Consider the following 57,671-nt stretch of genomic DNA (forward strand, 5'->3'; position numbering starts at 1 on the left):
CTTCCTTCTCCGGGACAATCGTTGCGAAACATAGCCGACCACTGGCCAACCACATTCCCCCTCTGTCTCGGAGCCTGAAAGAATCACAGCCAATGGTCGAAACTGGTCTGCTTACATCTTCGGCGAGGTACACCTGATCAGGTTGATCACAGCACCTGCTTTCCAGAGTCCCATCTCCGCGCGGTCCTGTTGCCTGAGAGTTTCCGGGGTGGTTGCTCCTTCGGCGTCCGCTCATCCATAAGGACTGCGGCCTCTCCCACGGGGATCATTTGGGTATGTTTTTGTTTATACGGGTTTCCGCGCAAAGCGACCAGCCCCTATTTTGCAAAAGGCGGCTGACAACCAGCACGAAACGACAGAAACCGTTGTTAAATCAATCGGTTCCGAAGCGACGATTATATTCCAGTTGCTCGGCATTCAACTGAAAACCAAGATAGATTTCATAATCCGGCCCGGTCCAGACATCATTCAGCGGCACCGACAAAGTGACCTGTTCATCGCGGATACGCGCCATGTTCAAATTGTCGGCAAATGGCATATTCACGTCGAATACGGACTTCTGGATGAAGTTGCCCGCAGGGTCACGAAGGGCGACGAAATACTGGAACTGCACGGTGCGATTTTGTGCCGCCGGTCCAAGCTCGGCCGTGATGATCGGACTGATGATGACATCAAGTTCCTTGTCATCCAGATCATAGCCACAGTCACCAACGTAGCCTGTGAATTCGGCTTCGACGATCACATCAGTCAGGTCACGGCCACCGCCGCTGAACTCGACAAGTTTTGCCGTATCCTTTGGCAGATAGGCCGCCGGGCAAACCGGCACGGGCTGTTCTTCGAACGGGTTTCCGCCGCCGCACGCACTTAGCAATCCGCCAAGCGATACCATACCCAATGCATAAACGCGCCGAAGTCCGTTACCGATTGTCATCCAAGCCTCTATCAAACCAAATGTTTTCAGGCCTGTGTCTTTCGCAAGCGGCCCGCGCGCAGTCTATTCCGTCACGGTTGTCGGCACAACCCGCTTGAAGGATCTGTCCGTCTGGAAAAGGTCAAATTTCCTGCCAAGGCACACAGCCCAATTGCCGCAGAGTCATTGCACCACATGATCAAGCGGGTTATGTAACGTGAATGTTTGAAAAATGCGTCGGCAACGCCCGTACGCAATTGGGAAAGCCGGACCTGTATCATGTCTGACAAAGCCAGCCTTCAGATCGTACTTGCCAACCCGCGCGGCTTCTGCGCCGGGGTTGATCGCGCCATCGAAATCGTCGAAAAGGCGCTCGAAAAATACGGCGCACCGGTCTATGTCCGCCACGAAATCGTGCATAACAAATTTGTCGTCAATCGCCTGCGCGACATGGGCGCTGTTTTTGTCGATGAACTTGATGCCGTTCCTGATGGCGTTCCTGTGATCTTTTCGGCCCACGGCGTACCAAAATCCGTGCCCGAGGCCGCGGAAACCCGCAAGCTTGAATATCTTGATGCGACCTGCCCGCTGGTTTCAAAAGTCCATCGCGGGGCCGAACGCCATCACGCCGATGGCAAACACATTCTTCTGATCGGCCATGCGGGCCATCCGGAAGTTGTCGGCACCATGGGCCAGTTGCCACCGGGCAGCATGACCTTGATCGAAACCGAAGAAGACGCAGAAACCATCGAGATTACAGATCCGGAAAATCTGGCCTTTGTCACCCAGACGACGCTGTCGCTCGATGACACCGCCAAGATCATCGAAATTCTGCAGCGGCGCTTCCCGTCGATCTCGGTGCCAAAGAAAGAAGACATCTGCTACGCCACGACCAACCGTCAGCATGCCGTCAAACTGATTGCAGAAAAGACTGACGCCATTCTGGTTCTTGGCGCGCCGAACTCTTCGAACTCCAACCGCCTGGTCGAAGTCGCCAAGCGTGAAGGCTGCATGCGTTCTGTTCTGGTCGAACGCGCGAAAGATATTGACTGGTCCAAGCTTGAAGGCATCAAAAGCCTTGGCATCACCGCAGGTGCCTCTGCGCCGGAAATCCTGGTCGAGGAAGTGATTGATGCCTGCCGCGAACGTTATGACGTGACGGTCGAAACCATCGCGCTGACAAACGAAAACGTAACCTTTAAACTGCCGCGCCAGCTTGCCAGCTAATTCTGCGGACATGCTTACTCTCAGATCAGGACGACAATAAAGCCCATGGCCGTCTATACCGATGTTTCAGACGAAGATATCGCCCGTTTTGTTGCCGAATACGATATCGGTGAAGTGGTCTCTTTCAAGGGCATTGCCGAAGGTGTCGAAAACACCAACTTCCTGCTTCAGACCAGCATCGCGCCCTTTATCCTGACCCTGTATGAAAAGCGGGTAAATCCTGACGACCTGCCTTTTTACCTTGGCCTGATGGATCATTTGTCAGGCAAGGGACTGAACTGTCCGACCCCGATCCATGGCAAGGATGGCGCTGCCTTGCGCACACTCTGTGATCGCCCGGCTGCCATTACATCGTTCCTGCGCGGCATGTCACCGCGCCGTATCCAGCCCCATCACTGTGCCGGTGTTGGCGCGGCCCTGGCACAGCTTCACAGTGCCGGTCTCGATTTTGAGATGCACCTGCCCAATGCGCTGAGTGTTGCGGGATGGCGTTCACTGTTTGAAAGCTGTCAGGAACACGCCAACGATGAAGTGCCCGGTCTTGGCGACATGATCGGTGAGGAGCTTGATTATCTCGAAGCCAACTGGCCGCATGAACTGCCCAAGGGCGTCATTCACGCCGATCTGTTTCCCGACAATGTTTTCTTCTTCCCGGGCAAGGAAGAAGTCTCTGGCCTGATTGATTTCTATTTCGCATGCAATGACCTGCTTTGCTATGACGTCGCGATCTGCATGAATGCGTGGTGCTTTGAGCCTGACAACAGCTTCAATGTCACCAAGGCCAAAAACCTTCTGTCACATTACAGCAAAGTGCGTCCGATCTCGGACGCTGAAAAGGCCGCCCTGCCGATTCTGGCACGCGGTGCCAGCCTGCGGTTTCTTTTGACCCGCCTGTATGATTGGGTAAATACGCCCAAGGATGCGCTGGTAACGCCAAAGAACCCGCGCGAATATATCAACAAACTGCGCTTCCATCAGCGCGTGGATAATGCATCGGCCTATGGCCTGGACTAAGCCCACAGAATCGCCCGGGAATAAAAACATGACTTCAACTGACGGCGACAATCGCGTCGAGATTTACACAGACGGCGCGTGCAGCGGCAATCCCGGCCCCGGTGGCTGGGGCGCTATTTTGCGCTTCAAGGGTGTCGAAAAGGAAATGTCGGGTGGCGACCCCGAAACCACCAACAACCGCATGGAAATGATGGCTGCGATCAGCGCACTTGAGGCCCTGAAACGGCCCTGTGTGATCGATATTTATACCGACAGCAGCTACGTCCGCGATGGCATTACCAAGTGGATTTTCGGCTGGCAAAAGCGCGGCTGGAAAACGGCGGATAAAAAGCCGGTCAAGAACGTCGAGCTGTGGCAACGCTTGCTAAAAGCCCTTGAACCACATCAAGTCGAATGGCACTGGGTCAAAGGCCATGCAGGGCATCCGGAAAATGAAAGATGTGATGAGCTTGCACGCCAAGCCGTACCACGGTAACGAATTTTTCGCAGATCGCACAAAAGCTGCTTGAAGCGAAAGGGTTTCGCACCAAAATAGATAGGCTTGTCGGCCTTGGTCGGATATTAGATTGATTAAACGAAATCGACCTTGCGTTTTCATCAAGTTGCGGTTTGACTTGAGACTAATTCAGGGGGGAGTTGGCACCCATACAAACGTCGAGTACAGTATATTCGACTAATCCAAAGTAGGTGCCGAGGAGAGAACGCTTGTCGCGCGGATCGTACGGGTTTTTACAACGAAAGTCTTTGAGCAGTCGGCTGCTGTTTATTGCATTGCCGCTTGTTTCACTGTTCTCGCTCGCACTTTTCGTTGTGTTTGGCTATGTCAGCTACAAGGTGCTGCGCGATGATCTGAACGGCAAGGTCGAACAGACCGCCGACATTAACGCACGCGTTCTGGCCACACCTTTCTGGTATCTTGACGTCGATAACATCGAATCAGCCCTTAACGCGATGGCGCGCGACCGCGATATTGTTGCTGTGCAGGCGTTGGGTGCCGACGGCACTGAATTTGCCCATACCGGCGTTTCCCAATCCGAACTGACCGACACGCTCCGCCTGTCGCGCCGGGTCTATTTCGAACGCAACAATGTCCGCCATGACGTTGGCGAACTGGTTATCTTCTTCACCGATGACCGCGTGCAGGACTTGCTGTTCCGCCGTATCGCAATTGACATGATCTTGTTCGGGCTGTTGATTTCGGTCGTGGCGGCCAGCCTTCTGATCGCCAACAAACGCTCGATCAAGGAACCGCTCAATCGTCTGCTGCATTCCATCCGAATGACCAAGCACGGCCGTCTGCGCCGTCCGGTGGAATGGAACAGTTCAGACGAACTCGGCCTTCTGATCCGCGAATATAACGAAATGGTCGCCCTTCAGGGGCAGGCACAGGAAGAAGCCCAGCGTAAGCAGGCCCTGCTTGAAGCCACCCTGCATAATATCGGTCAGGGCATTTGTCTGTTCGATCAGGACCTGAACCTGATGGTCTGGAACGAACGCTATATCGAATTGCTGAACCTGCCGCGTGATCTGGTCAAGGAAGGCACGCCGCTTTCCGATATCCTGCGCTATAATGGTGAACGCGGCGAATATGGCGATGTCAGCATTCAGGCGCTGATTTCCGACCGTGTTGCGATTGCGCGGCGTCGTGAACCCTATCGTATGGAACGGACCCGCCCGAATGGCCGTGTCATTCAGGTCGATCACAACCCGATGCCGGGCGGCGGTTACGTTGCGACCTATACCGACATTACCGAACGTAAACAGACAGAAGCGCGCATGCGCCACCTTGCGGTCCATGACGTTCTGACCAGCCTGCCGAACCGAACCCTGTTCCTTGACCGCCTGCGTCAGGCCTTGCTCTCCGCCCGCCGCTTCCAGCGCGGCGTGACTGTTCTGTTTGTCGACCTTGACCGGTTCAAGGACATTAACGATCACTTCGGCCATGACGTTGGCGATCTGATGATTCAGGAAATGGGTCAGCGCCTGTCGCGCATCATCCGCGATTCTGACACGGCCGCCCGTCTTGGCGGTGATGAATTCGCCATCATCCAGACCGATGTCCAAAATATCGAAGACACCATCGCCCTTGCCCAGCGCATCATTGACGAGCTGTCCCAGCCGTTTGATTGCCGCGGGATCCGCCTGCATTCAACGGCCAGTGTCGGTATCACGCTTTTCCCGGAAGACGGCGAAAACCCCGAACAGCTGGTCAAGAACGCCGATATGGCGATGTATGCTGCCAAGGCCGAAGGCCGCAACAATTACCGGTTCTTCCTGCCGTCGATGCACGAACGGGTCAAGGAACGCAAAACCATCGAGGAAGATCTGCGCAACGCGCTCGAGCATGATCAACTCGAACTCTATTACCAGCCGAAAATCGACTGCCGCACAGAACGCGTCGTCGGCGCAGAGGCACTGGTACGCTGGCATCACCCGGAACGTGGCCTGATCCTGCCGGGCGAATTCATTTCAGTTGCCGAGGAATGCGGCCTGATCAACCGTCTGGGGGCGTGGGTTCTGGAAAAAGCCTGCCGGCAGACACGCATTTGGCGTGACACAACGCTTGCAGGTCTGCGTATTGCGGTTAACTTGTCGCCTGCCCAGTTCCAGGACGCCGAACTGGTCAACAGCGTCACCAAGATCGTCAAAGAAACCGCCCTGCCCGAGGGGACGCTGGAACTTGAAATCACCGAATCCATTCTGATGAACAACCCGGAAAAGGCGGTCTCGACACTTAAGGAACTCAAGGAACTTGGGGTCCTGATCGCGATTGACGATTTCGGTACGGGGTATTCATCACTGAACTATCTCAAACGTTTCCCGGTCACCTCGATCAAGATTGACCGTTCGTTTGTGAACGACATCCATGTCGATATGGATGACAAGGCAATCGTTGATGCGGTCATCGGCCTTGGCCACAGCCTGAACCTCGAAGTGGTTGCCGAGGGCGTGGAAGAAGTCGAACAACTTGTCTATTTGCAGGAAAAGGGCTGTGACTTCATTCAGGGCTTCCTGTTTGCAAAGCCACTTCCGGCAGGCACATTTGAAAGCTGGGTCTGTGAACGTCATGGCATTGAACTGGAAAGCGTTTCCGCAAAGTCATAACGCTGTCGCAAAGGTATCCAGATCATGAAAAACGCCACGGATCAAAGCCCGTGGCGTTTTGCTTTTGTCGGTAGTCCGGCACAAGGTCAGGCGTTTACACCGCTATCAACCGTGAATTCCGCACCGGTCACCACACGGGCTTCCGGCCCTGCAAGCCACGCAACAAGCCCGGCCGTATCGTCGGGCTGGCTATAGCGCGGTATTGCCATCAACCCCCGCTGCGCGTCTGACATCTGGCCATCTGCAGGATTCATATCCGTATTGGTTGGCCCCGGGTGAATAATGTTCGCAGTGATTGACCGCGCTCCCAAATCCCGCGCCAGACCACGGGTCAATCCGATCAAGGCTGACTTTGACATGGAATACAGGCTGAAACCTGGCCAGGGCACATGTTTGGCCAAGTTGCTACCGACCGTGATAATGCGTCCGTCATCAGACATGTGCAAAAGGGCTGCCTTAACAGCCACAAACACCCCACGCACATTGACGTCCATTGTCCGGTCAAATCGATCCAGCGACAGATCGGCAATCGGCGCAACATCAAACACACCGGCATTATTGACGAGGATATCAAGCCTGCCAAAAACACGGGCAGCTTCATCAATGGCCGCTGAAATCGCCGCTTCATCCTGATTATCCGCCTGAAGGGCGATGGCCCGCCCGCCATTTGCTTCAATCCCGGTTACGACCTCGTCGGCTTTTTGCGCCGCGTTGGCATAGGTAATGGCTACCTGCGCGCCTTCTGCCGCAAGGCGCTTGGCGATTGCGGCACCGATGCCACGGCTCCCGCCTGTTACGAAGGCGACCTTTCCCGAAAGGTTCTGCATTGGAAAATCCTTTATGTAATGATCACTACATAATTCGTGACAGGCTTGAATTTCTCCGTCAACTAATTTATTTAGTGATCATTACATAAAAACGCAGGCACATCATGGCAGCACGTGGAAGACCCAGACAATTTGACCGGATCGACGCACTGGACAAGGCACTGGCCCTGTTTTGGGAACGGGGATACGAAAACACGTCCATGTCTGATCTAAGCAATGCCATGGAGCTGCGCCCGCCAAGCATCTATGCCGCCTTTGGCAGCAAGGAAGCGCTGTTCGAAGAAGTTGTCGAACGTTATAGCGAAGTGTATGGCGGGGCGATTTGGGGCGATCTTGAACGGTTCAAACACCCGCGCGATGCAACGCGCCACATCCTGATTGCGACAGTGAATACGTTTTGTGATGAAACCACACCAAAAGGATGCCTGATTGTCCTGGCCGCACCACAAACAGAATCATCACAGTCAAACGTCACACAAACATTGTGCACACACCGCCAGAAAAATGTCGAAACCCTGAAACACCTGTATGAAGAAGGCTTGCATCGCGGCCATATCCCGCGCGGTGCAAATATCAACGTCATGGCAAACTATTACGCCACCGTTCAGCACGGCATGTCGATTCAGGCGCGGGACGGCATGAACCGCGCCGCCCTGACCGCTGTTGCCGAGGCGGCCATGGCCACATGGCCAACCCTGATCAAGACATCCATGTCTTCGAGCTAGGCCGAGACTTCAATCATCAATAGATAGACGTTTCGTCGCCCGCGCCATCTGGATGGATGCCCCCGCCAACCGGGTACGTTGATGACGTACGATCAACAAGATCAACAATCTCGGAAATCACCTTGGCCAGCTGATAGTCCTTTGGCGTATAGACCGCCGAAACGCCCATCTGACGTAATACCAGCATGTCAGATTCCGGGATGATCCCGCCAACGACGACCGGGATGTGACCGGCCCCTTTGGCACGCAGGCCATTGACCACTTCACGCACCAGCGGCACGTGCGAGCCAGACAGGATCGAAAGCCCGATCACATGCGCACCATCTTCGATGGCGTTGCGCACAAGTTCCTCTGGCGTCCAGCGGATGCCCTCATACAGCACTTCAATCCCGGCATCCCCGGCCTTCACGGCAATCTGCTCTGCCCCGTTGGAATGGCCATCCAGTCCCGGTTTGCCCACCAGCATCTTCATGCGTTCACCTAGCTTGTCGGAAACCTGATCCACGCGCTTGCGCAAATCCTGAAGGTTTTCCGCATCCCCGGTCACGATCATCGACGTGATTCCGGTTGGGGCACGATATTCACCAAACACGTCACGCAATGTTTCCGACCACTCACCGGTGGTCACACCTGCATGGGCGCAGGCGATCGAACACTCCATGATATTGCGCTCTTCACTTGCCGCAGACTTCAAATCTGCCAATGCGCTATCGACTGCTTTCTGATCGCGGTCGGAACGCCAGGCTTTCAGCTTTTCGATCTGTTCCTGTTCGGCCATATCATCAACGGTAAGGATCGATTTTTCACCCGATGTCAGCGGCGATGGTTCGGTTTCGGTAAAGGCATTTACACCGATCACCTTTGTCAGCCCGCTTTCAATATCGGCCAGACGCAGCGCGTTGGAGCGCACCAGTTCCTGTTTCATATAGCCGCGATCCACCGCGGCAATCGCCCCGCCCATCTCATCAATCTTTGCAAGCTCTGCGCGCGCGCCTTCCTTAAGCGCGCCGACCTTGCGTTCAATCGCCGGGTTGCCGTCAAACAGGTCTTCATATTCCAGAAGATCAGTTTCATAGGCCATGATCTGTTGCAGACGCAGCGACCATTGCTGATCCCACGGGCGCGGCAGACCAAGCGCCTCGTTCCAGGCGGGCAACTGCACCGCACGGGCCCGCGCATTTTTTGACAAAACCACCGCCAGCATCTCGATCAGAATACGATAGACGTTGTTTTCGGGCTGCTGTTCGGTCAGGCCCAACGAGTTGACCTGCACGCCATAGCGGAACCGGCGGTATTTCGCATCTTCGATGCCGTAACGATCGCGGGTGATTTCATCCCAAAGCTCGCAGAATGCCCGCATCTTGCAGATCTCGGTAACAAAGCGAATCCCGGCATTCACAAAGAACGAAATGCGCCCGACCACTTTGGCGAAATCTTCTTCGGGTACCTGTCCCGAATCGCGCACCGCATCAAGAACCGCAATTGCCGTTGCCAGCGCATAGGCCAATTCCTGTTCGGCCGTCGCCCCGGCTTCCTGCAGATGGTAGGAACACACATTCATCGGGTTCCATTTGGGAACCTCCCGATAGGTAAAGGCTGACACATCTGTAATCAGCTTAAGGCTGGGCGCAGGCGGAAAGATATAGGTCCCGCGCGACAGATATTCCTTGATGATGTCGTTCTGGGTTGTGCCTTGCAGGCTTGCACGCGCCGTGCCCTGCTTTTCGGCCACCGCAATATAAAGTGACAAAAGCCACGCCGCCGGCGCATTGATCGTCATGGACGTGTTCATCTGATCAAGCGGAATGCCGTCAAACAATGTCATCATGTCGCCGAGATGCGACACCGGCACGCCGACCTTGCCGACCTCGCCGCGCGCAAGCACATGATCCGAATCATACCCGGTCTGGGTTGGCAGATCGAAGGCCACAGAAAGGCCGGTCTGCCCCTTTGCCAGATTTTGACGATACAGCGCATTCGACGCCTGGGCTGAGCTGTGCCCGGCATAGGTCCGGATCAGCCACGGGCGATCGCGTTCAGACTTTGCTGCATTGCGCTTGTTTTCCATCGACATCGCGACCTCTTGTATTTTTATTACCGTGTTTATTTACGATAATTACGCCTAAACGTTATTAAATTATCCACTAGACATTAGATTGGTAATTATATAACAATTTGTGCAACGCGATAAAAGCGAAAACACATATCTCCTTGGTTTCAACTGCGAGAAACCCGCAGAAAACCGGGAGATGACCAGGGAAATAAAACAAATTCCGTGGCTTGGAGGATTCGTCGACCGCAACGCAGCATAGGTAATTTTGTTACCCTGCATACCGGATCGACCCCGAACAAGGAGTGAAGGCCATGAATACCACTGCTGAAGTGCTGCCTTTCCGTGGCGGTCAGGAAGAGAAAGATCTCTATGAAATCGGCGAAATTCCGCCGTTGGGCCATGTGCCGAAAAACATGTATGCGTGGGCGATTCGCGAAGAACGCCACGGTGAACCCGACACCGCGATGCAGTGCGAAGTGCTGCCAGTCACCCAGCCTGACAGTCACGAGGTGCTTGTTCTCGTGATGGCAGCTGGCGTGAACTATAACGGGATCTGGGCATCGCTCGGCAAGCCGATCTCGGTCTTTAACTCGCACGACTGCCCGTTCCACATTGCCGGATCGGATGCATCGGGCATCGTCTGGGCGGTTGGGTCGAAAGTCACCCGCTGGAAAGTCGGTGACGAAGTTGTCATTCACTGCAACCAGGATGATGGCGACGACGAAGAATGTAATGGTGGTGATCCGATGCTGTCCCCGACGCAGCGAATCTGGGGTTACGAAACCCCGGATGGGTCGTTCGCACAATTTACCTGCGTACAGGCACAACAGTTGATGCCGCGCCCCAAACATCTGACCTGGGAAGAAAGTGCGTGTTACACGCTGACACTTGCCACCGCCTATCGCATGCTGTTTGGCCATCGCCCGCATATCCTGCGTCCGGGCCACAATGTTCTGGTCTGGGGGGCTTCCGGTGGTCTTGGCTCCATGGCGATCCAGCTGATCACCACCGCCGGGGCCAACGCGATTGGCGTCATATCCGACGAAAGCAAGCGCGATTTTGTGCTGGGACTTGGTGCCAAGGCCGTGATCAACCGCAAGGATTTCAATTGCTGGGGTCAGCTTCCCACCGTTAACGGTCCGGAATTTGGCGACTACATGAAAGAAGTCCGCAAATTCGGCAAGGCGATCTGGGATATCACCGGCAAAGGCAACGATGTTGATATCGTCTTTGAGCACCCCGGCGAACAGACCTTCCCGGTATCATGTAATGTCGTAAAGCGTGGTGGCATGGTCGTGTTCTGTGCTGGTACCACCGGCTTTAACCTGACGTTTGATGCGCGTTTCGTCTGGATGCGCCAGAAACGTATTCAGGGCAGCCACTTTGCCAACCTGAAACAGGCGGCACAGGCCAATACCCTGATGATTGAACGCCGCATTGATCCAAGCATGTCCGAAGTGTTTTCGTGGGAAGACATTCCGCGCGCCCACATGAAGATGATGCGCAACGAACACAAGCCCGGCAACATGGCCGTTCTGGTTCAGGCCAAACGCCCCGGCATGCGTACCCTTGAAGAAGCAGTCGAAGGTTAATCCCACTTGGGTGGCGGATTATTCTCCCAAGTCGTCCATCACCCGGCCTTTGACTGATTGCTGGCACCCTGCGCGCGTTCTCGCCCGATTTGCGCCGGGGTGCCACCACCCTCTCAAATCATAACTGATCCGTGCAATCGCCCCACAGGATTGCCGAACCAAGGACCCGATCCGAGGACCCGAAAAATGACTGATAACGCCCTTTTGCCTGACCTCGAACGTTTGTGCGACGACGCGCTTTCTGCACTCAGCCCCGTTTATGACGCCGCCGAATATGCGCTGCGCACGGCTGTAACGGTCGATGGCCGGATCAATGCGGATGCCTTTGACGATCATCAGTTTGCCGCACATGGCTTTGCCTGGTTCACCACCTATGTCACAGCCCTTGGTCAGATGAAGGCATGGGCAAGCAGGCTTAAGGATCAGGACAAGTTCGGCACGCTCGAACACCTCATCCTGCAATCGGCGTTTGGTGAATATCTCGCCCAGATCATTGGCGGCATTCCCATGTCACAAGGCGAGATCATCCGTCTGTCGACCCTTGGCGTCGCAGACAACCTCATTGCATCGCTTGCGGCAAACCCGTCGGTGGCAACCCTTGCCCAATACGGCAATTCGGATGCCGCACGCCGTGCGATTGCGACCGAGATCGAAGACAGCCTTGATACCGGTCGGTTTGGCGAAACCGGCCTTGAAGACGAAACCCTTGATATGGTCCGCGATCAGTTCCGCCGCTTTGTCGAGGAAAAGGTCTCTCCGCATGCCCATGGCTGGCATGAACGCGATGAACTGATCCCGATTGAGATCGTGACTGAAATGTCGGAACTCGGCGTCTTTGGTCTGACGATCCCAGAAGAATTCGGCGGCCTTGGCATGGGCAAGACCGCCATGTGTGTCGTGACCGAAGAACTTTCACGGGGCTATATCGGTGTCGGGTCACTTGGAACACGTTCCGAAATTGCCGCTGAACTGATCCGCCTTGGCGGCACGGAGGCGCAAAAGGAACATTACCTGCCAAAACTGGCATCGGGTGAAATTCTGCCGACAGCGGTCTTTACCGAGCCCAATAATGGATCGGATCTGGCACACCTGCGTACGCGCGCAGTGAAGGATGGCAATACCTATAAGGTCACCGGCAACAAGACCTGGATCACTCATGCCGCGCGGTCAGACCTGATGACTCTTCTGACCCGCACCAACCCGGATGAAGCCGGTTATCGCGGTCTTTCGATGCTTTTGGCCGAAAAGCCACGTGGCACGGATGACAACCCGTTTCCGGCAGATGGCATGTCAGGCGGCGAGATCGAGGTGCTTGGCTATCGCGGCATGAAGGAATACGAGCTTTCCTTTGACGGGTTCGAAGTCCCCACGGAAAACCTTTTGGGCGGCGAAGAAGGCCAGGGCTTCAAACAACTGATGGCGACCTTTGAGTCGGCACGTATTCAAACGGCCGCCCGCGCGGTTGGCGTTGCCCAGAACGCGCTTGAAATCGGCATGCGCTATGCCAAGGATCGCATTCAGTTTTCCAAACCGCTTTATGCCTTCCCGCGGGTGTACGGAAAAGTTGCATGGATGGTTGTCGAAACCATGATTGCACGTCAGCTCACCTACTTCTCTGCCTTTGAAAAAGATCAGGATATTCGCTGCGATATCGAGGCGGGCATGGCCAAACTTCTGGGCGCGCGTGTCGCGTGGTCAAATGCCGATAATGCCCTGCAAATTCATGGCGGCAACGGCTATGCGCTTGAATATCAGATCAGCCGCGTGCTGTGTGATGCCCGAATCCTCAACATTTTTGAAGGCGCTGCAGAGATTCAGGCACAGGTCGTAACCCGTGGCATTCTGGGCCGCTGAACCTGATAACATTCTGAATTACTGATGAAATTGACATTTGAACCGTGGCCCCTGTGAACAACGAGGGCGAACTCGGCCCGCCATCCGTGGCGGGCCTTTTTTCCACATCAACCTAAAGTATGATATCTTCTAGACTTACCTAAGGTGCTACACTCTCCGAAAGCACATACAGATCGCGGAAAATCTGTGAAAAGCGGGCTAAACCGCACGCATGGAATTAGGGAGTGAAACGTAAATGAATCACACTTCTGCAATGCCGGAAAATACAATCTACGCGCGTATTGGGGATGCAAAAGACCTTTTCGCGCAACACGGCGAACAGCTTGCAGAAAATCTGGTTTCGGAACTGCTGGGCTCCGGGCAAAACAGTGCCGCGCCAAGTGACCCGAAAAGCCACGTTGCAGGTGTCGCCGCCCGCTTCTCGGCAATGATTAATGCAAGCAGCCCCGCCGCGTTTAATGACTGCCTTAACGATCACGTTCTGGCCAATGCCGTCACCGGACTGAGCACAGATCAGCTTGTCCTGGCCTATCACAAGGTCGCGACGAATTGCGCAACACTGGCGGCACGTTCCAAAGGCGGCGCATCGATTGCGGACGCGGCACGATGCCTTTTGATGTCGGATATGGGAAGCCTGATTTCCGCACGCCAGAATGTGCTTTCCGAACATCGATCCGCCTCCGAAATCCAGTCGATGTCTGAGATCATCGAACGTGAAACGGACAACATCATTTCGGAAGTCGGTTTTCAGGCCGGGCGCACCAATGATGTGGCACAGGCAATGGAAGCTGACGCCAGCGAATTGTCACAACTGGTCGAACGCATCACCGCTACAACGGAAATCGCCAGCAGCAATGTCGCCACTGTGGCATCCGCCACAGAGGAATTGCAGGCATCCAGCCACGAAATTGCCGAACGTATTCACAAAACCAATGACATCGCCGGTCAGGCCGTAACCCGGGCGCAGGAAACGTCGAACACGATGGGCAGCCTGTCGGAAACCGCCACCGAGATCGGCAAGGTCGTTGATATCGTCAAACGCATTTCCGATCAGACAAAGATGCTCGCGCTGAACGCAACGATTGAAGCCGCAAGGGCGGGTGATGCCGGCAAGGGATTTGCTGTTGTCGCGAACGAGGTGAAAAACCTCGCCACTCAGACCGAAAAAGCCATCCTTGATATCAACGCCCAGATTACCGCCATTCAGGGCGCCACATCAGAGGCGGTGACGGCAATTGAGGGCATCGGCGGGGCTATTGACGAAGTCAGCCAGCTTTCAAGCGATATTTCGGCCTCTGTTGAACAACAAACCGCTGCCATTGCCGAAATTTCGACAAGCGCACAGGAAGTCTCCACCCATATGCAGGGCATTTCCGGTGACATCGAACTGGCCAGCCACAAATCGCATAACGCCAGCGAGACGGCTGAAAACCTGCGCATTCTGTCGTCAAATATTCGCAACGACATCAACGAGATGGAAACGCGCTTCCGCATGGTCCTGCGCAGTGCAGACAGCACAAACCGACGTCACGAGGAACGCGTCCCCATTGCGGTCGACATCAATGTTGATTTCGGCAATGGCGATGTTCGCAAAGGTGTCACTGCGGACATGTCGCTTGCTGGTCTTCTTGCCCGTATCGATGCCAGCGAGAAAGATCGCAACAAGGTGATTTCCATCACCATGGAAGACGGCACACGCCTTAAGGGCATCGTCAAGGCCTACTCTACACTTGGTACCCACATCCAGTTTACCGAAGTTGACGACGCGGCAACGCAGGTCATCCTCGGACTGCTCAAGAAAACCAGCGAACATGACGAAAAGATCGCCGGTCTTGGCACCGAACTGGCGGCTGATCTGGGCAGGATTCTTGAAAGCGGCCTGCGCAATCAGGAATTCAGTGAAGATGATCTGTTCAACACCCGTTATGAACCGATCCCCGACACCGATCCCAAGCAGTTCATGACGCCCTATATTCCATTTACCGACCGTAATTTCACACCGCTGCAGGAAGCGATGCTTAATAAAGACGAACATATCGTCTTTGCCGCCGGGGTGGACACCAACGGCTATCTGCCGACCCACAACAAGGTCTATAGCCAGCCACAAAGACCGGGTGAACCCGCCTGGAACATGGGCAATTGCCGCAACCGGCGTATCTTTGATGACCGTGCCGGTCTGATGGCCGGGCGCAATACCAAACCCCATCTGCTGCAGACCTATTTCCGTGACATGGGCGATAGCGTCGTCTTCATGAAGGAATGCGACGTGCCGATCATGGTCAATGGGAAACAGTGGGGGAACCTGCGGATCGGTTACAAGTCCTAGCCCCTGCACACCATCTGGATAACGAGCAAGCAAAAAAGCGGGCAGTTCAATCACGAACCGCCCGCTTTTTCATGCCTTTAACGCCTATCTGAAATCAAACAGCTCCTGATGGAAGGCCCGGCTTGGTAATCCTGCCGCCACCAGATCGTCCTTGATCGCCTGTCCTAAGCCGCTTGGCCCACAGAACCACACACCGGCCTTTTGCCAATGCGCAACATCGCTTCGCAGTCGTTCACCTGTCAAAAAACCATCGCGCCCATCACGCCATTCATGCAACCGCACGCCAGCATGCTTTGACAGATCCTTGATCCGCGCCATCAGCTTGTCATCGCAATGTGGCGCCACCTGATAAAAATCGATCTCGCGCAGTGTCGGATTGGCCACCAGATCCTCAAGCCAGGCAACGAATGGCGTCAGCCCAATACCGCCGGAAATCCAGATTTGATGGCTTTGGTCACGATCAAGCGTGAAAGTCCCGTACGGGCCTTCCAGCTCCACCGGGTCCCCCGGCTTCAATGTTTCCTGAAGCGTGCTGGTATAATCGCCCAGTTTCTTGGCGATGATGGTCAGCCCGGGTACCCCGTCATGCCAGGCAGATGCAATGGTGAACGGATGCGGTTCTTTGCTGTTGCCAAAGCGGGCAAAGGCAAACTGCCCGGCAAGATGACCTTTCCAGTCACCATCGGATTTAATCGCGATCTGAAGCGATTGCATCTCGGGAAGATAGTCAATTTCAACCACCTCGCCCTTGGATCGACGCCCGGCACCGATTTGCCCGAAAAGAACAATGATCGCCGATACCGTGCCAACCAGCAGCATGGCGACCAACGCCCAACCAACCGGCGTTGCCCAGTTGGCGAAATCAAGCAAGACGATGCTGTGATACACCAGAACAAGATAAATCACCGCCAGAACCGTGTGGGTCTTCGCAAACCAGCGATACGGGATGCGCTTGATCAGGGCGACAAGGATCAGGACAACGGCGATATAGAAAGCCCACTCACCTACTGTTTCAGCCAGATGGCGATGTTCCAGAAACAGCGACTGCGCCCAATGCATGCCCGCCCCGTCCGGCCGTGGCCCACGCCGACGCGGCGCAAGCAGATCAAGCGCCACCGCCCATTTCGGTGCCATCCGCCATGCCCAATGCAGGATCGCCACCGCCAGAACGGTAATGCCAAGCCACTTATGCAGACGGTACGCCTTGTCCAGACCGCCCAGACGACGCGTCAGCCAAACCGGACGGATCGACAAAAACAGGATGAGGCTCATCATGCCGACAGCCAGAAACCCCGTATACTGAACCATCAGGTTCCGAAAACCGATAAAGTCATGATCGGCAAAAACATCGGGATTAACCGCCAACCACAGGGCGGACAGGCCAAGAAGCGTTCCAAAATATAGGCGCGTGATGTTCTTCATGGGGCTGGTTCCTGACAATCCAATAAAGGCCCGTGAAGTAACGATACCAACACGCGCCATCCGACGCTTTGATTTAAACAAAAACACTTCGTGGAATTATGTCGGGAAGCCCGCAAAACTGTATCAAAACGTATCAGGGCAGCTGCAAGACCCTGCAGCTGCCCTGATGTTTGATAAAACGACGTTCATCGGGTCCAAATCCCCGAAAGAACCTTAACGGGTCGTCTGACCCTTAACTATGGGACTGCAGGATCGCTTCGGCGATTTCGCGTTCGACATCCTGGGGATATGCATAAAAGCCCGGCTTGAAAGATGTCGCACCACCAGATGCCAACCAGTCGATACCGCGGATCAGAATGGCCGAGAACGGATCAAACAGATCCTTGCCCGATCCGCCCATGCCGGGCGCCAGGTTAAGCAAGCTTCCGCGATTGAGAAGATAGACCTCACGGCTGTTATCAAGCTCGAACCGTTCGATATAGCGGCGCATTTTGGTACGCGGCTGGGTATCAAGCCATTTGACATCAATCTCGGTATTCGAATGCCCGACATTGACCAAGATCGCACCGCGACGGCATTGCTTGATCTGCGCTTCACCAAGAATGCCAGAAAGGCCGGTGGCGGTGACAATGATCGCGCATTCCTTGAGGCCCTCTTCAAGGCTCACTACGCGGCAACCATGATGCTGCGCCTCAAGGGCGCGGACCGGATCGCGTTCGGCGACAGAGACCACCGCCCCAAGATTACGCGCACGTTCCGCTACACCGCGCCCGACCGGGCCAAACCCGATCACCAGAACCGACCGGCCATAAAGCGCCAGCCCCGTCACATTCGAAAAGACCGGCCACATTTCCTGCGCGACATGGTGGCGATTATGCAGACGGTCCTTGATCGCAATGTCGTTCCAGTTAAACACCGGGAAGGAATACTCAAGTTTTTCAACACGATGGACACCGGTCGTGGTGGCTTCAAGCGCGCCTGAAACCTTGTGGCCCTTGTTAACAAATGCCTCGATCAGCTCGCCACCCATATCCGCGACGATATCGGCGGGCTCAGACGACAGGATATCGATGCTTTTGGCGTATTCTTCGGGTGTCATTCCGGAAAAGGCATGGACCTCGACCCCGTTGGCGGCAAGGTAGGCGGCCGCGACATCATCGGTGCTATCCGGGTTACAAGCGCCGACCTTGACCTTTGCACCGGCCTTTACAAAGGGCAGCAAGGTGGGAATGGTATCTTCAAGAACATGCTGGAAACTGACGATGGTCTTATCGCGCAGGTCGCGCTTGGCAACATAGTTTCCGTATTTCGCCGTCACCGGACAAATCACCTCGCGCCAGGCAAGGGTCTCGTCAGTGATCTGCTGGGCAAGGCTAGCGTCCTTGATGCGGCTGGTCTTGAAGGTCGTCATGGCGGTTGGTCTCTTAACTTCGTGGGACAAAATCTGCCCCCTAGTTAAAGCCAGTCTGACCGGATGAAAAGCATTTCTGATCATCCGGTCAGGTTTAGGCGAAATTTCCGCGATATGCGCAGATCAGTCGCGGGCAGGAATATTCACACCGCGTTGAACCGCCGGACGATCAAGACCACGTTCAAGCCACGCCGGAACGTTTTTAAATTCGTCATAATCAACCAGATCACCAGCGTCATAAAAACCGATCAGGTTGCGCACCCAACCAAGCGATGCAATGTCGGCAATGGTATATTCATCCCCCATGATCCAGTCGCGTCCTTCAAGACGGGTCTCAAGAACACCCAGCAAACGTTTGGATTCTTTGCGATAACGATCAAGTGGTCGCTTGTCCTCGATCTCCTTGCCTGCAAATTTATGGAAGAAGCCAAGCTGGCCCAAGATCGGACCGAGTCCGCCCATCTGGAAATAAACCCATTGGATCGCCTCAATGCGTTTCGCCGGATCGGCGGGAAGGAACTTTCCGGTTTTCTCGGCCAGATACTGAATGATGGCACCGGATTCAAACAGACCAAGCGGCGCACCATTCGGTCCGTTCGGATCGATGATTGCCGGGATTTTGCCGTTCGGGTTCAGCGACAGGAACTCCGGGGTCCAGGTTTCATCTTCGCCGATATTGATCGGGTGCGGCTCATAGTCCAGACCGGTCTCTTCCAGCATGATGGAAACCTTTACCCCGTTCGGGGTCGGCAGGGAATAAAGCTGAATAACGTCCGGATTTTGCGCCGGCCAGCGCTTGGTAATATCGAAACTCGACAGATCAGCCATGACAAAGCCCTTTCAAAGTCAATAGGTTGTTGACCAATACATTTAGGCTACCACAACGATTGTGCCACCGGAAATCAGGCAACTTATTGTTTCCACCAACACTCCCGGCCTCAAACACCCCAAGAAAGTAAAAGACGTTCCGTGGCAGCCATCTACAGGGCAAAATGACCAAGATCCAGGATGGACCGATACAAAGCACCACGGGTGTTTGGCGAAAATGGTGCGGTCACCTTTCCGGATATCAAACCAACCACACTGGCCTCGCGTATCAAGAAATTCAAAATCGACCGCCGCAGCTTCGGGGAAGGCGAAACCATCGACTAATTGCGAAATATCCTATCGTCTGGTTGCCTGTTGCGTCCGTTTGGCGCAGCATGTCGCCGCCGGGCGCGGTAGAAGTCTGCGGGCAGAAACAGGGAAGAAACAGGAATGGCTGGTTTTTTACAGATTGGTATGTTGATTGCGATGGCAGCTGTCGCAGGTGTTCTGGTCATGGGCATTGTTTCCATGGCGCGCGGCAAGGATGCACGCAAGCAAAACAAACTGATGCAAATGCGCGTCCTGTTGCAGGGTCTGGCCCTGTTGCTGCTTTTCATCCTGTCGCTGATGGCGGTTGGTTCCTAAGCCAGGCATACGCCTTGACCACACAAACCAAGATTACGGACGGCACATGGTTCAACTGACTCGTATCTATACAAAATCCGGTGACAAGGGCAAAACCGCCCTTGGCAATGGCACCCGCGTTCCAAAAAATTCCGTGCGCGTGGACGCCTATGGCACCGTGGATGAAACCAATGCCGTGATCGGTGTTGCCCGCCTGCATGCACAAGGCGAAGTCGATGAGATGCTCGCGCGAATCCAGAATGACCTTTTCGATCTGGGCGCGGATCTTTGCACGCCGGGGGATGGCAGCGATGATAATCCCGAACAACCCGCCCTGCGCATTACTGCCAAGCAAACCGAACGTCTTGAAACCGAAATTGATCAGATCAACGCTTCGCTTGATCCGCTGAAATCATTTGTTTTGCCCGGTGGCAGTGCGCTTGCAGCGCAGCTTCATGTGGCGCGCACTGTCTCGCGCCGGGCGGAGCGCCTGATTGTCGAGCTTGCCGGGGTTGAAACCATCAACCCGGAGGCCGTGCGATATGTCAACAGACTGTCAGACCACATGTTTGTCCTTGCCCGTCACGCCAATAACGACGGCAAGGAGGATGTTCTCTGGCAGCCCGGACTGACCCGATAATCTGGCCCGATAACAGGATTATCGGACAAAATCCTTGTTCCCTTGCGGATTTTTGCCGTATCAAGACCGCGAAGGGCATCAAGATTTTCGTGAAGAAGTTGTCGTTAACGTCAACACCTTTACGTAAATTGACAACCTGCGTAGCACTACTTATTGTGCGTCGCGGGGAAAACATTACCATGCGGGTCCGCTTGCCTTCTGCTTTGGTAGGGAGCAAAGCCCGCAGTTTCGACAACAAAAACGAACAGGTCTGTCATGAAGGTTCTTGTCGCCGTTAAGCGCGTTGTGGATTACAACGTCAAGATCCGTGTCAAACAGGACCAGTCTGGCGTTGAATTGAACAACGTTAAGATGTCCATGAACCCGTTTGACGAAATCGCCGTTGAAGAGGCCATCCGCCTCAAGGAAGCCGGTACTGCCACCGAAGTGGTTGCTGTATCGCTCGGCGTTAAACAGTGCCAGGAGACCCTGCGCACCGCCCTTGCCATGGGTGCCGATCGCGGCATTCTGGTCGAAACCGAGGACGAACTCCAGCCGCTGGCTGTTGCAAAGCTCCTGAAAGAAGTCGTTGCCAAGGAAAGCCCGGATCTTGTGATCCTTGGCAAACAGGCAATTGACGATGATGCCAACCAGACGGGTCAGATGCTGGCCGCGCTACTGGATTGGCCGCAGGGCACCTTCGCGTCCAAGGTTGCCGTTGCTGACGGCAAACTTGATGTCACGCGTGAAATCGACGGTGGCCTTGAAACCATCAAGATTGATCTTCCGGCAATTGTGACCACCGACCTGCGTCTCAACGAGCCGCGTTACGCGTCGCTGCCGAACATCATGAAAGCCAAGAAAAAGCCGCTCGATACCATGAGCCCGGCCGATCTTGGTGTTGATACCGCGCCGCGCCTGAAAACCCTGAAAGTTGCCGAACCGGAAGCACGTCAGGCAGGTGTCAAAGTTGCCGATGTCGCAGAGCTTGTCGACAAGCTCCGCAACGAAGCAAAAGTAATCTAAGCGGGGATCAATCAAATGAGCATTCTTGTAATTGCCGAACACGACAACACCGAACTGAAGGGTGGCACGCTTAACACCGTTGCTGCTGCTCAGAAAATCGGTGGCGACATCACCGTTCTGGTCGCGGGCGAAGGCTGCAAGGCCGTTGCCGACGCGGCGGCCAAGATCGAAGGTGTCTCCAAGGTTCTCCTCGCGGACAACGCCGCTTACGGCCATTTCCTGGCTGAAAACATGGCAGGTCTGGTGGTCGAACTGGCTGATGATTACAGCCACGTTCTTGCGTCGGCTTCATCCACGGGCAAGAACTTCATGCCCCGCGTTGCAGCAAAGAAAGATGTCGCACAGATTTCCGACATCACCGATGTTGTTGATGCGGACACCTTTGTCCGTCCGATTTATGCCGGTAACGCCATGGCGACCGTTCAGTCGTCAGATGCGCTTAAGCTGATTACTGTCCGTACAACCGGCTTTGATGCGGTTGCTGGCGAAGGCGGTTCTGCTGCTGTCGAAGACGTCTCTGTCGCAGCTGACGCTGGCAAGTCGAGCTTCGTTGGTCAGGAACTGACCGAGTCGGAACGTCCGGAACTTACCGCTGCTGGCATCGTCATCTCTGGCGGTCGCGGTATGGGTTCGGGTGAAAACTTCCACCTGATCGAACCGATTGCCGACAAACTCGGCGCTGCCATCGGCGCTTCTCGCGCTGCGGTTGATGCGGGTTATGCCCCGAATGACTGGCAGGTTGGCCAGACCGGCAAAGTTGTTGCACCGCAGCTATACATTGCTGTAGGCATTTCGGGTGCTATCCAGCACCTTGCCGGCATGAAGGACAGTAAGGTCATCGTGGCAATCAACAAGGACGAAGAAGCACCGATCTTCTCGGTTGCGGATTACGGACTTGTCGGTGACCTGTTCGAGGCCCTTCCCGCTCTGGCGAGTGAACTCGACAAATAATCTGATCCCCGTTAGGGTCAAAGCGACGCATACTGTTGTTTTGACCCTTGGGGACGAGTGGGGAACAAATGGCTTCGTTGGAAGATATTAAAACCATTGGCGTAATCGGCGCCGGTCAGATGGGCAATGGTATTGCACATGTGATCGCACTGGCTGGTTACGACGTCCGAATTCTCGACATCTCGCAAGAAGCCTTGGACAAGGCCATCGGCGTGATGGAAAAGAACATGGACCGACAGGTCAAGAAAGAGATCATTACCGCAGCGCAAAAAGACGCTGCGCTGAAACTGATCTCAACCGGAACGGAATATTCCTTCCTGTCTGACTGTGATCTGGTTATCGAAGCGGCCACCGAAAACGAAGAGATCAAGAAACAGATCTTCAAGGCCCTGTGCCCGGTGCTTGGCCCGGAAGCGATCATCGCGACCAACACGTCATCGATTTCGGTCACCCGTCTGGCGTCCTATACCGACCGCCCGGCGAAGTTCATGGGCATGCACTTCATGAACCCGGTACCGTTGATGAAACTGGTGGAACTGATCCGCGGCATTGCCACAGACGAAACCACCTATCGCACCATTCATGAACTGACCAAAAAGCTTGGCAAAGACACGGCAAGTGCCGAAGACTTCCCGGCCTTTATCGTCAACCGCATCCTGCTTCCGATGATCAACGAGGCGATCTACACCCTTTACGAAGGTGTGGGAAACGTCGAGTCCATCGATACCGCAATGCGTCTGGGGGCGAACCATCCGATGGGCCCGCTGCAGCTGGCCGACTTTATTGGTCTCGATACCTGCCTGTCGATCATGCATGTCCTGCATGATGGTCTGGCCGATACCAAGTATCGCCCGTGCCCGCTTCTGGTCAAATATGTCGAAGCCGGATGGCTTGGCCGCAAGGCTGGTCGTGGCTTCTATGACTATAGCGGCGACGAACCGACCCCGACCCGCTAAGCGGTTGCATGCCAAGACAGGCATCAAGACATCAAAGCCGCTGCCTCGCAGCGGCTTTTTTTGTTGCAATCCCTTTCTTAACCATCTGGAATGGTGCCTGGTTTAACCCGCGCAATCAGGATGTCGGGAACAATCAAAACGGTTTCTGGAGGCCGTCCGAACATGTATCTCGGGATTGATGTCGGTACGTCGGCAGTCAAGGCACTGCTGATTGATGAAAACTCGGTAACCCTTGCCGAGGCCGATGTCCCCTTGTCGGTGTCAAGCCCCCACCCGTTCTGGAGCGAGCAAAACCCCGCCGACTGGTGGGACGCCACCCTGAAGGCCGTCGACGCACTGCACCGACAAACCCCGGCAGCAATCCAGGCCACGCGCGCCATCGGTCTTTCCGGCCAGATGCATGGCGCGACCTTGCTGGGGGCCGATGACAAACCGCTTCGCCCCGCCATCCTGTGGAATGACGGGCGCGCGACCCGGGAATGCGCCGAACTCGACGCTGCCCTGCCCGACCTTGGGCAACGGGCGGGGGTGGCAACCATGTCGGGCATGACCGCGCCCAAACTGCTCTGGCTGCAAAAACACGAACCCGATCTGTTTGCCAAAATCAAAACCATCCTGCTGCCCAAGGATTATATCCGCTTTTGCCTGTCGGGCGACAAGGTCACCGAAATGTCGGATGCCGCAGGTACGCTGTGGCTTGATGAACAAAGCCGAAGCTGGAACCAAAGCGCCATCGAGGCTTGTGGATTGACCCCTGATCAATTACCAGAACTGGTTGAAGGGTCCGATATCACCGGCACGCTTCGCGCCGAACTGGCAGACCGCTGGGGAATGGCCGGAAACGTCATCATTGCCGGGGGTGGTGGCGACGCCGCAACAGGCGGAATCGGTGTCGGGGCGGTTTCGCACGGCGACGGGTTCATTTCGCTGGGCACCTCGTCACAGATTTTCATCGCCTCGGACAAATACCGTCCCAAGCCCGAAGAACTCCTGCACAGTTTTGCCCACGCCATCCCGAACCACTGGTTTCAGATGGCCGTGCTGCTTAACGGGGCAAGTTGCCTGAAATGGGCCGCCGACCTTTTGGGCGAAAGCGACATTGCCGCCTTGCTCAACCGGGTCGAGGCACAACACAAAGCACCATCAGACGTCGTGTTTCTGCCTTATCTGAACGGTGAACGCACCCCGCATAACAACCCTCATGCCCGTGGCGTGTTTTTCGGACTGGGCAGTGATACAGGCCGCGAAACCATGGTCCAGGCCGTGCTTGAGGGGGTCGGCTTTGCCCTGAGTGATGCACAATCAAGATTGCATCAGGCGGGCGCACATTGTGACCTGCCCGGCGTGATTGGCGGCGGCGCACGCAGCCGCTACTGGATACAACTGATCGCCGACATCCTGGGCAAGCCACTTGCTCGTTATGAAGGGGCGGCCAAAGGCCCGGCATTTGGGGCAGCACGTCTGGCACGGCTTGCACTGACCAATGAACCGGTCGGGGATGTCTGCGTCAAACCGGCAATCGAGGAGGTCATCGAACCCGATCTTGCCCGCAATGCGTCCTATCAGCCGCGCTTTGCGAAGTTTCAGCGCATTTATGCCGCCTTGTCGGCGGAATTCACCCCCGAATAAACCGTCTTGAACAGGTATTTTGAGCAAGCCTGATACGTTGGCCCAAGGCGGATGGCATTGAAAATTTCGGGATATCGGTGAATTTTGGCAACCGCGCCCTTTAAACCTCTGAATTGGTGCCAACATTAATTTAGTGGAATTAACTTATACGCACGGACAGATATGACAATTGCAGTTGTCGGAAGCTCGAACTTTGATTTCGCCGCCAAGGTGGCGAAGCTTCCCACGCAGGGACAAACTGTTGTCTCCCATAACTACAGAACGGGTCCAGGTGGCAAGGGATGCAATCAGGCGTTCGCTGTCGCACGTCTGGGTGTGCCACCGATTTTCATTTCAAAGATCGGTGATGACCTTCTCGGGCGTCAACTGCTTGAAACGCTGACCCTTGAAGGGCTTGATACCACCAATATGGTGGTCGCAAACGAAGCCCAGACCGGTATTGCGCTTATTTCGATTGATGACGCCGGCGAAAACATGATCACGGTTGTCGGTGGTGCCAACATGACCATGTCCCGGTCTGACCTTCATGAAAGACAGGCATGCTTGCGCGACTGTGACTACCTGCTGTTGCAACTTGAATGTCCCGTGGTCGCGGTTGACTGCGCAATCAAATACGCCCGTGAAGGACAGGCAAAGATCATTCTTGATCCGGCACCTGTTGCTGATTTGGTGGTGATGCGCGATTTGCTGGCCCTGACCCATATCGTCACCCCCAATCAAAGCGAATGCAGCGCCTTAACCGGCATCGCCCCCATTGATGAGCACTCCGCCCGTGCCGCCAGCGACAAACTGCATGAAATGGGCCCGGAAACCGTGGTGCTCAAAATGGGTGGTGCCGGTGCGTTTTATTCATCAAACGGACAAACCGGTATGGTCCCGGGCTTTAACGTCAACACGATTGATACTGTCGGTGCCGGGGATTGCTTTAATGGCGGTCTGGCTGTCGCCCTGCATGGCGGTCAGTCACTTCATGACGCTGTCGGCTTTGCCTGCGCGACCGGCGCCCTTGCCACGACAAGCGAAGGTGCTGCAGACGCCGCCCCCCTTCTGGAAGACGTTTTAAACCTGATCGAAAGCCGCGCGGCCTGAGGCCGGGGGATTAATCCTCAGGACGTCTGGTCAATCAATTGATCGAAATACGTGATGACCTCTGGCGCGTCCCAGCGCGCAATTCCTTCAAGCTTACCGCGCAAATCACCATTGGCGTCATAGACAAAACTGGTCGGCAGGCCCCGTGCGCCCATCTGGCGGGCAATCGCACCACGCGGATCGAGAACAACATCAAGGTTCTCGATTCCATTCTTTTCAAAGAATTCTTTGACCGCATCGGCACCGCCACGGTCCTGACTAAGGGCCAGAACGCGGAACGGCTTGTCTGCCATTTCGACCGCCAAACGATCCAGATCGGGCATTTCCTTGACGCACGGAACACACCAGGTCGCCCAAAGATTGACCAAAACAACCTGTCCTTTCAGGCTGTTAAAGGCGATCTCAGTGCCATTTTCATCGACAAACGCCAGATCTTCGGGCAAAGAACCCCCATCCGATGGCATGACCATCTTTGAAAGTTCTTGCGGTAATTGCGTATCAGCAAAGGCAGGGGTTGCATAAATGCCCGAGATGGCGACAATCACGCCAAGTTTTACGTAACGAAGCAATGCTTTCACAGCACCCACCTTTCCAAGACTGCGGATCACGATGACCGACCAAAACGCCACTGACCAGAATAACGCAAACTCCCTTTGGGGCGGCCGCTTTGAAGCAGGCCCTTCAGCCATTATGGAAGAAATCAACGCTTCCATCGGCTTTGACAAGCGCCTTTACGCCCAAGACATTCAGGGCTCCAAGGCCCACTGCGCCATGCTGGTCAAGCAGAACATCATTCCCGCTGAAGATGGCGAAAAGATAACCAATGGTCTAGACCAGATTCTTCAAGAAATCGAGAGTGGCGAATTCAAATTCTCAGCCGCCCTTGAAGACATCCACATGAACGTTGAAAGCCGCCTGCGCGAACTGATCGGCCCGGCCGCAGGACGCCTGCATACTGCACGTTCGCGCAATGATCAGGTCGCGACCGATTTCAAACTGTGGGTCCGTGATGTTGCGCTTGGCGATCTGGAAGCCGGTCTGAAGGGCCTTCAGGAAGCCCTGATCACGCAGGCTGAAACCCATGCTGAAACCATCATGCCGGGCTTCACCCACCTGCAGGCGGCCCAGCCGGTCACGTTCGGTCACCATCTTCTGGCCTATGTCGAAATGTTTGGCCGTGATCGCGGGCGCGTTGCCGATTGCCGCGCACGTGTGAACGAAAACCCGCTGGGGTCTGCGGCCCTTGCTGGCACCCCCTACCCGATTGACCGTCACATGACGGCAAGTGCGCTGGGCTTTGATCGCCCGACGGCGAACTCGCTTGATGCGGTATCGGATCGCGACTTTGCGCTTGAATACCTCAATGCTGCATCGATTGCGGCCATGCACCTGTCGCGTCTGGCCGAAGAAATGGTCATCTGGTGCTCTGCCCAGTTCCGCTTTATCGGCATGTCTGACAAGTTTTCGACCGGCTCTTCGATCATGCCTCAAAAACGCAACCCGGATGCGGCCGAACTGATCCGCTCCAAGATCGGGCGTATTGTTGGCTGCTATAACGGTTTGATGCTGTCGATGAAGGGCCTGCCGCTGGCCTATTCCAAGGACATGCAGGAAGACAAGGAACCGGTTTTCCAGGCCCATGATCATCTTGGCCTGTGCGTTGCGGCCATGACCGGCATGATCGCCGATATGAAAGTCTTTGCCGACAATATGCGTGCAGCAGCCGGTGCGGGTTACACCACCGCCACCGACCTTGCCGACTGGCTGGTCGCCGAACTGGGCATGCCGTTCCGCGATGCCCACCACGTTGTTGGCGCGACAGTTAAACTGGCCGAAACCAAGGGCTGCGATCTTGATCAGCTGTCGCTTGAAGACCTTCAGGGGATTGAACCCAAGATCACCAATGCGGTTTATGATGTGCTCACAGTCGAGGCATCGGTTGCCGCCCGCCAAAGCTTTGGCGGCACCGCCCCGGTCCGTGTGAAGGAATCCGTTGCGGCCGCAAAGGAAAGGTTTTTGAAATGAACAACAGCCTGTTGAAACGCGGCACCGTGGTCACACTGGCCATCATGCTGGGACTGTCGGTTGCGGCGTGTGGCAAAAAAGGCCCGCTCGAACCGCCGACCGATAAAGGTTATGAATATCCAAGGGATTACCCGGCCCAATGAACCATTTTGAATATATCAACGGCGAACTGTACGCCGAAGGCGTCTCGATCCGGGAAATGGCTGACAAGGTCGGAACCCCGTTCTTTTGCTATTCGACCGCGACCCTGGAACGCCATTACAAAGTCTATGCCGACGCATTTGACGGCCTTGATGCCACCGTGTGCTTTGCCGTTAAGGCAAACTCCAACCAGGCAGTCCTGAAAACACTTGCCAATCTTGGTGCGGGTGCAGACGTGGTTTCGGTTGGTGAAATGCGCCGTGCACTTCGTGCGGGCATGAAGCCGGCCAAGATCATCTTTTCCGGGGTTGGCAAGGCCGATGCCGAAATGCGCGAAGCCCTTGAGGCCGACATTGCCCAGATCAATGTCGAAAGCATCCCAGAACTGAACGAGCTTAACCGTGTTGCCATCGATATGGGCAAAAAGGCGCGCATTGCGCTGCGCGTCAACCCGCATGTCGATGCCAAGACCCATGAAAAGATCGCAACCGGCAAGGCCGAGAACAAGTTCGGCATCGACTGGACCCGCGCGATCGAGGTTTACCGCGACGCGGCCGCCATGGACGGTATCGAAGTCACCGGTATCGCCATGCATATCGGCTCCCAGTTGACCGATCTGGCCCCGTTCCGCGAGGCATTTACGCGTCTGGCCGGGCTGGTCGAACAGCTCCGTTCCGAAGGCATTGATATTCGCAACCTTGATCTCGGTGGCGGGCTTGGCATTGCCTATCAGGGTGAAACACCGCCGCTTCCCGATGCCTATGGTCAGATGGTGCGTGAAACCGTCGGCCATCTTGGTTGCCACATCACCCTTGAGCCGGGCCGCCTGATTGCCGGGAATGCCGGGATCATGGTTTCGCGCGTCATGTATATCAAAGAGGGCGAAGCCAAGCGCTTTGTCATTCTTGATGCGGCGATGAATGACCTGATCCGCCCGACACTTTACAGCGCCTATCACGAAATCATCCCGGTCGATGAACAGGGTGACGACGACAAACAGGTGAAAGTCGATGTGGTCGGCCCGGTTTGTGAAACCGGTGACACCTTTGGCAAGGACCGCGACCTTCCCGATGACCTCAAGGCCGGTGATCTGGTCGCTGTGATGTCGGCTGGTGCCTATGGTGCGGTCATGTCTTCGACCTACAACACCCGGGCGCTGACGCCGGAAGTTCTGGTCAAGGGCAACAACTTTGCCATCGTGCGTCCACGTCAGGAAATCGATGATCTGATCAATATGGATCAGGTGCCCTCTTGGCTCAGCAACGCCTGAGGCGCGGTTACTTTCTGATCTGTATTTGCTTTCGGAGCGGTTGGCCATGTGCCAGCCGCTCTTTTATTTTGCGCCAATCGGGCGAACTGCTTGACCCTTACGGCCAAAAACCCAAACTCTAAAGAAGCGGGTTGTGCTGGAATCCCGGATACAACGCGCATTATTTCGGCAAGCAGGAACCACCAGACGCATGTCGTTGATACCACCCTATCCCGAGATGGAACGCCATGTGCGCAAAACGCACGTGGTGATTGTGTGGGAATCTGTCTGGCCCTGCCTGATCCCGGCTCTTTCCATCGGCCTTTTGGTCGTTGGTCTGACACTGACCGGAACGTTTGAACTTCTCCCCGCGACCGGGCACATCATCTTGCTGTCCATCCTGTCGGTCGCCGTCATGATTGCCGTGGTCGCCCCATGGCGCAATTTCAAAATGCCCACGCGCCGGGACGTCCTGCACCGGATAGAGATCGACAACCGGCTTGATAACAACCCGCTGCAAAGCCTTGAAGATCACATCCCCGAAACCGACGACCCGCTGACCAGCTATCTTTGGCAGCGTCAACTGGGTCTGCATGAAGCCGCTCTGTCGAATCTGCGGCTGTCGCGCCCCTTGCCCGCGATCACGCGGGTGGATCGCTTTGGCCTGACCGCAATTCCAGTTCTGCTGTTGTTTGTCGGCCTGATGACCGGGGCGGATCATGTGACGGAACGCTTTTCCAAGGCCTTCAGCCCGCTTCAACGTCTGGGGGCTGCGGATTTCACCGCCACCCTTTGGGTCACCCCACCGGCCTATACCGGACAAATCCCGCGCATTTTGCAGTTCAGCTCGCTATCAGAGCAAAATGACAGCAATAGCGCATCAGAAGCCAACGGCAACATCATGTCGGTTCAAGTTCCGGTGGGCGCCACGCTTGATGGCAGTATTTCAAGTATTTGGGAACCGACCCTGACCACGCCGGGCGGTGAAAAATCCTTCACCGAAAGCAGCGAGAACAGCTATGTCCTTTCCACCGCCATTGACCAGCCGGGCCTTTGGCGGATTTCGGTCTGGGGCAATGACCGTCTGACACTCGATATCGAACTTCTGGCAGACAAGGTACCAAGCCTTTCCTTCATCAGTCCGCCCAGTGTCACCCGTCGCGATCATGTTCGCCTTGATTATGTCGCCAGTGATGATTACGGGCTGGCCAGTCTGGACCTTGTGATCATGCCCGCTGCTGAACAGGACATGATCGAACAGTATGGCCCGATTGAGCAGGTCGTCATCGACCTCAAGGGTGATGCTGGTGGCACAAGCAGCACAGGCAGCACCGGTGGAAGTGGAGCCAACAGCGCCGGTGCCATGCCGACCCGCATTGACGGCCCGCGCTTTGTTGATCTGGTGGCCCACCCGTGGGCGGGCTTGCCGGTCAATATCCAGATGGTATCGCGTGACAATGCCGATCAACCGGGTGAAAGCGATATCCGCTCGCTGATACTGCCTGAACGGGAATTTACCCACCCGGTCGCGCAAAAGCTGATTGCCATTCGCCGCGGCTTGCTGCGCTATCCTGATCGTGCGCTTGAAATGCATCAGGCCATGCTGCCTGTCCTTTTCGCCCCGCAGGCCTTTAACGGTCATCTGGGCGTGTTCCTGAGCCTGTCTGTCGCCGAGAACCGCCTGTCGGCCAACCTGCATGATCGCGACACCCACCAGGATGTCGCTGGCCTTCTTTGGCATATCGCAGAGGAGATCGGACGCGGATCCTATGGCATTGCCGAGCGTAATTTGATGGAGGCCGAGGAGCGCCTGCTTGAGGCACTTGCCAATCCCGATGTCACCGAACGTGAAATTGCCCAACTGATTGACGAATACCGGCAGGCGCTGAACGAATATCTCGCCGCCCTGATGCGCGAAAGCCCTGAGGCGACCGAAGAACAACCCGCTGCCAGTGCCACACTCGAACAGCAGGACCTGTCGCGCATCATTGACCAGATTGATGCCCTGATGCGCGCCGGGGCCCGTGATCAGGCCCGCCAGTTGATTGATCGCCTGCGCGAACTGGTCGAAAACATGCAGGTCACCAGCGGCGAAGGCGGCATGGACATCACATCAACACTGCGCGAGATGCTTGACGGCATGCGTGATCTGTCCCGCCGGCAGCAAGACCTGATGAATGATGGTGACAATGCCTCCGCGCAAAACGGCAATGGCCCGCGTGCGAGCCAGCAACAGGGGCTTGCCGATGATGCTGGTGAAATCCTTAATAGTCCGGGACTGGGCCAGTTCGGCGATGTCAGTGGTATGAATTCGGTGATTGATGCCATGCGTGGGGCCGCCGATGCGCTTGGACATGATCGTTCGCACGAAGCCCTGCAATATCAGCGACAAGCCATGGACGCGCTTCAACAGGGCATCGGCGAAATCAGCCGCGCGCTCGAAGGTCTAAGCCAGATGGCCCCCATGCTCGAAGAGCTTGACGGATCGGGGCGGCGTGACCCGCTGGGCCGTCCGGTGGGGGGCAGCAACGGTCCAACCATCATCCCGGACGTAAACACCCTTGAACGCGCCTGGCGTATCTTGCAGGAACTCCGTCGCCGCTCCGGCGATCCCGACCGCCCGCAGATCGAACAGGAATATATCGACCGCCTGCTCAAACGGTTCTGATAGGCCTTCCCAACTCCAAACAAAAAAGGCAGCACATGATGTGCTGCCTTCTTGTTATTCGGTCTGCTTCCGGGGTGCTTAAGGCTCAATCGCCTCACGCGGATCCAGGAAAGTCACCTGCAAGCGGGTCGCCGTCGGGTTCGGACGGCGGATCTTGGTTTCGACTTCCATGCTTTCGCCAACCGGCAGCATCTGTTGCTGCATCGGCATTTCAGCACCGGTCGACACAAGCGACTCATCATAGATCAGCGGAACCTTTTTGCGCTGAACCACACGATCAAGCGGGTCAAGCAGCTCGATCAGAAGGTATGGCAAGGCACGCGGTTCTTCGCTTATATTGACGATCTCGGCCCGGACCACCAGCACATCGACCCCGTCTTCTTCTTCACGGGTCGGCGGCAGTTCGCGAATATCAAGGCCTTCGCCCACATGCGGCACATCAAGGCCGACCATGTCATAAACCTTGGCAATTGGCGGCCACATTTCGATGACCTGATCCTTGGCGAAATATCCGCCCGCACCAATGCCAGCCAGCAACAGCAGGAAGATGATCCAGCCGATGATGCCCTTTTTCTTTTTGGGTTCCGGCTTGGGATTATTGCGAATCAGCTGTTGGGGAATCGGGGGCGGATCAGGGATCTTGTCGGCTTCTTCAAAGCCCGGATCAACCGGTCCGTTGCCCATCTGATCTGCGTTGAAATCAGCCCCCAGCGATCCCTCTTCGTTGAACGGGGCCGGGATATCACTTTCCGGTGCTGGCGCTGGTGCAGCCTTCTTTGCCCCGGGCGGGTCCTGATGCCAGCTATTGCCGCAGCTTTTACAGCGCACGGTTCGGCCTTTCGGGCCGATGGCTTCTGTTTTGACTGAGTATTTCTTGGAACACTCTGGGCAAGTAATGATCATTGCAAACCTGGCATATCGATGACGGCGGCATCTAACACGGGGGAAGGCGTGAAGGTGTTTGCGACTGACGGTCCCCCTGTGCCGTCAGTGAAGACTTACACTATATGTAAATAGCCGCGATTTAACAGACTGTTAAGCACAGATAACAGAAGCTGCCCGGATTTGGGTCTCAAACCATGGTATAGCACTGCTTTTCATGGTACCCGAAAATAGATGACAAACTGCTCTAACAGGTTAATTCATTTTCGATATTGTCATGACAGCGCTAGTTTCCAACCCTGTCAGATAATGACGAAAACCGTTATAAGCTGCTAGGGTCAGGACACAGGGCTTTCGCCCGCACCGACCGTCATTCGGCCATATGGAGCAAGAGTTTTGACCGACGTTGTCAGTTTCAGGAATGTCGGAGTCCGCTATGAATCCGGGCCGGAAATCCTGCGCGATCTAAATTTTTCTTTGGGCCGCGGCAGTTTTCATTTCCTGACGGGGGCTTCGGGTGCGGGTAAATCCACGCTGATGCGGCTTTTATATTTGGCCCTGCGCCAAACGCGTGGCGAAATTTCGATCTTTGGGCGCGACAATATCCGCATCCAGCGCGAGGAACTGCCCGCGATTCGCCGCAAGATCGGTGTCGTGTTTCAGGATTTCCGCCTGATCAATCACCTGACAACCTTTGAAAATGTCGCCCTGCCGCTGCGCGTGGCGGGTGTCGAAGACCTTCAGATTCGCAAAAACGTCACCGAACTTCTCGAATGGGTCGGCCTTGGCGATCACATCAATGCACAGCCGTCACGCCTGTCTGGTGGCCAGCAACAGCGCGTTGCCATTGCGCGCGCCGTCATTGGTCGCCCTGCCCTGCTTCTGGCCGATGAGCCGACCGGGAACGTCGATGACCGAATCGCCATGCGATTGCTTTATCTGTTTGAGGAACTCAACAAACTGGGCACCACCGTTCTGATCGCCACCCATAACCGCAATCTTGTGCGGCGGTTTGGCCATACACAATGGCTGCTCGAAGGTGGTACCTTGCATGATGTCTCCAACAGCGGCTGAAACCCGACGACACTTTAACCGTCAAGACTCGTAACCACGGGATCAACAGGACCAACACACGATCATGGCATTTCGCGCACCACCATCGCACCTTCCCCTAGAAAGCGACTCTTCGGCGCGCTTTTTGCCAAGCATCGTTGCCCTGATGGTGGCCCTTTTGACATTCTCCATCGTCGGACTTGCCGCCCTGCATGACAGTGTCGGTCAATGGTCGGGTCAGATCGAAGGCAGCCTGTCGATCCAGGTTCCCCCGACCGAGCTTGCCAATCGCACCCCTGCCGAGCGTGAGGCCGCCCTGCAAGGCACCGTGGACAGCATCATCGAACAGGTTTCCACCCTGCCCGGTATCGCCCGGATCGAGGAACTTAGCCCCGACACCATGGCCGCCCTGCTTGAACCCTGGCTTGGCCCGGACGAGGTCATAAGCGAGCTTCCCATTCCACGCATCATCGAAATTACGCCTGAAACCGGGTTCAATTTCGATGCGCTTGAAAGCCGTTTAGGGGTAATCGCCCCCGAGGCCGTGCTTGATGATCATCGCATCTGGATCGAACGCATTGCCGATGTCGCCTTTTCAGTTGAACTGGCACTGGCACTTTTGATTGTTGTGCTGTTTGGCGCAACCATGCTGTCGGTTGTGTTTGCTACCAGATCAGGGCTTTCGATCCATCACCGCATCATTGAATTGCTGCATCTGATCGGGGCGCAGGATGGCTATATCGCAAGTCAGTTCGGCAGACATAATCGACGCCTTGCCTTCTTTGGCGCGTTGATCGGTCTTTTGATTGCGCTGCCCGTTTCCGCCCTGATTGGCTGGCTTGGCCTGCGTGCGGGCTGGCCGGTACCGTCCCTGGTTCTCAGCCCGACCTTTATCGGTCTAATTGTCGCCATTCCGTTTATTGTGGCAATGGTCGCGGGCATTACGGCAACCCGAACCGTGCTCCGTGTTCTACACAGGATGTTGTAACCCGCTGGCGGTCTTCGTATAGTCCGTTTGTCACCACTTCCCTTTTGGGATCATGGCCTTGGCCCTCTTTGGCCCTCTGAGGAGATCCGAATTCATGCCAGATCGCCGCTATTCAGGCACGCATCTATGAACAAACCCCCGCTTAGTGTGCAGCACCGCCGCCGCTTTCGGCGGTTTCGCTTTTTGCTCTCGGCTCTCATTTTTTGCGGGCTGATCTGGGCAGCCGGCTTTGTCTGGTATGTTGATTACATTCCCAAAAGCGTCGATAGCCCCACCCAAAAAACCGATGCGATTGTCGTTCTGACGGGCGGTAGCGAACGCCTGTCCGAAGGTCGACGTCTTTTGGTCCGTGGCCTTGCCGATAAACTGTTCATATCGGGCGTCTATCGCGGCGTAGAGGTTGATGAATTGCTGTCAGTCGGCAAATCCGATCCGCGTCTGATTTCATGCTGTGTTGTGCTGGGTCATGTGGCGGAAAACACCCGTGGCAATGCAATTGAAACCGCGGTCTGGATGTATGAGGAAGACTATCAAAGTCTGCGCATCGTCACGGCCAACTACCACATGCCAAGATCGCTTCTGGAATTCAAAAGCCTGATGCCCGATGTCGAAATCGTCGCCCATCCGGTCTTTCCCGATAACGTCAAAATCGAAAATTGGTGGCGCTTCCCGGGCAGTACTGCACTGATCGCCAGCGAATATAACAAGTATGTTTTTGCCAGCCTGCGCAACACGCTGCTGAACTGGTTGCCAAACGGCGACCGAAGGGCCCTGCGTAGTCCGGGTGGGACGTCCGGTGACGCGCCCGACCTTGATGACTATTCTGCCTCAAACGGGGTGCGCAAGGGTGGGTGAACAATCGGCATTTTCTGATCGTCATATTGCTGTTACAAAACAGCAGATTTTTAGGATCAGGACCCTAAGCCCATGAAGGAATTTGTCTGAATGATAGCCCTGCGCGCGTTGCTCTTTAACGTGTTGTTTTTCGGTGGAACGGCGCTTTTGTGCATCGTTCTTTTGCCGCTGATGCTGTTTGGACGCAAGGCCAACCAGTTTGTCGGGCATGCATGGTGTCGACTGATTCAGTTCATGCTGCGCTATTCGGTGGGCATGCGCAAACGCTTCACCGGTTTGGAAAATCTGCCGGACGGCCCCTGCATCATTGTCGCCAAACACCAGTCTGCCTGGGAAACCCTGACCTTCCATACGGTGGTCCCCGATCCGGCCTATATCCTGAAAAAGGAACTCACCCGCATTCCATTGGTCGGGCAGTTTCTGATCCTTTCGGGACAGATTGCCGTGGATCGGTCGGCGGGCAGTCAGGCCCTCAAAGACATGATCAAGGGGGCTTCCAAGGCGCTTGAGGAAAACCGTCAGGTGATCATTTTCCCCGAAGGCACGCGTACCCCGCCGGGCTCCAACCGCCCGTATCATCCGGGTATCTTCGCGCTTTACAAAGCCTTCCCCGATACCAAGGTCATACCCGTTGCGCTGAATTCCGGCATGTTCTGGGGCCGCGACAGCTTCATGAAATATGGCGGTCGGGTCACCATGGAATTCTTGCCTGCCATGGAACCGGGCCTTGATCGCAAGACCTTCATGAAGGAAATCAAGCACCGCATCGATACCCGCACGCGCGAGCTTGAGGCAGAGGCTCAAACGGAATTCCAGCTGCCTACCCTGACCACCGATGATATTGATGCGAAACAGGAACAAGAAGACGCGGAAATCAGCGTCACGACCAAAGCCCCAAGCGGCGACAAGGTTTCCTGAACCGCAGCCCCCCCGGTAAGACAACAAAAAGGCCCGCGATACCATGTGGTAAGCGGGCCTTTTTTAAGTTTGGCGGCTCTAAGGCTTTGTGACGCGAACGCGCTCGGTCTTTTTACGCGTCACAAGCCAGATGCCCGACACGATCAAAACGATGCCTGCCAGATGGTAAAGATGCAGCGCCTCGCCCAGAAACGCGATGGCAAGACCGCTTGAGCAAACCGGGATCAGATACATGAACACCCCGGCCTTGGCCGGGCCGACCATCGAAACACCCTTGTTCCAGAACATGTACCCCAAAAACGCCGGACCTGCCCCGATATAGAAGATCTTGAGCATATCGGGCCAAACCGGATCAAGTGTGGTGAAGAACGGCTTTCCATTCACAACCAGCGCCCAGATATAAAGCGGGGTCAGGAAGCACAAACCGATCACGGCCGACACAAATACAAGGCTCAGCGGGTGCACCCCCTTGGGCGCACGTTTCAAAAACATCGAATAGGCCGCCCAGACCATGGCCGACATCATCGCCAGCACATCGCCCAGAACAAAATCCATTCTGGCAAAGACCGATGGGTCACCCTTGGCAATGATGGTCGCGGTGCCCGCCCCGGCGATCAGAACGCCCAGCCACTGACCAAGCCGCGGCTTGTCTGCCGTCAGAAGGGCTGCGAACAACAGAACCCAGATCGGTGTCGTCGCATTCAAAAGGCCGGTATTGACCGCCGTGGTGTTATAGGCCGCCAGATAGATCACCACGGAAAACAGGAACACGCCGGTAAAGCCGATCAAAAACATCGACAGCTTATGCTGGGACATGATCGCGAGGTCGCGGCGCAGATATTTGGCGCAGAACGGCAGCAACAAACACATCGCCACGATCCAGCGCCAGAAGGAAAGCGCTTCAAACGGCACGGTCTCATTGATGCCGCGCGCCACCACGTGGTTTGACCCCCACATCAGCGAACAAGCCACCAGCATCATGTAGGCCACCGTCAGGGGCGTTTGTGATCCGCTCTGTCCTGCTGCGACGGTCGTTGCATTGGACTGACTCATTAAATACCGGCCCCCATATTGATCTCGCCATATTCGCGGCGCACCAGATCCATCAGATCATGCAGCGGCGGATCAACGATGCCCATTTCATCAAGATGGCTCACCGTGTTTTCAAGATATTCGAGGTTCGGCCCGACATTGCCGTGTGCCGCAACAATGATTTCAACTGCCGTACGCACCGGAAGGTTGCCGGCATATTGTTCGTGGGTCGGATCGGCAACATAGGTGTGCGCAATCACTTTGCGCCCGTCTGCAAGCTCGACCTCGACATCGGCCGGGATATAGGTGTTGGTCACGAGTTCACGCTCATCAAGATAAGCTTTCACCTTTGACCAGCTTTCAGGCGAAATACGAAACGCATTGCCAACACATTCCCCGCCCTTGTTCAGGCCAAGAACCAGACCGGGATTTTCCGGCGTGCCGCGATAATGGTGGGAATAGATACAAAATGACCGGTGGTAGCCGGGCAGCAGCGCGCGTGCGCACTCGACAAACTCAAAGCCCGGCCGCCACAGCAGCGACCCATATCCAAACACCCATTTTTCGCGCGCGTTGGTCACGCATTCCTCCAGTAACTTGTTTTCCGGTTTCGTAAAGTTACGCGAAACTACCGCTTCATGATCACCAATGCCACCCCAAGGGCGGCAATGGCAAAACCGGCAAAGCCAAGCACGCCAAGTTGCTCGTCAAACAGGAGCCACGCAAAGAACGCAGCCGTTGGCGGCACAAGATAAAACATGCTGGCCACCCGGGTCGCTTCGCCCTGCTTGATCAGAACCATCAACAGCATGATCGCCCCGATGGACAAAACCAGCACCAGCCACGCCATCGCCAGGATGAAGTCCATGCTCCATTCGACCGTCAACGGCTCCTTGAACAGCGCGACGATCCCGACAAACACACTGGCAGCAACATATTGAACGACTGTGCCGCTCATCAGTTCCATGCCGGTGCAAAAACGTTTCTGGTAAAGGGTGCCTGCGGTCATGCCAAACAGGGCGAAAACCGCAAGTCCGATGCCAAGCGGGGTAATGCCGACACCATCGCCAATCTTGGGCAGCAAAACCAACGCAACCCCGATCAGGCCAAGGATCAATCCGCCCCATTGGCGCATCGAAACCCGTTCGCCTAAAATGGACCCGACGACCGATGCGGTCACAACCGGTTGCAGCCCAACGATCAATGCGGCAAGCCCCGCCGGCAATCCGGTATCAATCGCCCAGAACACGCCCCCCAGATAGACCCCGTGCACCAACACACCGGTGGTGCCGATATGGGCCGCCTCACGCCAGGTTTTTGGCCATTTCGCGCCCATCAAAAAGATGACCGGGACCATCAGGACCAGAACGATGACAAATCGGACAAACAGGAAAACGAACGGATCGGCATAGGGCAGACCGAATTTGGCCCCGACAAAGCCCGTGCTCCAAAGGAACACAAAGACAAACGGCATGAACCGAGTCAGTGCGGCATGGTTGGTGGCAGACATTTCAATCCCCTTGGACCGGACGGTGCAACATGTGGGGTTGTTGTCCGTCGGTTTATCCCGGAAAATCGGGCATCACGGTATTACTCGGCAGGCTTTTTCTTGGCTTTTTCATCGCTTTGGCGGTCTTCACCCTCGGCGGAGAAATTGGTGAAATCCTGTCCGGCATCGACAATGCCGCGGCGAATTTCGCGGGTGCGCGTAAACAGATCAAACAGCTTGTCACCCTCGCCCCAGCGAATGGCACGCTGAAGCGCCATCAGGTCTTCCTGAAAACGTCCCAGCACGTCCAGAACCGCTTCGCGGTTATTCAGGAACACATCGCGCCACATCGTCGGATCAGACGCCGCAATACGGGTGAAATCGCGGAAACCTGTCGCAGAAAACTTGATCACTTCCTGACGCAGCGCATCTTCAAGATCGGTTGCGGTGCCGACAATCGTGTAGGCAATCAGGTGCGGCAAATGTGATGTAATGCCAAGGATGCGGTCATGATGATCTGCATCCATGCATTCGACATGCATTCCGCAAGCTTCCCAAAGGCCGCGAACCTTTGCGACTGCTTCTTCATTCTCGCCCGGGATCGGGGTCAGAATGCACCAGCGCTCTTCGAACAGTTCAGGAAAACCGGAATCCGGCCCCGAATGTTCCGTACCGGCCAGCGGGTGACCCGGAACGAAATGAACGCCTTCATCCAGATGCGGAGCAATATCGCGGATCACCGATTGCTTGACCGACCCGACGTCGGAAACAATCGCACCCTTTTTAAGCGCCCCTGTCAGTTGCGCACCAATGCTTTCATTGGCACCAACCGGCGCACAAACCATGACCAGATCCGCATCGCCAACCGCCTGTTTGATATCGCAATAGGCGGCGTCGGCAATACCAAGTTCAAGCACCCGGTCACGGGTCGCCTCAGAGCGAACCGCGCAAGTGATTTTGTTGGCAAGGCCGTCACGCTTGATGCGACGTGCCATGGACGAGCCGATCAGGCCCATGCCGATAAAGGCGACTGTTTCAAACAGCGGTTGGGATGCAGTATTGGTCATTTTATGCGTTCACAAAGTCTTTGATGGTCTGCAGGCAGATTTCCATTTCTTCCTTCGTACCAATAGAGATACGAAGCATCTGCGGCAGGCCATAGGCACCGATTTTGCGCGGAATCACGCCACGCGCCATCATGAAATCATTGGCGGCATCTGCGTTCTTGCCGTCTTCTGCCGGGAACTCGACCAGAACGAAGTTGCCATAGCTCGGATGTGCCTTAAGGCCCGAAATCGCGTTCACCTCGTCGCGGAACCACGAAAGCGTTTCGGCATTGTGGCGTACGCATTCATTGACGAAATCATCATCATCAAGGGCTGCAGCCCCGGCTTCCTGAGTTGGCAGCGGCACGTTGAACGGATTGCGCAAACGGTGCAGGACATCAGCAATCGCCGGCGGCGCATAGCACCAGCCCAGACGAATGCCACCAAGACCATAGATCTTGGAAAATGTCCGGGTCATCACCGTGTTGTTGCCTGCTTTTACAAGCTCTTCACCGGCGGAATAATCTTCCTGACCGGTCATGAATTCGGCATAGGCCGCATCGACCACCAGAACGATGTCATCGCGCAGACCATCACGCAGGCGCTTCATTTCCGCGTCCGAAATATAAGTGCCCGTCGGGTTGTTCGGGTTGGCGACAAACACGATTTTGGTCTTGTCGGTGACCGCAGCCAACAGGGCATCAACATCGGTGGTCATGTTGGTTTCCTTGGCGGTCACAGGGGTTGCACCAACCCCCATGGTCGCGATCGGATACATCAGGAAACCATGTTCCGAATACAGAACTTCATCCCCCGGACCGGCATAGGCACGGATCAAAAGCGTCAGGATTTCATCAGACCCGTTGCCGCAAATAAGCTGATCAAATTCCAGACCGTATTTCTCAGCCAGCTTGTGACGCAGAACGTCGCAACCACCATCCGGATAACGATGCAAACGGGTTGCCGTGTTCCGCAGGGCTTCCATGGCCTTGGGGCTCGGGCCAAGTGCGCCTTCGTTCGAAGACAATTTGATCACGCGCTGAGCACTGTCAGCACTGGATTTGCCGCCTTTATACGGCGCAATATCAAGAATTCCGGGGCGTGGGGTGGGCGCAGACATCAGGTAGTTCTCCCAAGGGAAACGGTGGCCAGTCATGACCACCAAGCGTATTTAACTCAGTGCGTCTTCAGCAATCGGCACGGCATAGGCACCCACGACGCGTAAACTTTCGGGGCGAAGGCCCTGTGCATCCAGTGTCGCCTGAAACGCATTGGCGCGATTACAAAAGAATCCCGGCACATCAACAAGCACAAAACGCCGATCCGATGCCGTTTCGTCAGAAAAGCCAAGGATTACCGATCCGTCGATAGCATCCGCAATTTTTTTGCGCACCGTATCCATCGAAATCTCTTTCGACAGGCTGACAACAAACAGAGTCCGGTCGTCTCCACTGTCTTCAAGCTCAATCGCGGCCAGAACGAACCCTTCGGTCTGCTCACCCCGTCCGACAGGACGACCACCAAACGGCAATTTGGATACGACACGGACCGCACTTTGTTCAGTCAGGTTGGTCCACCATGGCATGGCTTCGCCCAGTTCGGGCTTGGGAAACACCCCGACAGCCGCACGGCCTTCTTCAAGCGCGCCAAATGCTTCACGCGGGGTATCAAACTCGATAATCTCGTTCAGGCAGCCAAAATTCAGCCGTGCCAGTTCCCAGCAATCCACCCCGTCGGCATTGCGGCAAAGCGCAACCGTATAGGGCGCTTCAAGGCGCGTACCGGCGGCGATCATTTCGCGCCAGATCTGGATCAGGGCGGTTTTCGGAAAGGCCCCTTCATGGCGTTCAACCAATGTGCGCATGATGCGGGCTTCGCGTGCCGGGCGATACGGGACCTTTACCTTGCCACCAGCGGCGATCATCCGGTCCTTATAGGCACCGACAGCCTGCACAACCTTTGTCCGGCGGATGATCAGCGACTGCAGCGCCTGATCGATCTCGTCGATCTCTCCGCGCAGGTCATCCAGGTCAAGATTTGCCAAATTTTTATCGTCAGACGCCATAATCTACTCTTCTTTTGAACGGCGCACAGTATTAGGACAGGGCCGCAGAAATGCAAAGAAAAGATTGACTAACACCGGCTCTGCTTCATAGCTAGAGCAAGGGAATTTTCACCAAACCCGGCACCCGCTGCGCAGTCCGCAGCCCGATTGTGCAAAAAAACGTCAGATAACAGGGATACCAACCGAATATGTCCACCGCGACCAATACAAAAAAGCGCCCACCGCTTCCCGGTCACCACATGGTGCTCGGCGAAACGGAAAAGCTGCGCCTTGATAGCGGTGTGGAATTTGGCCCCTTCACGCTGGCCTATCAGACCTATGGCGAACTGAATGCGGATAAATCCAACGCGATTCTGGTCTGTCATGCGCTGACAGGTGACCAATATGTCGCCGATGACGTGCACCCGATCACAGGAAAAGCCGGTTGGTGGTCCGAAATTGTGGGTCCGGGCAAGATCATTGATACCGACAAGTATTTCGTGATCTGCAGCAATGTGATTGGCGGCTGCCTTGGCAGCACCGGTCCCAAGGACGTCAATCCCGAAACCGGCAAGCCGTGGGGCCTTGATTTCCCGGTCATTACCATTGCCGACATGGTGCGCGCCCAGACCATGCTGATTGATGCGCTTGGCATTGATATGCTGTTTGCGGTTATTGGCGGCTCGATGGGCGGCATGCAGGTTCTTGAATGGTGCAAAAGCTATCCGGAGCGTGTCTATGCCGCGGCCCCGATTGCGACCTCTTTCCGCCATTCGGCGCAAAACATCGCTTTCCACGAAGTCGGGCGTCAGGCCGTGATGGCCGACCCGGACTGGTGTGGGGGCAACTATCTGCTTGAAGGCAAGAAACCGTCCCGTGGGCTGGCAGTTGCGCGCATGACCGCGCACATCACCTATCTGTCGCAGCCGGCCCTGCATCGCAAATTCGGCCGCAAGCTTCAGAACCGCGGTGCGATCACCTATAGCTTCGACAATGACTTTCAGATCGAAAGTTACTTGCGCCATCAGGGCAAAAGCTTCGTCGACCGGTTTGATGCCAACAGCTATCTCTATATCACGCGTGCGATGGATTATTTCGATCTGTCGCTTGAATATGACGGACGCCTTGCCGAGGCGTTTCAGGGCTGCAAAACCCGGTTCTGCGTTGTGTCGTTTTCAAGTGACTGGTGCTTTACCACGGCTGAGAGCCGCATCGTTGCGCATGCACTCAATGCCGCATCGTGCAATGTCAGTTGTGTGGAAATCGAAAGCGACAAGGGCCATGACGCGTTCTTGCTTGATGAACCGGATTTCCACATGGTGCTAAGCGGCTTTATCGAAGGTGCTGCCGAAGGTCGGGGACTGAAATAATCATGGAAGAAACGATGTCAAACGGCGCTGACGTACCTGCGCATAGCGACCGCATCCGTGTCGATCTGCAGCTGATTGCCGACATGATCGATCCGGGGACCCGTGTACTCGATATCGGCTGCGGCGACGGTGAACTTCTGGGCTATCTGACGCGCACCAAAAAGGTTGATGGTCGCGGTCTTGAACTGTCCAACGAAGGGGTGCGCAACTGCGTCGCACAGGGCCTGCCGGTGATGCAGGGCGATGCCGACCGTGATCTGGGCGATTATCCCGATGGTGCGTTTGACTATGCCATTCTCAGTCAAACGCTTCAGGCGACCCAGCGTCCCAAGGAAGTGTTGTCGGAGCTGCTGCGCATCGGCAAGCAGGCGATTGTGTCCTTTCCGAATTTCGGGCATTGGCGCGCACGGTTTGACCTGATGTTTCGCGGTCGGATGCCGCAAAACCCCAACCTGCCGATCATGTGGTACGAGACGCCAAACATCCATTTCTGCACGGTTCTGGACTTCGTCGCGCTGTGCGAAGAAATGAATCTGACGATTGAACGATCGATGGTTCTCAATGAAAGCGGATCAAAACTCAGCCTCGGCAGCCAAACCCGGTTTTCCAATTTCTTGGGCAATCAGGCCTTGTTCATGCTGAGCAAATAAGTTCATTTCGGCTAGCAATCCGCCCAAATATCACCTTTTGGTTGAATAAGATGTGATTCATATTATCATCTATCCGTGACGCAGGCGCGTTACGGAACGGTTGCCTATGGACGGCCGCCTCCAGATTAATCCTTGATTTGAAAAATCGCTGCCTCCGTCTGCCACCTGATTGATAGGTCACAAATACCCTGCTGACACGTCAGCAGGGTCAGGACCTGTCAATTCGATTGGAATGGCAGAGCTTATATTTGTGAAATCCGGAAAAAAGCCCGCCAGGCATGTTGACATCCCCACAAAGGTTTTGACGGCGCAGTTCACAAATAAAATCTCTGCTCTTCGGATCAACTGTTCGGACGAAACAAACAGGTCCTGACCCTAGGCTGTCATTCATCTCAAAGGGGGCGCGCATGGCATTACGTGATTTCGCATCAAGAACACTGGTTATCTGCTTTGTCGGACTTCTTGCGGCCTGCTCGCAAAAGGCCGAGATGCTGAAACTTTCGGCAACGCAGTTCGGAACGGCAACTGAATCCGCCTTTGACGCCTATGGCACGGCGCAAAGCGCACAGTTTGAGCCTTTCGCGAAATCAGCCGACGAAAAGCGCGCTGAATTCCTCAACAACATGGAAACGTTCAACAGTTCCGTGACACCTGCAAACGTTGAAGCACTGGTTGACCGAAACGCCAGCAGCGGCACGGTTGGCAACAGTTCCGAATGGAAGGCGACCCTTGCCAGTTTGCGTCAGCAATATCAGGAATTTGTCGCGATCTTTGACAATATCGAAGGCGGGTCCGCCCTTGGTGCATCGGCAGTTACCAACTCCGGTCCGATCCTGAAAAAGTTGCGCCAGCAACTGGCAAGCATCACCAAAAACCTGCAGGAAACCCCGCCACAATACCTCAATCGGCGCGCGACACTGGTGGCACAGCTTAACGCGATCCGTGCTGATGACAATGACGATGCCGCAGCCAAAAAGCTGCGCTATGAGCTTTGGCTGCAAAGTTGGCAATCCCTGATGGCAGCCGAACAGGAACTGCAGTCAACGACGCTGCGCCATTTCATTAGCGCATCCACACTTGGCGCCAAGCTTCAGACACAGATTGATAACTACGCCAAACTTGATGTCGCATCCCTGATAAAGGCCGTCGAAGAAGGCATCACCCTTGTTGACAACATTAACGATCTCTCGGCGGAGGAACTGCTCAGCCACGGCACTGACCTGATCGAAACCGCAACGCAGTAGCAAAGGAGGCCGATATGTCTGATCATCTTAACGAACTCATCACCGAAGCCCGACTTGCCTATCAGAATGCGGTTGTCGCGCTGCAAAGTGCTGATATCAACGAAGCACTGACCCTGCGGCCCAAAGTCGAAGAGGCCCGCAAGCTTGTTGAAAAACTGGAAACCCGGCAACTTAAGGCAGGTGTCGTGGTGACCGCCGAAGATGTCACCAGAATGCGGGAACTGCGCGAGCAGATTAATTCTGCCGCCACCTTGCAGCAAACACTGACAAAACTGGCATCGATCCTGGTTACCTTTGTCTAGGGTCAGGCAGCCAAAATCTGTTCGGCGTGGCTTGGGTGGAAGGTTGCTACTGTTGCCAGCGGTCGGCATCGGCATCGTCAGATGCCTTTGCCGTAACCCATTTATCGCCACCGTCCGGGCTTTCTTCGCGTTTCCAGAAGGGGGCGCGGGTTTTAAGGAAATCCATGATGAAGTCGCAGGCCTCAAACGCCGCACGACGATGGGCGGACAGAACAATCACCAGAACAATGCGTTCACCGGGCAGCATGCGGCCAAAGCGATGAACGATGCGGATGTCGTCAAGCGGCCAACGATCTGCAGCCTCATCCGCGATCTTTTCCAGTTCGCGTTCGGTCATGCCGGGATAATGATCAAGCGTCAGGGCCGAGACACTTTCCCCACCATGAATATCGCGCACCAGCCCGACAAAACTGACCGCCGCCCCGATATCGGTACGACCATCGGTCAGGGCCGAAAGCTCGACTCCTGGGTCAAAATCATGTTGCTGAACAGAAACGCGTGACATGGTCGCCGTCCCGGATTGGGTGAGTTGGGGCCAAGCCCTAGTCGAGATGCTTAAGGCCGGTCCGAAGATAAATATAGCCGGTCTGGACCGTGACGATCCCGGCAATCCATAGCAGGATATCACCAATCAGGATCGAGGGAATCAATTCAGGCGATGCATCACCAACCAGAAGGAAGCCGATGGCCAGAATCTGTGCCGTGGTTTTCCATTTGGCAAGCACGGTGACTGGCAACGGCACTTTAATCTCGGCCAGATGTTCGCGCAGGCCCGACACCATGATTTCGCGGCACATGATAATGACCGCGGGCAATACCGCAAAACCGGAAATGCGTTCGAACGCCACCATCATCATCAAGGCTGCCGCCACCAGAAGCTTGTCGGCAATCGGATCAAGGAACCGACCAAGTGGGGATACCACATTCATCGAGCGCGCCAGATAGCCGTCAAAGAAATCGGTCACCCCGGCAAAGGCAAACAGGGCAAAGCCGACCCAGTTGCCAACCGGACCATTGATGTAAAACGACGCGATCAGCGCCGGGATTACGAATATGCGCGACATGGTCAGCAGATTGGGAATCTGGTTTTTCATAAGCGGCCTGTTTGATGGATTTTATGGCGATGACGTCACGGGTTTAGTCATGGCATGGGGCACATCACCGCCCAAAGCCGCGCAATTATTAATGGCTTGAAGCGCTTACCACAAGGGCTGCTTTCCCATTGTTCGCTATCGCAATATTCAGGCGCGAAAGTGATCACTTTTCGTCGTGGAAATGATCATAAATCTTTCGGGCGAGTGCCGCACTGATGCCATCGACGGCTTCCAAGTCAGCCAGACCGGCATCCGCGACCCCGCGCGCAGAGCCGAAATGATGCAGGAGCGCCTTTTTGCGCGCACCCCCAACACCGGGCACCGAATCCAGAACGCTTTTGCCGATCTGTTTGGCGCGTTTGGCGCGATGGGTGCCAATCGCCCAACGATGGGCTTCGTCACGTAGGCGCTGAATGAAATAAAGCACCGGGTCTTTCATATCGAGACGTACCGGGGCCTTGCCGGGGATGTGCAGCACTTCCTTGCCGGCATTGCGATCAACACCCTTGGCGACACCAACCAGCATGACGTCTTCGATCCCGAGATCTTCAAGCACTTCGCGCGCCACGCCAAGCTGCCCCAAACCACCATCAATCAGGCACAGGTCCGGCCATGTGCCGTTTTCGCGATCCGGGTCTTCTTTTTGTGCCCGCGCGAAACGACGGGTCAGGACTTCACGCATCATGGCAAAATCATCACCCGGCGCGATATCGCCCTTGATGTTGAATTTGCGATAGGCGTTTTTCATGAAGCCTTCGGGTCCGGCGACAATCATGCCACCGACCATGTTGGTGCCTTGCGTGTGGGAGTTATCATAAACTTCGATGCGTTCCGGCGTGCTTTCGAGATCAAGCTTGTCGGCCAGATCTTCAAGCAGCTTGCGCTGTGTCGCACTCTCGGCCAGACGGCGCCCCAAGGCATCCTTGGCATTGGTCAACGCATGCTCGACCAGCTTGCGCTTGCCGCCGCGCTTGGGTACGAGCAATTCGATCTTGCGGTCGTTATTGATCGCAAGCGCGTTTTCCACCAGTTCCTGGCCTTCGATTTCGTGTGACAGAAAGACCTGCTTGGGGGCGGGTTTGTCGGCATAGAACTGCCCGACAAAGGCCGACAGGATTTCGGGAATTTCAGCAGACTGTTCATGGCGCGGGAAGTAGGACCGGTTGCCATAGTTCGAGCCCGAACGGAAGAAGAAGACCTGCACACAGCTTTGCCCGCCTTCCTGATGGAGCGCGATGACATCGGCCTCCTCGACACCTTCGAGGTTGATATCCTGATGGGAGCGGATCTGGCTGAGCGCGCGGATACGGTCGCGATACATCGCAGCCTGTTCGAATTCCATCTTTTCGGATGCATCCATCATGTCGGCTTCGAGCTGCTTGAGGATTTTCTGGCTGCGCCCGGTCAAAAAGTCGCGGCAGATATCAACAAGCTCGTCATAATCCGGCTTGGAAATGCGATCGACACAGGGTGCTGCACAACGTTTGATTTGATAAAGCAAACAGGGACGCGACCGGTTGGAAAACACGCCATCGGTGCAAGAGCGCAGCAAAAAGGCGCGTTGCAGATGGTTGATGGTGTTATTCACCGCCCAGGCCGAGGCAAACGGGCCAAAGCAACTGCCATCCTTGGCGCGCGCGCCGCGATGTTTGACGATGCGCGGATAGTCGTGATCTTCGGTGATCAGGATGTACGGGAAGCTTTTGTCATCGCGCAGCAGGATGTTGTAGCGCGGTTTGAGCTTCTTGATCAGGTTGGATTCAAGAAGAAGCGCCTCGGCCTCGGTATGGGTGGTGATGATTTCCATCCGCACCGTCTGGGCCACCATGCGGGCAATGCGGATCGGCAATTGCATGATGCGGGTATAGGCCACCACGCGTTTCTTGAGGTTCTTGGCCTTGCCGACATAAAGAACGCGGTCCTTGTCATCGATCATGCGATAGACACCAGCCGAGCCCGGCATGGTTTTCAGCGCATTTTTGATCGCCTCCACCCCGCGTGCTGCCCCACCGTCGATTTTATCACCATCAAGCGACAAACCGATTTCCCGCCTCGGGGTGTCATACCCGGTCGGGTTTTCGGAGGAAACAGGTGGCTTCATCAAGGCACTCCACAATCACCAGAATCTGTTGCGGTTCAAGCGAGCTGCAATAGACCCTAAAATACATTCAAAGTTGTGACGGTCGTCACAGGCAGGCGCGCTTTGGAACATAGCTGAAAAGATTAACATCGCAATACCATCAGGGGGAATCGCCATGCCAAAAAAGATGTCCACCAAGACTGTGGATAACTATGTGGGTAATCGGGGGGTGACTTCCTACACCCCTTGAGAGTCTTAACGTTCTGTGAAGTGCTCAATTATTGAGCAAAACAGCTAAGTAATTGAAATTCATCAATAAAAATACTGTCAACCTGAAATCATTCGGTAATAGAGTCGTAAAAATTGAATATTTTCCTTTGATTCACATGCGCCAGATGCTTGTGCATAAGCACAATCGCGATTCGGGCCATAGGAATCAAAGAGTCCCTTGTGATACCGGTTCGAAAAAGTAAATTTTTTGGCGAGAGACGATGCAGATCAGCGCGCGATATTGTGGCGTTCGATTTCTACACCAACCGCTGTGACGTCTTCAAAAACATCAAGCTTTTCAACCCTGACGATCACCTTTTGCACGCGCGGATCGGCAAGGCACATATCGGCGAGTTTTTCCCCAAGGGTTTCCACAAGGTTTGTGTGACCGTCCTGGCAAATGCGGCGCGTGCCGACAACCAGATCTTCGTAGCTGAGCACGGTGGTGATGTCGTCATTCTGAACGCCATCCCCTTCAAGTACTTCCAGATCAAGATTGATTCGAACGCGTTGCGGCGCTTCTTTTTCATGTTCATACACCCCGATAGAGGTGTGAATGATCATGTCACGCACGAAGACACGGCGCAGACTGCCTGCCAGATCAGCATGGGGCAGATCGGCAAATGGCAATGTCGTAACTTTGGCATCCTTTTTAAGGCCTGCGGTCATATTCCGGTCTTCCTTGTGCTGCTTTCCTGTGCGGTTTGATCAACAGAACCACACATGTCCGGCCCGATGTCAGGCTGTGATTTCACAGATCACCGCCGGGCATCATTCGACTGGCTTGTCTTCTTCGCCACTGGGCGCCCAATCAAGGTGCTGCCCGCCGTCAAGCGCTAACATTTGCCCGGTGATGGCCGGCGCGGCAAGGAAAAATCGAACCGCGTCGCAAATCTCTTGCGGATTTGTCCCTATTTTCAGGGGCGTTTTGGCACATTGCGCGTCGAAATCTTCCTGTGTTTGTCGGCTACTAGGCAGTGCCGGCCCCGGTCCGATGGCATTCACCCGAATTTTCGGGGCCAAAGCCAGCGACAGCGTCTGGGTCAGGGTCCAAAGACCGGCCTTTGACAAGGTATAGGTCATGAAATGCGGCGTCAGATTCCATACGCGCTGATCAATCAGGTTCAGGATCGCGCCCTTGCAGTCGTCTGGCAGATGCCGGGAAAATTGCTGCGAAAGGACAAACGGCGCACGCAAATTGGTTTCCATATGCAGATCCCAACTGTCGCGCGTCGCACTGCCGACGTCATCAAATTCAAAGGTCGAGGCGTTATTAATCAGAACGCCAATCGGGCCAAGCTGTTTGACGGCATCTGCGACAAGGCGGTGGGTATCTTCTTCGTTGGTGAGATCGGCCGAAACAACACAGGCCCGCCGACCAAGATCACGTATCTCGGCGGCCAGCGCTTCGGCATCGCTTTTCGAACTGTTGCAATGAAGGGCGATGTCATACCCCTGCCGCGCCAGATCAAGGCTCAGCGCCCGGCCAATGCGCTTTGCCGCGCCGGTAATCAAAGCCGTCTTTGGAAATTGACCTGTCATTGCTGCCTCGATCCTTACCATATGGTCCCGTCCGGTGACTGACCAGCCGGGAACTGATTGAACTGACTATGCTACGACAAGTTGGAAGACATAGACCAGATAGGCGATCACGAATGCAATGCCGGTGATGCGCGAAATCTTGCGCAAGGCATAAGCCACCAGAAGCAACAGGACCGTAACCGCCAACATGATCCAGATATCGGAATTCATGATCTGTTCAGGCACCGGGATCGGGGCGATCAGCGAAACACCACCAATAATAACAAGCAGGTTCAAAAGGTTCGATCCAAACACGTTGCCAAGTGCAACATCGGCATGCCCGCGGAAAGCAGCAACAACCGAGGCTGCGAGTTCCGGCAATGAGGTTCCGAATGCCACCAGGGTCAGACCAATAACGGCCTCGGACACGCCAAACTGACGGGCCACGGTTACCCCGCCTTCAACCAACCAGTCCGCACCGAGCATCAAACCGACAATACCGATCAGGGTCGCGATGATCGGTTTGATCCAGCCTTTGGGTTTTTCACCAATTTCATCGACTTCTTCTTCGTGCAGATGGCTGGCATCACTGGGTGAATTTTTGTCATGCTGATAGGTAAAGTACCAGATCGCAGCCAATACACAGAGCATGACCGCCCCGGCCCAGCGTTCGATCACGCCAAACATGCACAACCCGATGAAAAGCACCGTGCCCAGCAACATGGTACCACCATCTCGAACAACCGTGACGCGCGCGGCCGCCACAGGCTTGAGCAAGGCAACCGCCCCGAGAATAAGCAAAATATTGGCGATGTTGGAGCCAACCACGTTGCCCATGGCGATATCGGCCGTGCCTTTGAGTGCCGCGTTCAGGGATACGACAAATTCGGGTGCCGACGTACCAGCCGCCACAATCGTCAAACCGACAATCACCTTGGAAACGCCCAGCAAAAGGGCCAGACCAACCGCACCCCGCACAATAAATTCACCACCCGCCGTCAATAAGACAAGGCCTGCGACGATCTGAAGATAGGGGATAAGCTGTTCCAAAATATATGCTCGTCTGAAAAGCGATTAAACCGGCCCTTGATCGGGCTCGCGGAAGATGGCATTTGGCAGACCGGATGGCAAGCCATCAGAAGATGACATTCTTCACGACCTGCCCACATGTCCCGGACGTCTTATGGCATTTCGCATTCACGGGGATGTGTACTGTTCTGGTGCACGTTCTGTGAATTTCGCAATTGCGCTAAATTTACCCACGACTGGCAGGGTTATTTTCGTTATCCTGTTATTCTCGTTATTTTCAGATATTTAAGCCCTGACTACGGGGCCTGAAACCCAGTGACTGTTTGACCGCCTTCCGGATCGTTTTTCGCCATGCATCACAGCGTCCTGTTCGAGCTGTTCCTTATTCTGACTGCCGCAATCATTGCGGTGCCCATCGCTCACAAGCTGCGTGCCAATTCGATCATCGGCTTTCTGATTGGTGGTTTCTTTATCGGCCCGTTCGGCTTTGGCCTGATTAGTGAACGTGAAGACATCTCCACGGTTGCAGAACTTGGCGTTGTTTTTCTGCTGTTCATGATCGGTTTGGAACTGTCGCGCGAACGATTGCGCGTTATTGGCGGGCGGTTTGCCGCACTTGGGCTGTTTCAGATACTTGTTTCGATGCTTGCCCTTCTGGGCCTGATGATCGTCATGGAATTTGCCCTGCCGACCGCGCTGGTCATTGCAGGCGCACTGGCATTGTCATCAACGGCCATCATCCTCAAACAGCTTTCGGATGACCGGCAGCTCAACACCCGGTTCGGGCGCGCGGCCCTTGCCATCCTGCTTTTGCAGGACGTGGCGGTTGGCCCGTTCCTGATCATGGTGCAGGCCGCAGGCGATGCGGGGACGGAAACAAGCCCGTGGATCAGCATCCTGCTTGGTTTCGGGGCGGTTGCCTTGCTGTTGCTGGTCGGGCGTTATTTGTTGCCACGTCTGTTTCGCTATATCGCCTCTCTTAAAAATCCGGAACTGTTTGCCATCGGCACACTGTTTGTCGTTCTGGCGGCCAGCACACTTACCGAAGTGTCCGGGCTTTCCATGGCGCTTGGCGCCTTTATTGCCGGCGTGATGCTGGCCGAAACCGAATTCCGCCATCAGATCGAAGCCGACATTGCGCCGTTCCGTGGTGTGTTCCTGTCGCTGTTCTTCATGTCGGTGGGCATGTCGGTCAATGTCGACGTGGTCTACAACGAATTTGGCACCATCATGATGTGGCTGGTGTTGCTGCTGGTGATCAAGACGGCTGTGCTTTTTGTTCTGGCACGCGCGATCAAGTTTGAAACCGGTTCTGCCATTCGTGTTGCGCTTAGCCTTGCGGCGGGCGGCGAATTTGCCTTTGTGATGTTTGCACTGGCCGCGCAAAACGGGGCGGTGCCGCTTGATATTGCGGCGATGCTGATCCCGGTGGTGGCGATTTCGATGGCGCTGACCCCGACCCTGATCAGCCTGGGCCACAAGATCGAGGAAAAGCTGCATCCCAAAGAAGAAGACCAGCTTGGCAAGATTTCCGAGGAATCCGAAGGCATTCACCAGCATGTTCTGGTAATCGGCAGCGGCCGTGTTGGCCGGGTTCTGGCGCGGTTGCTCAAAACGCGCAACATCCCGTTTCTTGTCCTTGATAGTGACGCACAACAGGTTTCACGCGGGCGTGCCGAAGGCCTGCCAGTTTACTTTGCCGACGGGTCGAGACCGGAAACTTTCCGGGCTGCACACACGGATGAGGCAAAAATTGCGGTTGTTGCCATGGGGAACCCGCATGCCACGGAAAAAACCGTTGCCCTTTTGCGACAACATTACCCGCATCTGAAGATCTTTGCCCGTGCGCAGGACATCACCCATATCGGGCCGCTGTCACGCCATGGGGCAGATGCCGCCATTCCCGAAGTTCTCGAAACCGGGTTGCGGTTATCCGATCATGTTTTGGCCGCCTGCGACGTGCCACAAGAAGATATCGATGCGGAAATCGCCAAGTTCCGCCGCGCGGATATGTTGTTGATGAACGAACTGGCCCCGCGCATGCAGCGCAAACAGACCAGCGGGGATGCCAAGGAAAGCGGCACCAAGGACAGCACCACCAAGGACAAGTCCTGATCATCAACAGGACGAAACAAAAACCCCCGTTGCGACATGCAACGGGGGTTTTTGATGACGTCGGTCGGGAAAATGACGTTTAGACGGCAGTTTCTGCATCCAGTGCATAACCGGCCGCACGGACGGTGCGGATGATATCGCGCGTGCCCTTGACGTCGTTCAGCGCCTTGCGCAGGCGGCGGATGTGAACATCAACCGTGCGGGTTTCGACATAGATGTTCGGGCCCCAAACAGCGTTAAGCAGCTGTTCGCGCGAGAAAACACGCCCCGGATGTTCCAGGAAATAGCGCAAAAGACGGAATTCCGTCGGGCCAAGATGGATGGCCTTGCCGTTGCGACTGACACGATGGGCGGCGAGATCCATTTCGATATCGGAATAGATCAACTGCCCCTGTGGTTGCGCCGGACCAGACCGGCGTAGCAAAGCGCGGATGCGGGCCAGCAATTCACCAATGGCAAACGGCTTGGTGACATAGTCATCAGCCCCGGTATCAAGACCGCGGATACGGTCGCCTTCTTCGCCACGGGCCGTAACCATGATCACCGGCAAATCGCGGCTTTCAGGTTTGCGACGGATCTGGCGGCAGACTTCGATACCCGACATCACCGGCAGCATCCAGTCGAGCAAAACAAGATCGACATGGGTTTCTGCCAGAATTTTCAACGCTTCGTCACCGTCTCCGGCTTCGACAACCTGCATCCCCTCTCGTTCGAGGTTGTAGCGCAACATGGTTACGATTGCAGCCTCGTCCTCGACGATAAGAACCGTTGGGTCCATCTTCCTATGCTCCAGTGTCACTCATTCGGTTCGACGACCGCGAAATTCGCAGCGTCGTTTTTGGGCCGATCAATCCCCGGCAGGTCTTCGCCCTTGATCCGGTAATAGATCGTCTCGGCGATGTTGGTGGCGTGGTCGCCAATACGTTCGATGTTCTTGGCGATGAACAACAGATGGGTCGACGCGGTAATGTTGCGCGGATCTTCCATCATGTAGGTCAGCAATTCGCGGAACAGCGAATTGTACATGTCGTCCACTTCCTGATCGCGTTCCCAAACCCGGTGGGCCTTTTCGGCGTCGCTTTCGATATAGGCGTCCAGAACATCCTTGATGATTTCCTGGGCCAGCTTGGCCATGTTCGGGATCGCCTGAACCGGACGGATCGGCGGGATCTGGTTCAGAACCTGTGCGCGTTTGGCGATGTTCTTTGCCAAGTCACCGATGCGTTCAAGATCGTTTGACAGCTTAAGGGCCGTAACGACCTGACGCAGGTCATCTGCCATCGGCTGACGCAGGGCCAGAAGACGGACGGCAAAGTCCTGTACTTCCTGTTCAAGAACGTCGATGCGCTGATCGGACAGAATGACTTTCTCGGCCAACTCGGAATCGCGTTTAACGATGGAACGGATCGACGAAATAAGCTGGCTTTCGGCAAGCCCGCCCATCTGCGAAATGATGTTGTTCAGACGGGTCAGTTCCTCGTCGAACGAACTTACGATATGGGTATGATCTTCAGCCATTTATGCGTACTCCTGGTGTCGCTTAACCGAAGCGGCCGGTAATGTAACCCTTGGTGCGTTCGTCCTTCGGGTTGGTAAAGATTTGATCGGTTTCGCCAACTTCAACCAGCTTGCCAAGATGGAAGAACGCGGTGCGCTGCGACACACGGGCAGCCTGCTGCATGGAGTGGGTGACGATCACAATCGTGTAGTTCGAACGCAACTCATCGATCAGTTCCTCGACCTTGGCGGTCGCAATCGGATCAAGTGCCGAACATGGCTCATCCATCAGGATGACTTCCGGGCTGACGGCCACCGCACGCGCAATGCAAAGACGCTGCTGCTGACCACCGGAAAGACCGGTTGCAGGCGACTGCAAGCGGTCTTTGACTTCCTTGAGAAGACCGGCACGTTCAAGCGAGGTCATGACGATTTCGTCAAGTTCATCGCGCGAATTGACCAGACCATGAATACGCGGGCCATAGGCCACATTGTCATAGATGGTTTTCGGGAACGGGTTCGGTTTCTGGAACACCATACCGATGCGCGCACGCAGCTGAACCACGTCAATGCGCTTGTCATAAATATCGCGGCCATCAAGGGTGACTTCGCCCTTGAGGGTGACACCGTCAATCGTGTCATTCATCCGGTTCAGGCAGCGCAGGAAGGTGGATTTACCACAGCCCGACGGGCCGATCAGCGCGGTCACCTGCTGTTCGGCGATATCAAGGTTGACCTCATAAAGGGCCTGATTATCGCTATAGAAAAGATCAAGGTTACGCGCGGTCATTTTCGGTTTTTCGACCGACGGCTCTGCCGTCATTGCGCTCTGGGATACAGCAGCCATTTTACCACTTCCGTTCAAATTTTTTGCGCAGATACACAGCCAGTCCATTCATCAGGACAAGGAAGGCCAGCAACACCATAATCGCAGCCGAGGTTTTCTCGACAAAGGCACGTTCCGGGCTGTCTGCCCACAGATAGATCTGCACCGGCAGAACCGTTGCCGGGTCAAGAGCCCCGCCCGGGATATCGACAATAAAGGCCACCATACCGATCATCAGAAGCGGTGCGGTTTCACCCAATGCCTGCGCCATGCCAATGATCGTGCCGGTCAGAATGCCCGGCATGGCAAGCGGCAGGACATGATGGGTCACGGTCTGAACCGGTGATGCGCCAAGACCAAGTGCGGCCTGCCGGATCGACGGTGGCACCGCCTTGATCGCTGCACGCGAGGCAATGATGATGGTTGGCAAGGTCATGAGTGCGAGCGTCAGACCACCGACGACCGGGGCCGAACGCGGCAAATGCATGACATTAAGGTAAACCTCAAGCCCCAGCAGACCAAACACGATGGACGGCACGGCCGCCAGGTTGTTGATATTGACCTCGACAATCTGGGTGAAGCGGTTCTTCGGTGCGAACTCTTCGAGATAGACCGCAGCCAGAACACCAATCGGGAAGGACAGCGCAAGCGTCACCAGCAGGGTATAGAACGACCCGACAGCCGCCCCCCAAATCCCGGCAAGTTCCGGTTCGCGGGAATCCCCACTGGTAAAGAAGCGGGAGTGGAACTGTTTTTCCACCGCACCGGCTTCGACCAGCTGGTTATACCAGCTTACTTCCTGATCATTGAGGCGACGGTCGCCTTCATCGACGGTGGGATCAATATAGCCCTTGTTGAGCATATCGAAGTCGTCACCCGAGATCAGCCAGATGGTGCGCGTTTGGCCAATCAGGCTCGGATTTTCGAGAACCCGTTCGCGCAGGTCATAAGATGCACCACCTGAAACGATGCCATAAAGGTTTCGCTTTTCACTGCGCGAGGTCACATCCGGGAAACGTTCCCGCAAGGCCTGTTTGATGAGGCCATCAAAGTTCGCACGACCAATCACGTCCGGGTCACCGGTCCCTTCGGGATCAATGACCGCCGGATCAAAGG

54 protein-coding genes and 1 riboswitch (2 of these 55 cut by a window edge) are annotated in these 57,671 nt (G+C 55.4%); of the genes, 29 read left to right on the forward strand and 25 right to left on the reverse strand.

The features are described 5' to 3' along the window. Nucleotides 1-32: the beginning of a glycine cleavage system aminomethyltransferase GcvT gene (gene gcvT, locus AUQ43_RS13005; RefSeq protein ID WP_062956673.1), read on the reverse strand. It extends 1,111 nt beyond the left edge of the window; only the first 32 of its 1,143 coding nucleotides appear in the window; the start codon lies at nt 30-32; its stop codon lies off the left edge, out of view. Between the two features lie 139 nt (nt 33-171). After that, nucleotides 172-269, reverse strand: a riboswitch (glycine riboswitch). A 104-nt stretch (nt 270-373) separates the two neighbouring features. Next, a complete protein-coding gene (locus AUQ43_RS13010) occupies nt 374-931 on the reverse strand; it encodes a hypothetical protein (protein WP_062956674.1) in 558 nt (185 codons plus the stop codon). Between the two features lie 258 nt (nt 932-1,189). Here AUQ43_RS13010 and ispH point away from each other — a divergent pair, with 258 nt between their 5' ends. The 4 genes from ispH to AUQ43_RS13030 all read left to right on the forward strand — a co-directional run bounded on the left by ispH (nt 1,190) and on the right by AUQ43_RS13030 (nt 6,256). Next, a complete protein-coding gene (gene ispH, locus AUQ43_RS13015; RefSeq protein WP_062956675.1) occupies nt 1,190-2,137 on the forward strand; it encodes a 4-hydroxy-3-methylbut-2-enyl diphosphate reductase in 948 nt (315 codons plus the stop codon). A 45-nt stretch (nt 2,138-2,182) separates the two neighbouring features. Beyond that, nucleotides 2,183-3,151, forward strand: a complete 969-nt coding sequence (locus AUQ43_RS13020; RefSeq protein WP_062956676.1) for a homoserine kinase — start codon at nt 2,183-2,185, stop codon at nt 3,149-3,151. A gap of 28 nt (nt 3,152-3,179) precedes the next feature. Continuing rightward, nucleotides 3,180-3,626, forward strand: a complete 447-nt coding sequence (gene rnhA, locus AUQ43_RS13025) for a ribonuclease HI (RefSeq protein ID WP_062956677.1) — start codon at nt 3,180-3,182, stop codon at nt 3,624-3,626. A gap of 269 nt (nt 3,627-3,895) precedes the next feature. Beyond that, a complete protein-coding gene (locus AUQ43_RS13030; protein ID WP_062956678.1) occupies nt 3,896-6,256 on the forward strand; it encodes a bifunctional diguanylate cyclase/phosphodiesterase in 2,361 nt (786 codons plus the stop codon). Nucleotides 6,257-6,342: 86 nt separating this feature from the next. Here AUQ43_RS13030 and AUQ43_RS13035 read toward each other — a convergent pair whose 3' ends face one another. Then, entirely contained in the window at nt 6,343-7,083 is a 741-nt protein-coding gene (locus AUQ43_RS13035) for a 3-oxoacyl-ACP reductase family protein (protein WP_062956679.1), read from the reverse strand. Between the two features lie 104 nt (nt 7,084-7,187). On the opposite strand from AUQ43_RS13035, the gene AUQ43_RS13040 reads away from it, so the two are divergent. Further along, the gene (locus tag AUQ43_RS13040; RefSeq protein ID WP_062956680.1) at nt 7,188-7,808 is read left to right on the forward strand and encodes a TetR/AcrR family transcriptional regulator; all 621 of its coding nucleotides are present in this window, start codon (nt 7,188-7,190) and stop codon (nt 7,806-7,808) included. A gap of 16 nt (nt 7,809-7,824) precedes the next feature. Here the strand turns inward: AUQ43_RS13040 and AUQ43_RS13045 are convergent, their stop codons facing one another. Beyond that, complete coding sequence (locus AUQ43_RS13045; RefSeq protein ID WP_062956681.1) at nt 7,825-9,882, reverse strand: protein meaA; 2,058 nt, start codon at nt 9,880-9,882, stop codon at nt 7,825-7,827. A gap of 290 nt (nt 9,883-10,172) precedes the next feature. Between AUQ43_RS13045 and ccrA the strand changes: the two genes are divergently transcribed. The 3 genes from ccrA (at nt 10,173) to AUQ43_RS13060 (ending at nt 15,633) form a co-directional block, all read left to right on the forward strand. Then, nucleotides 10,173-11,453, forward strand: coding sequence for a crotonyl-CoA carboxylase/reductase (gene ccrA / locus AUQ43_RS13050; RefSeq protein WP_062957296.1), 1,281 nt, complete (start codon nt 10,173-10,175; stop codon nt 11,451-11,453). Nucleotides 11,454-11,639: 186 nt separating this feature from the next. Beyond that, nucleotides 11,640-13,307: an acyl-CoA dehydrogenase family protein gene (locus AUQ43_RS13055; protein ID WP_062956682.1), complete on the forward strand. Its 1,668-nt coding sequence runs from the start codon at nt 11,640-11,642 to the stop codon at nt 13,305-13,307. Nucleotides 13,308-13,542: 235 nt separating this feature from the next. Beyond that, the gene (locus tag AUQ43_RS13060; RefSeq protein WP_062956683.1) at nt 13,543-15,633 is read left to right on the forward strand and encodes a methyl-accepting chemotaxis protein; all 2,091 of its coding nucleotides are present in this window, start codon (nt 13,543-13,545) and stop codon (nt 15,631-15,633) included. Between the two features lie 84 nt (nt 15,634-15,717). On the opposite strand, the gene AUQ43_RS13065 is transcribed toward AUQ43_RS13060, so the two are convergent. From AUQ43_RS13065 to AUQ43_RS13080, 3 genes are all read right to left on the reverse strand, one after another. After that, nucleotides 15,718-17,055 carry a ferric reductase-like transmembrane domain-containing protein gene (locus AUQ43_RS13065; protein ID WP_062956684.1) on the reverse strand — a complete coding sequence of 446 codons (1,338 nt, stop codon included), beginning with the start codon at nt 17,053-17,055 and terminating at the stop codon, nt 15,718-15,720. A 232-nt stretch (nt 17,056-17,287) separates the two neighbouring features. Beyond that, the gene (locus tag AUQ43_RS13075; protein WP_062956686.1) at nt 17,288-18,466 is read right to left on the reverse strand and encodes an adenosylhomocysteinase; all 1,179 of its coding nucleotides are present in this window, start codon (nt 18,464-18,466) and stop codon (nt 17,288-17,290) included. Nucleotides 18,467-18,589: 123 nt separating this feature from the next. Next, nucleotides 18,590-19,294 (reverse strand): glutathione S-transferase N-terminal domain-containing protein, encoded by a 705-nt coding sequence (locus tag AUQ43_RS13080; protein ID WP_062956687.1) that lies wholly within the window; start codon nt 19,292-19,294, stop codon nt 18,590-18,592. A 180-nt stretch (nt 19,295-19,474) separates the two neighbouring features. Between AUQ43_RS13080 and AUQ43_RS20330 the strand changes: the two genes are divergently transcribed. The 8 genes from AUQ43_RS20330 to AUQ43_RS13115 all read left to right on the forward strand — a co-directional run bounded on the left by AUQ43_RS20330 (nt 19,475) and on the right by AUQ43_RS13115 (nt 26,167). Further along, nucleotides 19,475-19,618: a hypothetical protein gene (locus AUQ43_RS20330; protein ID WP_157088460.1), complete on the forward strand. Its 144-nt coding sequence runs from the start codon at nt 19,475-19,477 to the stop codon at nt 19,616-19,618. Nucleotides 19,619-19,723: 105 nt separating this feature from the next. Then, nucleotides 19,724-19,918 (forward strand): twin transmembrane helix small protein, encoded by a 195-nt coding sequence (locus tag AUQ43_RS13085; protein ID WP_062956688.1) that lies wholly within the window; start codon nt 19,724-19,726, stop codon nt 19,916-19,918. A gap of 46 nt (nt 19,919-19,964) precedes the next feature. Then, on the forward strand, nt 19,965-20,537 hold the full coding sequence (locus AUQ43_RS13090; RefSeq protein ID WP_062956689.1) for a cob(I)yrinic acid a,c-diamide adenosyltransferase: 573 nt from the start codon (nt 19,965-19,967) through the stop codon (nt 20,535-20,537). A gap of 255 nt (nt 20,538-20,792) precedes the next feature. Beyond that, entirely contained in the window at nt 20,793-21,542 is a 750-nt protein-coding gene (locus AUQ43_RS13095; RefSeq protein WP_062956690.1) for an electron transfer flavoprotein subunit beta/FixA family protein, read from the forward strand. A 15-nt stretch (nt 21,543-21,557) separates the two neighbouring features. After that, on the forward strand, nt 21,558-22,493 hold the full coding sequence (locus AUQ43_RS13100; protein WP_062956691.1) for an electron transfer flavoprotein subunit alpha/FixB family protein: 936 nt from the start codon (nt 21,558-21,560) through the stop codon (nt 22,491-22,493). Between the two features lie 68 nt (nt 22,494-22,561). Further along, nucleotides 22,562-23,449, forward strand: coding sequence for a 3-hydroxybutyryl-CoA dehydrogenase (locus AUQ43_RS13105; RefSeq protein ID WP_062956692.1), 888 nt, complete (start codon nt 22,562-22,564; stop codon nt 23,447-23,449). A gap of 162 nt (nt 23,450-23,611) precedes the next feature. Then, entirely contained in the window at nt 23,612-25,078 is a 1,467-nt protein-coding gene (gene xylB, locus AUQ43_RS13110) for a xylulokinase (protein ID WP_062957297.1), read from the forward strand. Nucleotides 25,079-25,240: 162 nt separating this feature from the next. After that, nucleotides 25,241-26,167: a ribokinase gene (locus AUQ43_RS13115; protein WP_062956693.1), complete on the forward strand. Its 927-nt coding sequence runs from the start codon at nt 25,241-25,243 to the stop codon at nt 26,165-26,167. Nucleotides 26,168-26,184: 17 nt separating this feature from the next. Here AUQ43_RS13115 and AUQ43_RS13120 read toward each other — a convergent pair whose 3' ends face one another. Further along, nucleotides 26,185-26,745 carry a TlpA disulfide reductase family protein gene (locus AUQ43_RS13120; protein WP_062957298.1) on the reverse strand — a complete coding sequence of 187 codons (561 nt, stop codon included), beginning with the start codon at nt 26,743-26,745 and terminating at the stop codon, nt 26,185-26,187. A gap of 31 nt (nt 26,746-26,776) precedes the next feature. On the opposite strand from AUQ43_RS13120, the gene argH reads away from it, so the two are divergent. From argH to AUQ43_RS13135, 4 genes are all read left to right on the forward strand, one after another. Next, nucleotides 26,777-28,192, forward strand: a complete 1,416-nt coding sequence (argH, locus tag AUQ43_RS13125) for an argininosuccinate lyase (protein WP_062956694.1) — start codon at nt 26,777-26,779, stop codon at nt 28,190-28,192. Then, nucleotides 28,189-28,335: a lipoprotein gene (locus tag AUQ43_RS20455; protein WP_181838522.1), complete on the forward strand. Its 147-nt coding sequence runs from the start codon at nt 28,189-28,191 to the stop codon at nt 28,333-28,335. The genes argH and AUQ43_RS20455 overlap by 4 nt, the downstream gene beginning before the upstream one ends. Next, on the forward strand, nt 28,332-29,603 hold the full coding sequence (gene lysA, locus AUQ43_RS13130) for a diaminopimelate decarboxylase (protein ID WP_062956695.1): 1,272 nt from the start codon (nt 28,332-28,334) through the stop codon (nt 29,601-29,603). Before AUQ43_RS20455 ends, lysA begins: the two co-directional genes overlap by 4 nt. A gap of 190 nt (nt 29,604-29,793) precedes the next feature. Further along, nucleotides 29,794-32,250 carry a DUF4175 domain-containing protein gene (locus AUQ43_RS13135; protein WP_062956696.1) on the forward strand — a complete coding sequence of 819 codons (2,457 nt, stop codon included), beginning with the start codon at nt 29,794-29,796 and terminating at the stop codon, nt 32,248-32,250. A 78-nt stretch (nt 32,251-32,328) separates the two neighbouring features. Here the strand turns inward: AUQ43_RS13135 and AUQ43_RS13140 are convergent, their stop codons facing one another. Further along, a complete protein-coding gene (locus tag AUQ43_RS13140; protein WP_084272100.1) occupies nt 32,329-33,153 on the reverse strand; it encodes a DUF3426 domain-containing protein in 825 nt (274 codons plus the stop codon). Between the two features lie 375 nt (nt 33,154-33,528). Between AUQ43_RS13140 and ftsE the strand changes: the two genes are divergently transcribed. The 4 genes from ftsE to AUQ43_RS13160 all read left to right on the forward strand — a co-directional run bounded on the left by ftsE (nt 33,529) and on the right by AUQ43_RS13160 (nt 36,946). Next, nucleotides 33,529-34,206, forward strand: coding sequence for a cell division ATP-binding protein FtsE (gene ftsE / locus AUQ43_RS13145; RefSeq protein ID WP_062956697.1), 678 nt, complete (start codon nt 33,529-33,531; stop codon nt 34,204-34,206). 64 nt (nt 34,207-34,270) lie between these two features. Beyond that, nucleotides 34,271-35,173: an ABC transporter permease gene (locus AUQ43_RS13150; RefSeq protein ID WP_062956698.1), complete on the forward strand. Its 903-nt coding sequence runs from the start codon at nt 34,271-34,273 to the stop codon at nt 35,171-35,173. 126 nt (nt 35,174-35,299) lie between these two features. After that, a complete protein-coding gene (locus tag AUQ43_RS13155; RefSeq protein WP_062956699.1) occupies nt 35,300-36,028 on the forward strand; it encodes a YdcF family protein in 729 nt (242 codons plus the stop codon). Nucleotides 36,029-36,118: 90 nt separating this feature from the next. Then, nucleotides 36,119-36,946, forward strand: coding sequence for a 1-acyl-sn-glycerol-3-phosphate acyltransferase (locus AUQ43_RS13160; RefSeq protein WP_062956700.1), 828 nt, complete (start codon nt 36,119-36,121; stop codon nt 36,944-36,946). 78 nt (nt 36,947-37,024) lie between these two features. On the opposite strand, the gene AUQ43_RS13165 is transcribed toward AUQ43_RS13160, so the two are convergent. From AUQ43_RS13165 to AUQ43_RS13190, 6 genes are all read right to left on the reverse strand, one after another. Beyond that, nucleotides 37,025-37,999 (reverse strand): DMT family transporter, encoded by a 975-nt coding sequence (locus AUQ43_RS13165; protein ID WP_062956701.1) that lies wholly within the window; start codon nt 37,997-37,999, stop codon nt 37,025-37,027. Beyond that, complete coding sequence (locus tag AUQ43_RS13170; protein ID WP_062956702.1) at nt 37,999-38,559, reverse strand: gamma-glutamylcyclotransferase; 561 nt, start codon at nt 38,557-38,559, stop codon at nt 37,999-38,001. Before AUQ43_RS13170 ends, AUQ43_RS13165 begins: the two co-directional genes overlap by 1 nt. 47 nt (nt 38,560-38,606) lie before the next feature. Continuing rightward, nucleotides 38,607-39,488: a DMT family transporter gene (locus tag AUQ43_RS13175; protein WP_062956703.1), complete on the reverse strand. Its 882-nt coding sequence runs from the start codon at nt 39,486-39,488 to the stop codon at nt 38,607-38,609. A gap of 80 nt (nt 39,489-39,568) precedes the next feature. Then, a complete protein-coding gene (locus AUQ43_RS13180; protein WP_062956704.1) occupies nt 39,569-40,534 on the reverse strand; it encodes a prephenate/arogenate dehydrogenase family protein in 966 nt (321 codons plus the stop codon). A gap of 1 nt (nt 40,535) precedes the next feature. Further along, nucleotides 40,536-41,633 (reverse strand): histidinol-phosphate transaminase, encoded by a 1,098-nt coding sequence (gene hisC, locus AUQ43_RS13185; RefSeq protein ID WP_062956705.1) that lies wholly within the window; start codon nt 41,631-41,633, stop codon nt 40,536-40,538. Nucleotides 41,634-41,684: 51 nt separating this feature from the next. Beyond that, the gene (locus AUQ43_RS13190; protein WP_232310672.1) at nt 41,685-42,557 is read right to left on the reverse strand and encodes a chorismate mutase; all 873 of its coding nucleotides are present in this window, start codon (nt 42,555-42,557) and stop codon (nt 41,685-41,687) included. A gap of 209 nt (nt 42,558-42,766) precedes the next feature. Between AUQ43_RS13190 and AUQ43_RS13195 the strand changes: the two genes are divergently transcribed. The 4 genes from AUQ43_RS13195 to AUQ43_RS13210 all read left to right on the forward strand — a co-directional run bounded on the left by AUQ43_RS13195 (nt 42,767) and on the right by AUQ43_RS13210 (nt 46,123). Next, nucleotides 42,767-43,927 carry a homoserine O-acetyltransferase gene (locus tag AUQ43_RS13195; RefSeq protein ID WP_062956707.1) on the forward strand — a complete coding sequence of 387 codons (1,161 nt, stop codon included), beginning with the start codon at nt 42,767-42,769 and terminating at the stop codon, nt 43,925-43,927. A gap of 2 nt (nt 43,928-43,929) precedes the next feature. Continuing rightward, on the forward strand, nt 43,930-44,577 hold the full coding sequence (gene metW / locus AUQ43_RS13200; RefSeq protein WP_084272101.1) for a methionine biosynthesis protein MetW: 648 nt from the start codon (nt 43,930-43,932) through the stop codon (nt 44,575-44,577). 407 nt (nt 44,578-44,984) lie between these two features. Further along, a complete protein-coding gene (locus AUQ43_RS13205) occupies nt 44,985-45,821 on the forward strand; it encodes a hypothetical protein (RefSeq protein ID WP_062956708.1) in 837 nt (278 codons plus the stop codon). Nucleotides 45,822-45,835: 14 nt separating this feature from the next. Then, the gene (locus AUQ43_RS13210) at nt 45,836-46,123 is read left to right on the forward strand and encodes a hypothetical protein (protein ID WP_062956709.1); all 288 of its coding nucleotides are present in this window, start codon (nt 45,836-45,838) and stop codon (nt 46,121-46,123) included. A 46-nt stretch (nt 46,124-46,169) separates the two neighbouring features. Here the strand turns inward: AUQ43_RS13210 and AUQ43_RS13215 are convergent, their stop codons facing one another. From AUQ43_RS13215 to AUQ43_RS13240, 6 genes are all read right to left on the reverse strand, one after another. After that, on the reverse strand, nt 46,170-46,628 hold the full coding sequence (locus AUQ43_RS13215) for a molybdenum cofactor biosynthesis protein MoaE (RefSeq protein ID WP_062956710.1): 459 nt from the start codon (nt 46,626-46,628) through the stop codon (nt 46,170-46,172). Between the two features lie 37 nt (nt 46,629-46,665). Then, nucleotides 46,666-47,217, reverse strand: a complete 552-nt coding sequence (pgsA, locus tag AUQ43_RS13220) for a CDP-diacylglycerol--glycerol-3-phosphate 3-phosphatidyltransferase (protein WP_062956711.1) — start codon at nt 47,215-47,217, stop codon at nt 46,666-46,668. Nucleotides 47,218-47,380: 163 nt separating this feature from the next. Then, nucleotides 47,381-49,318 (reverse strand): excinuclease ABC subunit UvrC, encoded by a 1,938-nt coding sequence (uvrC, locus tag AUQ43_RS13225; protein WP_114129774.1) that lies wholly within the window; start codon nt 49,316-49,318, stop codon nt 47,381-47,383. A 477-nt stretch (nt 49,319-49,795) separates the two neighbouring features. Then, nucleotides 49,796-50,236 carry a dihydroneopterin aldolase gene (gene folB / locus AUQ43_RS13230; RefSeq protein WP_084272102.1) on the reverse strand — a complete coding sequence of 147 codons (441 nt, stop codon included), beginning with the start codon at nt 50,234-50,236 and terminating at the stop codon, nt 49,796-49,798. 102 nt (nt 50,237-50,338) lie between these two features. Then, on the reverse strand, nt 50,339-51,109 hold the full coding sequence (locus tag AUQ43_RS13235) for an SDR family oxidoreductase (protein WP_062957303.1): 771 nt from the start codon (nt 51,107-51,109) through the stop codon (nt 50,339-50,341). A 66-nt stretch (nt 51,110-51,175) separates the two neighbouring features. Beyond that, nucleotides 51,176-52,138, reverse strand: coding sequence for a calcium/sodium antiporter (locus AUQ43_RS13240; RefSeq protein WP_062956712.1), 963 nt, complete (start codon nt 52,136-52,138; stop codon nt 51,176-51,178). A gap of 330 nt (nt 52,139-52,468) precedes the next feature. Here AUQ43_RS13240 and AUQ43_RS13245 point away from each other — a divergent pair, with 330 nt between their 5' ends. Beyond that, on the forward strand, nt 52,469-54,232 hold the full coding sequence (locus AUQ43_RS13245) for a cation:proton antiporter (protein WP_062956713.1): 1,764 nt from the start codon (nt 52,469-52,471) through the stop codon (nt 54,230-54,232). A gap of 79 nt (nt 54,233-54,311) precedes the next feature. On the opposite strand, the gene phoB is transcribed toward AUQ43_RS13245, so the two are convergent. The 4 genes in view from phoB to pstA are tightly spaced (at most 22 nt apart) and all read right to left on the reverse strand, a layout consistent with a single transcriptional unit that may run on beyond the window. Continuing rightward, on the reverse strand, nt 54,312-55,010 hold the full coding sequence (gene phoB, locus AUQ43_RS13250) for a phosphate regulon transcriptional regulator PhoB (RefSeq protein ID WP_062956714.1): 699 nt from the start codon (nt 55,008-55,010) through the stop codon (nt 54,312-54,314). A gap of 17 nt (nt 55,011-55,027) precedes the next feature. After that, the gene (phoU, locus tag AUQ43_RS13255; RefSeq protein ID WP_062956715.1) at nt 55,028-55,750 is read right to left on the reverse strand and encodes a phosphate signaling complex protein PhoU; all 723 of its coding nucleotides are present in this window, start codon (nt 55,748-55,750) and stop codon (nt 55,028-55,030) included. A 22-nt stretch (nt 55,751-55,772) separates the two neighbouring features. Beyond that, entirely contained in the window at nt 55,773-56,576 is an 804-nt protein-coding gene (gene pstB, locus AUQ43_RS13260) for a phosphate ABC transporter ATP-binding protein PstB (RefSeq protein WP_084272103.1), read from the reverse strand. A 1-nt stretch (nt 56,577) separates the two neighbouring features. Further along, nucleotides 56,578-57,671, reverse strand: the 3' portion of a protein-coding gene (gene pstA / locus AUQ43_RS13265) for a phosphate ABC transporter permease PstA (RefSeq protein WP_062956716.1). It continues 256 nt past the right edge of the window; the window shows 1,094 of its 1,350 coding nt (coding positions 257-1,350); the start codon falls outside the window, past its right edge; it ends in the stop codon at nt 56,578-56,580.

The sequence above is a fragment of the Thalassospira sp. MCCC 1A01148 genome (assembly GCF_001613795.1).
In the GTDB taxonomy this organism is placed as follows: Bacteria; Pseudomonadota; Alphaproteobacteria; order Rhodospirillales; family Thalassospiraceae; genus Thalassospira.

Excerpts from the sequence above, each read along its gene's own strand:
- AUQ43_RS13090 (WP_062956689.1), top strand. The coding sequence starts at position 19,965 with ATGGTTCAACTGACTCGTATCTATACAAAATCCGGTGACAAGGGCAAA.
- AUQ43_RS13135 (WP_062956696.1), top strand. The coding sequence starts at position 29,794 with ATGTCGTTGATACCACCCTATCCCGAGATGGAACGCCATGTGCGCAAA.
- AUQ43_RS13115 (WP_062956693.1), top strand. The coding sequence starts at position 25,241 with ATGACAATTGCAGTTGTCGGAAGCTCGAACTTTGATTTCGCCGCCAAG.
- AUQ43_RS20330 (WP_157088460.1), top strand. The coding sequence starts at position 19,475 with ATGGACCGATACAAAGCACCACGGGTGTTTGGCGAAAATGGTGCGGTC.
- lysA (WP_062956695.1), top strand. The coding sequence starts at position 28,332 with ATGAACCATTTTGAATATATCAACGGCGAACTGTACGCCGAAGGCGTC.
- metW (WP_084272101.1), top strand. The coding sequence starts at position 43,930 with ATGGAAGAAACGATGTCAAACGGCGCTGACGTACCTGCGCATAGCGAC.
- AUQ43_RS13075 (WP_062956686.1), bottom strand. The coding sequence starts at position 18,466 with ATGACGACCTTCAAGACCAGCCGCATCAAGGACGCTAGCCTTGCCCAG.
- AUQ43_RS13045 (WP_062956681.1), bottom strand. The coding sequence starts at position 9,882 with ATGTCGATGGAAAACAAGCGCAATGCAGCAAAGTCTGAACGCGATCGC.
- AUQ43_RS13040 (WP_062956680.1), top strand. The coding sequence starts at position 7,188 with ATGGCAGCACGTGGAAGACCCAGACAATTTGACCGGATCGACGCACTG.
- pstB (WP_084272103.1), bottom strand. The coding sequence starts at position 56,576 with ATGGCTGCTGTATCCCAGAGCGCAATGACGGCAGAGCCGTCGGTCGAA.
- AUQ43_RS13205 (WP_062956708.1), top strand. The coding sequence starts at position 44,985 with ATGGCATTACGTGATTTCGCATCAAGAACACTGGTTATCTGCTTTGTC.
- AUQ43_RS13180 (WP_062956704.1), bottom strand. The coding sequence starts at position 40,534 with ATGACCAATACTGCATCCCAACCGCTGTTTGAAACAGTCGCCTTTATC.
- AUQ43_RS13095 (WP_062956690.1), top strand. The coding sequence starts at position 20,793 with ATGAAGGTTCTTGTCGCCGTTAAGCGCGTTGTGGATTACAACGTCAAG.
- AUQ43_RS13100 (WP_062956691.1), top strand. The coding sequence starts at position 21,558 with ATGAGCATTCTTGTAATTGCCGAACACGACAACACCGAACTGAAGGGT.
- AUQ43_RS13160 (WP_062956700.1), top strand. The coding sequence starts at position 36,119 with ATGATAGCCCTGCGCGCGTTGCTCTTTAACGTGTTGTTTTTCGGTGGA.
- AUQ43_RS13010 (WP_062956674.1), bottom strand. The coding sequence starts at position 931 with ATGACAATCGGTAACGGACTTCGGCGCGTTTATGCATTGGGTATGGTA.
- AUQ43_RS13235 (WP_062957303.1), bottom strand. The coding sequence starts at position 51,109 with ATGACAGGTCAATTTCCAAAGACGGCTTTGATTACCGGCGCGGCAAAG.
- pgsA (WP_062956711.1), bottom strand. The coding sequence starts at position 47,217 with ATGAAAAACCAGATTCCCAATCTGCTGACCATGTCGCGCATATTCGTA.
- AUQ43_RS13020 (WP_062956676.1), top strand. The coding sequence starts at position 2,183 with ATGGCCGTCTATACCGATGTTTCAGACGAAGATATCGCCCGTTTTGTT.
- uvrC (WP_114129774.1), bottom strand. The coding sequence starts at position 49,318 with ATGAAGCCACCTGTTTCCTCCGAAAACCCGACCGGGTATGACACCCCG.
- AUQ43_RS13085 (WP_062956688.1), top strand. The coding sequence starts at position 19,724 with ATGGCTGGTTTTTTACAGATTGGTATGTTGATTGCGATGGCAGCTGTC.
- AUQ43_RS13175 (WP_062956703.1), bottom strand. The coding sequence starts at position 39,488 with ATGTCTGCCACCAACCATGCCGCACTGACTCGGTTCATGCCGTTTGTC.
- AUQ43_RS13150 (WP_062956698.1), top strand. The coding sequence starts at position 34,271 with ATGGCATTTCGCGCACCACCATCGCACCTTCCCCTAGAAAGCGACTCT.
- AUQ43_RS13140 (WP_084272100.1), bottom strand. The coding sequence starts at position 33,153 with ATGATCATTACTTGCCCAGAGTGTTCCAAGAAATACTCAGTCAAAACA.
- AUQ43_RS13055 (WP_062956682.1), top strand. The coding sequence starts at position 11,640 with ATGACTGATAACGCCCTTTTGCCTGACCTCGAACGTTTGTGCGACGAC.
- AUQ43_RS13245 (WP_062956713.1), top strand. The coding sequence starts at position 52,469 with ATGCATCACAGCGTCCTGTTCGAGCTGTTCCTTATTCTGACTGCCGCA.
- AUQ43_RS13195 (WP_062956707.1), top strand. The coding sequence starts at position 42,767 with ATGTCCACCGCGACCAATACAAAAAAGCGCCCACCGCTTCCCGGTCAC.
- AUQ43_RS13105 (WP_062956692.1), top strand. The coding sequence starts at position 22,562 with ATGGCTTCGTTGGAAGATATTAAAACCATTGGCGTAATCGGCGCCGGT.
- AUQ43_RS13060 (WP_062956683.1), top strand. The coding sequence starts at position 13,543 with ATGAATCACACTTCTGCAATGCCGGAAAATACAATCTACGCGCGTATT.
- AUQ43_RS13065 (WP_062956684.1), bottom strand. The coding sequence starts at position 17,055 with ATGAAGAACATCACGCGCCTATATTTTGGAACGCTTCTTGGCCTGTCC.
- phoU (WP_062956715.1), bottom strand. The coding sequence starts at position 55,750 with ATGGCTGAAGATCATACCCATATCGTAAGTTCGTTCGACGAGGAACTG.
- hisC (WP_062956705.1), bottom strand. The coding sequence starts at position 41,633 with ATGTCTGCGCCCACCCCACGCCCCGGAATTCTTGATATTGCGCCGTAT.
- AUQ43_RS13210 (WP_062956709.1), top strand. The coding sequence starts at position 45,836 with ATGTCTGATCATCTTAACGAACTCATCACCGAAGCCCGACTTGCCTAT.
- AUQ43_RS20455 (WP_181838522.1), top strand. The coding sequence starts at position 28,189 with ATGAACAACAGCCTGTTGAAACGCGGCACCGTGGTCACACTGGCCATC.
- ispH (WP_062956675.1), top strand. The coding sequence starts at position 1,190 with ATGTCTGACAAAGCCAGCCTTCAGATCGTACTTGCCAACCCGCGCGGC.
- ccrA (WP_062957296.1), top strand. The coding sequence starts at position 10,173 with ATGAATACCACTGCTGAAGTGCTGCCTTTCCGTGGCGGTCAGGAAGAG.
- AUQ43_RS13080 (WP_062956687.1), bottom strand. The coding sequence starts at position 19,294 with ATGGCTGATCTGTCGAGTTTCGATATTACCAAGCGCTGGCCGGCGCAA.
- argH (WP_062956694.1), top strand. The coding sequence starts at position 26,777 with ATGACCGACCAAAACGCCACTGACCAGAATAACGCAAACTCCCTTTGG.
- AUQ43_RS13165 (WP_062956701.1), bottom strand. The coding sequence starts at position 37,999 with ATGAGTCAGTCCAATGCAACGACCGTCGCAGCAGGACAGAGCGGATCA.
- folB (WP_084272102.1), bottom strand. The coding sequence starts at position 50,236 with ATGACCGCAGGCCTTAAAAAGGATGCCAAAGTTACGACATTGCCATTT.
- phoB (WP_062956714.1), bottom strand. The coding sequence starts at position 55,010 with ATGGACCCAACGGTTCTTATCGTCGAGGACGAGGCTGCAATCGTAACC.
- AUQ43_RS13215 (WP_062956710.1), bottom strand. The coding sequence starts at position 46,628 with ATGTCACGCGTTTCTGTTCAGCAACATGATTTTGACCCAGGAGTCGAG.
- xylB (WP_062957297.1), top strand. The coding sequence starts at position 23,612 with ATGTATCTCGGGATTGATGTCGGTACGTCGGCAGTCAAGGCACTGCTG.
- AUQ43_RS13155 (WP_062956699.1), top strand. The coding sequence starts at position 35,300 with ATGAACAAACCCCCGCTTAGTGTGCAGCACCGCCGCCGCTTTCGGCGG.
- rnhA (WP_062956677.1), top strand. The coding sequence starts at position 3,180 with ATGACTTCAACTGACGGCGACAATCGCGTCGAGATTTACACAGACGGC.
- AUQ43_RS13035 (WP_062956679.1), bottom strand. The coding sequence starts at position 7,083 with ATGCAGAACCTTTCGGGAAAGGTCGCCTTCGTAACAGGCGGGAGCCGT.